The sequence below is a fragment of the Streptomyces sp. NBC_00859 genome, assembly GCF_045161865.1.
In the GTDB taxonomy this organism is placed as follows: Bacteria; Actinomycetota; Actinomycetes; order Streptomycetales; family Streptomycetaceae; genus Streptomyces.
Window position 1 is genome coordinate 7,775,675 of sequence record NZ_CP108826.1, and the last position, 57,671, is coordinate 7,833,345.

48 protein-coding genes and 1 pseudogene (2 of these 49 running past the window's edge) are annotated in these 57,671 nt (G+C 67.9%); 33 read left to right on the forward strand and 16 right to left on the reverse strand.

Annotated features, from left to right (window positions below; all coding sequences use genetic code 11):
• The 6 genes from metK to OG584_RS34330 all read left to right on the forward strand — a co-directional run.
• Window positions 1-1,208, forward strand: partial view of a methionine adenosyltransferase gene (metK, locus tag OG584_RS34305; RefSeq protein WP_405783686.1) — the 3' portion only. It extends 4 nt beyond the left edge of the window; only the last 1,208 of its 1,212 coding nucleotides appear in the window; its start codon lies beyond the left edge, outside the window; the stop codon is at window positions 1,206-1,208.
• Between the two features lie 148 nt (window positions 1,209-1,356).
• Entirely contained in the window at window positions 1,357-2,229 is an 873-nt protein-coding gene (gene metF, locus OG584_RS34310; RefSeq protein WP_405783687.1) for a methylenetetrahydrofolate reductase [NAD(P)H], read from the forward strand.
• Window positions 2,219-3,670 carry an adenosylhomocysteinase gene (ahcY, locus tag OG584_RS34315; protein WP_405783689.1) on the forward strand — a complete coding sequence of 484 codons (1,452 nt, stop codon included), beginning with the start codon at window positions 2,219-2,221 and terminating at the stop codon, window positions 3,668-3,670. Before metF ends, ahcY begins: the two co-directional genes overlap by 11 nt.
• 232 nt (window positions 3,671-3,902) lie before the next feature.
• Window positions 3,903-4,712, forward strand: coding sequence for an NmrA family NAD(P)-binding protein (locus tag OG584_RS34320; RefSeq protein ID WP_405783691.1), 810 nt, complete (start codon window positions 3,903-3,905; stop codon window positions 4,710-4,712).
• A 127-nt stretch (window positions 4,713-4,839) separates the two neighbouring features.
• Window positions 4,840-5,526: a hemerythrin domain-containing protein gene (locus OG584_RS34325; protein ID WP_405783693.1), complete on the forward strand. Its 687-nt coding sequence runs from the start codon at window positions 4,840-4,842 to the stop codon at window positions 5,524-5,526.
• Window positions 5,523-6,065, forward strand: coding sequence for a DUF1772 domain-containing protein (locus OG584_RS34330; protein ID WP_405783695.1), 543 nt, complete (start codon window positions 5,523-5,525; stop codon window positions 6,063-6,065). Before OG584_RS34325 ends, OG584_RS34330 begins: the two co-directional genes overlap by 4 nt.
• A 217-nt stretch (window positions 6,066-6,282) precedes the next feature.
• Here OG584_RS34330 and OG584_RS34335 read toward each other — a convergent pair whose 3' ends face one another.
• From OG584_RS34335 to OG584_RS34355, 5 genes are all read right to left on the reverse strand, one after another.
• On the reverse strand, window positions 6,283-7,131 hold the full coding sequence (locus OG584_RS34335; RefSeq protein ID WP_405783697.1) for an alpha/beta fold hydrolase: 849 nt from the start codon (window positions 7,129-7,131) through the stop codon (window positions 6,283-6,285).
• The gene (locus OG584_RS34340) at window positions 7,128-7,652 is read right to left on the reverse strand and encodes an SRPBCC family protein (RefSeq protein WP_405783699.1); all 525 of its coding nucleotides are present in this window, start codon (window positions 7,650-7,652) and stop codon (window positions 7,128-7,130) included. The genes OG584_RS34335 and OG584_RS34340 overlap by 4 nt, the downstream gene beginning before the upstream one ends.
• A 70-nt stretch (window positions 7,653-7,722) precedes the next feature.
• Window positions 7,723-9,213 (reverse strand): FAD-binding protein, encoded by a 1,491-nt coding sequence (locus OG584_RS34345; protein WP_405783701.1) that lies wholly within the window; start codon window positions 9,211-9,213, stop codon window positions 7,723-7,725.
• An 18-nt stretch (window positions 9,214-9,231) separates the two neighbouring features.
• Window positions 9,232-10,797 (reverse strand): flavin-containing monooxygenase, encoded by a 1,566-nt coding sequence (locus OG584_RS34350; RefSeq protein WP_405783702.1) that lies wholly within the window; start codon window positions 10,795-10,797, stop codon window positions 9,232-9,234.
• Between the two features lie 9 nt (window positions 10,798-10,806).
• A complete protein-coding gene (locus OG584_RS34355; protein ID WP_405783704.1) occupies window positions 10,807-11,685 on the reverse strand; it encodes a class I SAM-dependent methyltransferase in 879 nt (292 codons plus the stop codon).
• 256 nt (window positions 11,686-11,941) lie between these two features.
• On the opposite strand from OG584_RS34355, the gene OG584_RS34360 reads away from it, so the two are divergent.
• From OG584_RS34360 to OG584_RS34370, 3 genes are read left to right on the forward strand one after another with little or no spacing between them, the layout of a single operon-like run.
• Window positions 11,942-12,196 (forward strand): hypothetical protein, encoded by a 255-nt coding sequence (locus OG584_RS34360; protein WP_405783706.1) that lies wholly within the window; start codon window positions 11,942-11,944, stop codon window positions 12,194-12,196.
• A gap of 11 nt (window positions 12,197-12,207) precedes the next feature.
• Window positions 12,208-13,194 (forward strand): 3-oxoacyl-ACP synthase III family protein, encoded by a 987-nt coding sequence (locus OG584_RS34365; RefSeq protein ID WP_405783708.1) that lies wholly within the window; start codon window positions 12,208-12,210, stop codon window positions 13,192-13,194.
• Entirely contained in the window at window positions 13,191-13,949 is a 759-nt protein-coding gene (locus OG584_RS34370; protein WP_405783710.1) for a 3-oxoacyl-ACP reductase family protein, read from the forward strand. The genes OG584_RS34365 and OG584_RS34370 overlap by 4 nt, the downstream gene beginning before the upstream one ends.
• Window positions 13,950-14,151: 202 nt before the next feature.
• On the opposite strand, the gene OG584_RS34375 is transcribed toward OG584_RS34370, so the two are convergent.
• Window positions 14,152-15,009 (reverse strand): BTAD domain-containing putative transcriptional regulator, encoded by an 858-nt coding sequence (locus OG584_RS34375; RefSeq protein ID WP_405783712.1) that lies wholly within the window; start codon window positions 15,007-15,009, stop codon window positions 14,152-14,154.
• A 363-nt stretch (window positions 15,010-15,372) separates the two neighbouring features.
• Between OG584_RS34375 and OG584_RS34380 the strand changes: the two genes are divergently transcribed.
• The 12 genes from OG584_RS34380 to OG584_RS34435 all read left to right on the forward strand — a co-directional run bounded on the left by OG584_RS34380 (window position 15,373) and on the right by OG584_RS34435 (window position 26,253).
• Window positions 15,373-16,590: an aminotransferase class I/II-fold pyridoxal phosphate-dependent enzyme gene (locus OG584_RS34380; RefSeq protein ID WP_405783714.1), complete on the forward strand. Its 1,218-nt coding sequence runs from the start codon at window positions 15,373-15,375 to the stop codon at window positions 16,588-16,590.
• 46 nt (window positions 16,591-16,636) lie between these two features.
• A complete protein-coding gene (locus OG584_RS34385; protein WP_405783716.1) occupies window positions 16,637-17,887 on the forward strand; it encodes a beta-ketoacyl-[acyl-carrier-protein] synthase family protein in 1,251 nt (416 codons plus the stop codon).
• On the forward strand, window positions 17,884-18,744 hold the full coding sequence (locus tag OG584_RS34390) for a MaoC/PaaZ C-terminal domain-containing protein (RefSeq protein WP_405783718.1): 861 nt from the start codon (window positions 17,884-17,886) through the stop codon (window positions 18,742-18,744). Before OG584_RS34385 ends, OG584_RS34390 begins: the two co-directional genes overlap by 4 nt.
• Window positions 18,737-20,272, forward strand: coding sequence for an AMP-binding protein (locus OG584_RS34395; RefSeq protein ID WP_405783720.1), 1,536 nt, complete (start codon window positions 18,737-18,739; stop codon window positions 20,270-20,272). Before OG584_RS34390 ends, OG584_RS34395 begins: the two co-directional genes overlap by 8 nt.
• On the forward strand, window positions 20,269-20,526 hold the full coding sequence (locus tag OG584_RS34400; protein ID WP_405783721.1) for a phosphopantetheine-binding protein: 258 nt from the start codon (window positions 20,269-20,271) through the stop codon (window positions 20,524-20,526). The genes OG584_RS34395 and OG584_RS34400 overlap by 4 nt, the downstream gene beginning before the upstream one ends.
• Before the next feature lie 2 nt (window positions 20,527-20,528).
• Window positions 20,529-21,572 carry a hypothetical protein gene (locus tag OG584_RS34405; RefSeq protein WP_405783723.1) on the forward strand — a complete coding sequence of 348 codons (1,044 nt, stop codon included), beginning with the start codon at window positions 20,529-20,531 and terminating at the stop codon, window positions 21,570-21,572.
• Window positions 21,565-22,401: a tryptophan synthase subunit alpha gene (trpA, locus tag OG584_RS34410; RefSeq protein WP_405783724.1), complete on the forward strand. Its 837-nt coding sequence runs from the start codon at window positions 21,565-21,567 to the stop codon at window positions 22,399-22,401. Before OG584_RS34405 ends, trpA begins: the two co-directional genes overlap by 8 nt.
• Window positions 22,402-22,403: 2 nt before the next feature.
• A complete protein-coding gene (locus OG584_RS34415; RefSeq protein ID WP_405783726.1) occupies window positions 22,404-22,778 on the forward strand; it encodes an ectoine synthase in 375 nt (124 codons plus the stop codon).
• Window positions 22,779-22,826: 48 nt separating this feature from the next.
• On the forward strand, window positions 22,827-23,972 hold the full coding sequence (locus tag OG584_RS34420; protein WP_405783728.1) for an acyl-CoA dehydrogenase family protein: 1,146 nt from the start codon (window positions 22,827-22,829) through the stop codon (window positions 23,970-23,972).
• Window positions 23,969-24,667 (forward strand): phosphoribosylanthranilate isomerase, encoded by a 699-nt coding sequence (locus OG584_RS34425; RefSeq protein WP_405783729.1) that lies wholly within the window; start codon window positions 23,969-23,971, stop codon window positions 24,665-24,667. Before OG584_RS34420 ends, OG584_RS34425 begins: the two co-directional genes overlap by 4 nt.
• A 9-nt stretch (window positions 24,668-24,676) precedes the next feature.
• Window positions 24,677-25,396: an indole-3-glycerol-phosphate synthase gene (locus tag OG584_RS34430; RefSeq protein WP_405783731.1), complete on the forward strand. Its 720-nt coding sequence runs from the start codon at window positions 24,677-24,679 to the stop codon at window positions 25,394-25,396.
• A gap of 254 nt (window positions 25,397-25,650) precedes the next feature.
• A complete protein-coding gene (locus OG584_RS34435; protein ID WP_405783732.1) occupies window positions 25,651-26,253 on the forward strand; it encodes a DUF1772 domain-containing protein in 603 nt (200 codons plus the stop codon).
• Between the two features lie 76 nt (window positions 26,254-26,329).
• On the opposite strand, the gene OG584_RS34440 is transcribed toward OG584_RS34435, so the two are convergent.
• Both OG584_RS34440 and OG584_RS34445 read right to left on the reverse strand, forming a co-directional pair.
• Window positions 26,330-26,824, reverse strand: a complete 495-nt coding sequence (locus OG584_RS34440) for a DUF1772 domain-containing protein (RefSeq protein ID WP_405783734.1) — start codon at window positions 26,822-26,824, stop codon at window positions 26,330-26,332.
• 686 nt (window positions 26,825-27,510) lie between these two features.
• The gene (locus OG584_RS34445) at window positions 27,511-28,455 is read right to left on the reverse strand and encodes a ScbA/BarX family gamma-butyrolactone biosynthesis protein (RefSeq protein WP_405783736.1); all 945 of its coding nucleotides are present in this window, start codon (window positions 28,453-28,455) and stop codon (window positions 27,511-27,513) included.
• Window positions 28,456-28,554: 99 nt separating this feature from the next.
• Between OG584_RS34445 and OG584_RS34450 the strand changes: the two genes are divergently transcribed.
• Together OG584_RS34450 and OG584_RS34455 are read left to right on the forward strand one after the other, a co-directional pair.
• Window positions 28,555-29,208 (forward strand): ScbR family autoregulator-binding transcription factor, encoded by a 654-nt coding sequence (locus OG584_RS34450; protein ID WP_405783738.1) that lies wholly within the window; start codon window positions 28,555-28,557, stop codon window positions 29,206-29,208.
• A complete protein-coding gene (locus OG584_RS34455; RefSeq protein ID WP_405783740.1) occupies window positions 29,199-30,146 on the forward strand; it encodes an NAD-dependent epimerase/dehydratase family protein in 948 nt (315 codons plus the stop codon). Before OG584_RS34450 ends, OG584_RS34455 begins: the two co-directional genes overlap by 10 nt.
• A 28-nt stretch (window positions 30,147-30,174) precedes the next feature.
• Here OG584_RS34455 and OG584_RS34460 read toward each other — a convergent pair whose 3' ends face one another.
• Entirely contained in the window at window positions 30,175-30,771 is a 597-nt protein-coding gene (locus OG584_RS34460) for a TetR family transcriptional regulator (RefSeq protein WP_405783741.1), read from the reverse strand.
• 347 nt (window positions 30,772-31,118) lie between these two features.
• On the opposite strand from OG584_RS34460, the gene OG584_RS34465 reads away from it, so the two are divergent.
• Entirely contained in the window at window positions 31,119-32,222 is a 1,104-nt protein-coding gene (locus OG584_RS34465) for an IS701 family transposase (RefSeq protein WP_405783743.1), read from the forward strand.
• Window positions 32,223-32,589: 367 nt separating this feature from the next.
• Here OG584_RS34465 and OG584_RS34470 read toward each other — a convergent pair whose 3' ends face one another.
• A complete protein-coding gene (locus OG584_RS34470) occupies window positions 32,590-33,369 on the reverse strand; it encodes a thioesterase II family protein (protein ID WP_405783745.1) in 780 nt (259 codons plus the stop codon).
• Between the two features lie 358 nt (window positions 33,370-33,727).
• Here OG584_RS34470 and OG584_RS34475 point away from each other — a divergent pair, with 358 nt between their 5' ends.
• Window positions 33,728-35,071 (forward strand): lysine N(6)-hydroxylase/L-ornithine N(5)-oxygenase family protein, encoded by a 1,344-nt coding sequence (locus OG584_RS34475; protein WP_405783747.1) that lies wholly within the window; start codon window positions 33,728-33,730, stop codon window positions 35,069-35,071.
• Between the two features lie 68 nt (window positions 35,072-35,139).
• Here the strand turns inward: OG584_RS34475 and OG584_RS34480 are convergent, their stop codons facing one another.
• Window positions 35,140-35,376 carry an MbtH family protein gene (locus OG584_RS34480; protein WP_405783749.1) on the reverse strand — a complete coding sequence of 79 codons (237 nt, stop codon included), beginning with the start codon at window positions 35,374-35,376 and terminating at the stop codon, window positions 35,140-35,142.
• A gap of 308 nt (window positions 35,377-35,684) precedes the next feature.
• Here OG584_RS34480 and argC point away from each other — a divergent pair, with 308 nt between their 5' ends.
• The 5 genes and pseudogenes from argC to ileS all read left to right on the forward strand — a co-directional run bounded on the left by argC (window position 35,685) and on the right by ileS (window position 43,243).
• Window positions 35,685-36,713 carry an N-acetyl-gamma-glutamyl-phosphate reductase gene (gene argC / locus OG584_RS34485; RefSeq protein ID WP_405783751.1) on the forward strand — a complete coding sequence of 343 codons (1,029 nt, stop codon included), beginning with the start codon at window positions 35,685-35,687 and terminating at the stop codon, window positions 36,711-36,713.
• On the forward strand, window positions 36,710-37,861 hold the full coding sequence (gene argJ, locus OG584_RS34490; protein ID WP_405783753.1) for a bifunctional glutamate N-acetyltransferase/amino-acid acetyltransferase ArgJ: 1,152 nt from the start codon (window positions 36,710-36,712) through the stop codon (window positions 37,859-37,861). Before argC ends, argJ begins: the two co-directional genes overlap by 4 nt.
• On the forward strand, window positions 37,858-38,736 hold the full coding sequence (gene argB, locus OG584_RS34495; protein WP_405783755.1) for an acetylglutamate kinase: 879 nt from the start codon (window positions 37,858-37,860) through the stop codon (window positions 38,734-38,736). Before argJ ends, argB begins: the two co-directional genes overlap by 4 nt.
• Complete coding sequence (locus OG584_RS34500) at window positions 38,733-39,929, forward strand: acetylornithine transaminase (protein WP_405783757.1); 1,197 nt, start codon at window positions 38,733-38,735, stop codon at window positions 39,927-39,929. The genes argB and OG584_RS34500 overlap by 4 nt, the downstream gene beginning before the upstream one ends.
• A 174-nt stretch (window positions 39,930-40,103) precedes the next feature.
• Window positions 40,104-43,243: pseudogene (gene ileS / locus OG584_RS34505) on the forward strand (isoleucine--tRNA ligase).
• Between the two features lie 84 nt (window positions 43,244-43,327).
• Here ileS and OG584_RS34510 read toward each other — a convergent pair.
• The 5 genes from OG584_RS34510 to OG584_RS34530 all read right to left on the reverse strand — a co-directional run bounded on the left by OG584_RS34510 (window position 43,328) and on the right by OG584_RS34530 (window position 47,211).
• A complete protein-coding gene (locus tag OG584_RS34510) occupies window positions 43,328-44,053 on the reverse strand; it encodes a thioesterase II family protein (protein WP_405783759.1) in 726 nt (241 codons plus the stop codon).
• A gap of 82 nt (window positions 44,054-44,135) precedes the next feature.
• The gene (locus OG584_RS34515; protein ID WP_405783761.1) at window positions 44,136-45,092 is read right to left on the reverse strand and encodes a chlorinating enzyme; all 957 of its coding nucleotides are present in this window, start codon (window positions 45,090-45,092) and stop codon (window positions 44,136-44,138) included.
• 5 nt (window positions 45,093-45,097) lie between these two features.
• The gene (locus tag OG584_RS34520; protein ID WP_405783763.1) at window positions 45,098-45,370 is read right to left on the reverse strand and encodes a phosphopantetheine-binding protein; all 273 of its coding nucleotides are present in this window, start codon (window positions 45,368-45,370) and stop codon (window positions 45,098-45,100) included.
• Window positions 45,367-46,944 (reverse strand): amino acid adenylation domain-containing protein, encoded by a 1,578-nt coding sequence (locus tag OG584_RS34525; RefSeq protein ID WP_405783764.1) that lies wholly within the window; start codon window positions 46,942-46,944, stop codon window positions 45,367-45,369. Before OG584_RS34525 ends, OG584_RS34520 begins: the two co-directional genes overlap by 4 nt.
• A 69-nt stretch (window positions 46,945-47,013) precedes the next feature.
• Window positions 47,014-47,211: a ferredoxin gene (locus tag OG584_RS34530; RefSeq protein WP_405783765.1), complete on the reverse strand. Its 198-nt coding sequence runs from the start codon at window positions 47,209-47,211 to the stop codon at window positions 47,014-47,016.
• Between the two features lie 323 nt (window positions 47,212-47,534).
• On the opposite strand from OG584_RS34530, the gene OG584_RS34535 reads away from it, so the two are divergent.
• The 3 genes from OG584_RS34535 to OG584_RS34545 all read left to right on the forward strand — a co-directional run.
• Window positions 47,535-50,654: a non-ribosomal peptide synthetase gene (locus OG584_RS34535; protein ID WP_405783766.1), complete on the forward strand. Its 3,120-nt coding sequence runs from the start codon at window positions 47,535-47,537 to the stop codon at window positions 50,652-50,654.
• A gap of 334 nt (window positions 50,655-50,988) precedes the next feature.
• Window positions 50,989-52,440 (forward strand): aldehyde dehydrogenase family protein, encoded by a 1,452-nt coding sequence (locus OG584_RS34540; protein WP_405783767.1) that lies wholly within the window; start codon window positions 50,989-50,991, stop codon window positions 52,438-52,440.
• 140 nt (window positions 52,441-52,580) lie between these two features.
• Window positions 52,581-57,671: the beginning of an amino acid adenylation domain-containing protein gene (locus OG584_RS34545; RefSeq protein WP_405783769.1), read on the forward strand. It continues 13,404 nt past the right edge of the window; the window shows 5,091 of its 18,495 coding nt (coding positions 1-5,091); the start codon lies at window positions 52,581-52,583; the stop codon falls past the right edge of the window.

The window sequence follows — 57,671 nt, forward strand, 5'->3', positions numbered from 1 at the left end:
CGACACGTCTGTTCACCTCGGAGTCCGTGACCGAGGGACACCCCGACAAGATCGCCGACCAGATCAGCGACGCGATCCTGGACGCGCTGCTCACCCAGGACCCCGCCTCCCGGGTGGCGGTCGAGACCCTCATCACGACCGGGCAGGTGCACATCGCGGGGGAAGTGACCACATCCGCGTACGCCGACGTGCCGGGCATCGTGCGCAAAACGATCCTGGACATCGGCTACGACGCGTCGGCCAAGGGCTTCGACGGGCAGTCGTGCGGAGTGTCGGTGTCCATCGGCGCGCAGTCCCCGGACATCGCCCGCGGCGTCGACACAGCCTACGAGAAGCGCGTCGAGGGCTCCGAGTCCGACGAACTCGACCGCCAGGGAGCAGGCGACCAGGGCCTGATGTTCGGCTACGCGTGCAACGAGACGCCGAACCTGATGCCGCTGCCGATCGAACTCGCCCACCGGCTGGCGCACCGGCTGTCCCAAGTACGCACCGACGGCACCCTCCCCTACCTGCGGCCCGACGGCAAGACACAGGTGACGATCGAGTACCTGGGCAGCAGGCCGGTACGTCTGGACACCGTCGTCCTCTCCTCCCAGCACGCCGCGGACATCGACCTGGAGGGCCTGCTCGCACCGGACATCCGCGAGCACGTGGTGGAGCACGTCCTGGGCGAACTCGCGGACGCCGGGATCAAACTGGACACGGACGGCTACCGGTTGCTGGTCAACCCGACGGGACGCTTCGAGATCGGCGGACCGATGGGTGACGCGGGACTGACCGGCCGGAAGATCATCATCGACACCTACGGAGGCTACGCCCGCCACGGAGGCGGCGCGTTCTCCGGCAAGGACCCCTCCAAGGTGGACCGCAGCGCGGCATACGCGATGCGCTGGGTCGCGAAGAACGTGGTGGCGGCAGGACTCGCGGAGCGCTGCGAGGTACAGGTCGCCTACGCCATCGGCAAAGCGGAGCCGGTGGGCCTCTTCGTGGAGACGTTCGGCACCGGCGCGGTGGCACAGGAACGCATCGAAAGCGCCGTCCGGGACGTGTTCGACCTGCGCCCGGCGGCGATCATCCGCGATCTCGACCTGCTGCGCCCGATCTACCGGCAGACCGCGGCCTACGGGCACTTCGGGCGGGAGACAGCCGACTTCACCTGGGAGCGCACCGACCGCGCTGAGCGGCTCAAGGCCGCCGCGGGCCTGTGACCGGTCAGCACCGGCCCCGCCGGAGCAGCGACCTCCGCGATGCCGTCACCCGTCGCTGCCTCCCGTGCCGCTCCCGGGAAGGGCTGAACACTGCGGACGACGGCGGCTGCGAACCGCACGTCACCACCGGCCCCGCGGGCGGCGGCCGATGACGCGCACGATGCCGCCGACGTTCTCCTTCGAGTTCTTCCCGCCCAGGACCGCCCAGGGCGAGCAGAGCCTGTGGCGTGCCATCCGCCGCATCGAACCGCTCGCCCCCGACTTCGTGTCCGTGACCTACGGGGCGGGCGGCTCCTCACGCGAGCGCACCGTCGAGGTCACCAAACGCCTGGTGTCCCAGACGACGCTGCGCCCGGTCGCGCACCTGACCGCCGTCGGGCACTCGGTGGCCGAACTGCGCCACATCATCGGCCAGTACGCGGACGCCGGAGTACGGGACGTCCTCGTACTGCGCGGCGATCCGCCCGGCGCCCCCAAGGGGCCCTGGCGGTCGCATCCGGACGGCTTCACCTACGCCTGCCAACTGGTCGAACTGGTACGTTCCCTGGGCGAGTTCACCATCGGGGTGGCGGCGTTCCCGGAGAAGCACCCGCGCTCGCGGGACTGGGACAGCGACATCCGCCACTTCGTGGCCAAGTGCCGTGCGGGCGCGGACTACGCGATCACCCAGATGTTCTTCCACGTCGAGGACTACCTGCGGCTGCGCGACAAGGTGGCGGCCGCGGGCTGCGCGACGCCGCTCATCCCGGAGATCATGCCGGCCACCGACGTCCGCCAGATCCGCCGCTTCGCCGAGCTCTGCGACGCGGCCTTCCCCGAGGCTCTGGCCCACCGCCTCGAAGCGGCACGCGAACGGCCCGGTGACGCCTACCGCATCGGGGTCGAGTACGCCACCGAGATGGCGGACCGGCTCCTCGCCGAGGGCGCCCCCGGACTGCACTACATCACCCTGAACCGTTCCACCGCGGCTCTGGACATCCACCGCAACGTACTGAGCTCAAGGAGCCTTCATGCCAGCTGAGTCCACCGACTTCAAGGTCGCCGATCTCTCCCTCGCACCATTCGGGCGTAAGGAGATCACGCTGGCCGAGCATGAGATGCCCGGTCTGATGTCGATCCGTAAGGAGTACGCCGCGGCGCAGCCGCTCGCCGGCGCCCGGGTCACCGGTTCGCTGCACATGACCGTGCAGACGGCTGTGCTGATCGAGACTCTGGTTGCTCTCGGTGCGCAGGTCCGCTGGGCGTCCTGCAACATCTTCTCCACTCAGGACCATGCGGCCGCGGCTATTGCTGTCGGCCCCAAGGGCACTGCGGAGGCCCCGGCCGGGGTGCCGGTCTTCGCGTGGAAGGGCGAGAGCCTGGAGGAGTACTGGTGGTGCACGGAGCAGGCGCTGACCTGGCCGAACACCCCGACCGGCGGCCCGAACATGATCCTTGACGACGGCGGTGACGCCACGCTCCTGCTGCACAAGGGTGTGGAGTTCGAGAAGGCCGGCGCCGCTCCGGACCCGGCGACCGCGGACAGTGAGGAGTACAGCTACATCCTGAAGCTCCTCAACCGCACCCTGGGGGAGAACCCGCAGAAGTGGACGCAGCTGTCGTCCGAGATCCGCGGTGTCACCGAGGAGACGACGACGGGTGTGCACCGGCTGTACGAGATGCACCGTGACGGCACCCTCCTGTTCCCGGCGATCAACGTCAACGACGCGGTCACCAAGTCGAAGTTCGACAACAAGTACGGCTGCCGTCACTCGCTGATCGACGGCATCAACCGTGCCACCGATGTCCTGATCGGCGGCAAGGTCGCGGTCGTCTGCGGTTACGGCGATGTCGGCAAGGGCTGCGCGGAGTCGCTCCGGGGCCAGGGCGCCCGCGTGATCATCACCGAGATCGACCCGATCTGTGCGCTGCAGGCGGCGATGGACGGTTTCCAGGTGTCGACGCTGGACGACGTGGTCTCCGTCGCGGACATCTTCGTGACCACGACGGGCAACAAGGACATCATCATGGCCGCCGACATGGCCAAGATGAAGCACCAGGCCATCGTGGGGAACATCGGTCACTTCGACAACGAGATCGACATGGCCGGCCTGGCCAGGATCCCGGGTGTGGTGCGGGACGAGGTCAAGCCGCAGGTGCACACCTGGACGTTCGCCGACGGCAAGGTCCTGATCGTGCTGTCCGAGGGGCGGCTGCTGAACCTGGGCAACGCGACGGGTCACCCGTCGTTCGTGATGTCGAACTCGTTCGCGGACCAGACGCTGGCCCAGATCGAGCTGTTCACCAAGCCCGCGGAGTACCCGACCGACGTGTATGTGCTGCCCAAGCACCTGGACGAGAAGGTCGCCCGTCTGCACCTGGACGCTCTGGGTGTGAAGCTGACGACGCTCCGTCCCGAGCAGGCCGCCTACATCGGTGTCGAGGTCGGGGGCCCGTACAAGTCCGACCACTACCGCTACTGAGCACCGGGCCGGCCGTTCCACGCATGCTGGCCGGATCCCGTCGCTGTGCTCAAGGACGGCTAGAGGGCGGGCCGGAAGCATGACTGCGACGGCGGGCAGCTGCCTACGCTGCCGGTGACGACCGGGCCACCGGACCGGCCAACGAGCCCCGCCCGGTTTCCCATTCCCATGAGCAGCCCAGCACACACATGACGCGGACCACCCGCACCACGCCACGACAGACGGGACGACCATGACCAACACGACCCTGGTGATCGGCGGCACGGGCAAGACCGGACGGAGGGTCGCCGAGCGGCTCTCCGCCCAGGGACTCCCCGTGCGCATCGGATCCCGCTCCGGCACGCCCCCCTTCGTCTGGGAGGACTCCACCACGTGGGACGCCGCGCTCGAGGGCGTCGGCGCCGTCTACATCACCTACTACCCCGACCTCGCCTTCCCGGGAGCCGCCGATACTGTCGGCGAGTTCGCCAAGGCCGCCGTCGCCAAGGGGGCGCGCCGCCTGGTGCTGCTGTCGGGGCGCGGCGAGGAAGGTGCCGTGATCAGCGAGAACAAGGTCAAGGAGTCCGGCGCGGACTGGACCGTCGTACGCGCCAGCTGGTTCAACCAGAACTTCAGCGAGAGCTTCTTCCACGACCTGGTCATCGGCGGCGAGATCGTGCTGCCGACCGGGGACGCGGTGGAACCGTTCGTCGACGCCGACGACATCGCGGACGTCGCCGTCGCGGCGCTCACCGACGACAAGCACATCGGCAGGACGTACGAGCTGTCCGGGCCGCGCCTGCTCAGCTTCAACGACATCGCGCAGGAGCTCTCCAAAGCGACCGGCCGCACCATCACGTACATCCCCGTCGGCGTCGACGAGTACCGCGCCTCCCTCGAGGAGAACGGGCTTCCCGTCGAGTTCGCCGACCTGTTCGGGCTGATCCTCGACGGCCGCAACGCCCACCTCGTGCACGGTGTCGAGGAGGCCACCGGCCGCAAGCCCAAGGACTTCGCGGACTTCGCCAGGGATGCCGCAGCCACCGGCGTCTGGAACGTCTGACCCGTCCCGGACGGGACCCGCGGCCGCGGGGCGTACGGCGCAGTGGCCCGCCCCGCGCCCGTACGTCCCGCCGCCGTACACCCTGCGCTTTTCTGCCCGCTCCCTGGCCCCGTGAGGAGTCGCCACCATGACCGCAGCCGAACCCATGTCGAGCGAGCGTCTCGTGACGCTGCCCGGCCACTTCCACGGGTTCGCCCTGATGCACATCGCCATGCGCCGCGACGCCGGCCGGCTGGCTGCCGTCGCGCGCGCGACACACTTCGCCCGCCCCGACGGGATCGGCGCGTGGTGGCACGCACTGCGCGGTGTGATCGACTGGCACCACCACAGCGAGGACGAGATCCTGTGGCCCGAACTGCGGCGCTCCGTACCGTCGTTCGCGGTCGCCGCTGACGCGCTCGACGGCGACCACGCCCGCCTGGACGAGGCGATGGACACCATCGGCGCCGCCCTGGCATCCGGCGCCGCGGGCGCCGCCCTCGTACCCGCAGCCGACGCCTTCACCGACATACTCCAGCGCCACCTCGCCACCGAGGAGCACATCGTCTTCCCGGCCTTCACACAGCTCGGGGAACAGCGCTACCTCGCCCTGGAGCGACGGCTCCTGCGCACCGCACCCCCTCGCGTCCTGGGCCATCTGCAGCCCTGGATGTTCGACGGGGCCGACCCCGGGGCCGCCGCGCACGTCGCGGCGAGCATCCCGCCACCGGTGCGCCTGCTGGGGCGGACCGTACTGCGCCGGCGTTACGAACGGCTGCTCGCCCCGGTCGTCGCCCGCACCGTGCCCGCACAGAGACCCAAGGAGAAGCGATGACCGCTCAGCCCCCCGCCGGGCAGCTCGCACCGCAAGCGGCCCGGCCCGACGGCCGCGCCGACCTGCCGCTGTACGCCGCCACGATCGCCATGGGGCTGAGCGCGGGCCTGTACTTCGCTTTCGATGTTTCCGTCATGCCGGGTCTGGAACACGCCGACGACATCGCTTTCGCCACGACCATGGGGCACATCAACGACGCCATCGAGAACGGCCTGTTCGGCATGGTCTTCTTCGGCGCGTTCCTGGCCACCGGGGCATCCGGCATCAGCCTGCACCGCCACGGCCCGGCGCAGGCCGCCCGGTGGGCCTGGGCTGCCCTCGCCCTGTACTCGGTGGCCGTGGCCGTCACCGTGAAGGTCAACATCCCCCTCAACCGGCAGCTCGCCCGCCTCGCGACGAACACCTCCGGTGGCGAACTCGCCCTGCTCCGCGAGGAGTTCCGCACCAGATGGACGCCGGCCAACGCAGCCCGCACCCTGGCCTGCACGGCGGCGCTGGCCTGCCTGGGCCGAGCCCTGGCCCTGCGGGCCCGCCCCTGAACGGCGCCTGCCCTTCGGACATCCCCCGCACGAAGGGCAGGCGCCCACCTCCGCATACCGGCAGCACCACAGGTGCGCTCCGGACGCCGCCCGGCTTGCCGTGAGCGGGCCCGATGGGGCACCGGGCCAACGCACGGGAACACCGAGGGGTATGAGGGCGGCCCGCCACCTGACCAGGTGGCGGGCCGCCCTCATACCCCTCGGTGACGGCCGTACCCTACATACGGCCCTGCGTCAGTTCGTGCACCGCGCTCACCACCGCCTCAGGCGCCTCCAGCGGCAGCATGTGCCCCGCACCGGGCAGCTCCTCGAAGTGGGCCCGGGGCAGGGCCTGGGCCACGACACGGCCCAGGCGGGGCGGGATCACCTTGTCGCGGGAGCCTGCCAGCACCACCGCGGGTGCGGTCACCGAGACCAGTGCCTCACGCAGGTCCATGCCGCGCGATGAGCGGAACGCCTGGGCGCGCACTGCGGGAGCCGTGGCCGCGAACATCTGCCGGTTCACTTCGCGCAGCTGCCGGCCGGCGTGTGGGCCGAGCATGTTCTGGCCCAGCAGTTTGCGGCCGAGCGACGGCCGGGAGACCACCCGCTGGAACAGGGCGCTGCCCATCATGCGGACCTCACTGTCCGGCGTGTCCTGATCGTGCGCGGCCGTGCCGAGCAGCACCAGCCCACCGGGCCCTCCCGAGGGACCGGCACCCGACGAGGCGTACGACAACGCAGCGAAACCGCCGCCGGAGTGGCCGACGACGAGCGCGCCGGGCGCCGCCACGTGGTCGAGCACCGCGGCGAGGTCGGCCCCGAGCCGGGCGATTCCGAACGGCTCGCGGCCCTGAGTGGAGGCGCCGTGGCCCCGCTGGTCGTAGGTGACCACCCGGTGGCCGGCCCGGATCAGCCGGTCGCCCACCGTGCTCCACACCCGGCGGGAGGCGCCCCAGCCGTGCGCGAGCAGCACCGTCGTGCCGGTTGCCGGGGCGAGCGGCGCCAGGACGGACGCGGCGAGCAGCGCCCCGTCGTCCGTGGGCACCAGGGTCTCGGTCGCCGGGGCGGCAGCCACCGTCGTCATCGGGCGCTGCCCTCCAAGTGACGGTCCCCGGCGGCGGGCCGCCCCGCCCCGGCGGACTCCTCGGCGAGGATCCGGCCCAGGCGCACGAACGCCTCGCTGGTGCCCGTGGAGTGCTCTGCGCCGATGTCGGCGACCTTCGCGAGCAGCTTCAGCCAGCCGTGGGGCCGGCCCACGAAGTGCATGCCGACCCTGGTGCGGCCGCCCTGGAGGGGCTCGACGACGAAGTCGCTGGTTCCGCGGAAGACCCCCTCGACATAGTCGACCGACAGCAGCCGGCCGGGCTCGACCGCACGGGTCCGCGAAGTGAACCGGATTTTCGGGCCCCCTTTGTCGACTCCCTTGGTGTGGACGGTGACCGCGACCTCGCCACCCACCTCGTCCGGCGCACCGCGGACGACGGCGAACGTGTTGGCAGGCACCCACCATCGGGCGGCGCCGCGGAACTCGGCGATCAGCGCCTCCCACACCGCCTGGGGCGGAGCGTCCACGACCGCTTCGTCGATCAAGTCGTAACCTGTCATGCCGGTTCTCCTAATCGGATGTCGGATGGCCGGGCAGGGGTCTTCGGCCACGGCCCGGTGCGGGCCGGGTTCAGCCGAAGAAACCCTGGCCGGGGGTGAGGATGCCCGCCGGGTCGTAGCAGCGCTTCGCCGCGACGAAGCCGTCCCAGCGGGAACCGAAGTGGGTCTGCCAGTCCGCCCGGGTCATCCGCGGAATGGCGCCGACCAGGTACCGCTTGGCGCCCAGGGCGACCGCCTTGTCGTACAGCCGCCGGTTCTGCTCCAGCATCGCCTGGGAGTCCGCGCCCGGCGCGGGGAAGCGCAGCAGATCACACAGGTACGCGGTCGGCTCCTTCGGCTGCACCGCCAGTGGGCGGGTCAGCTTGGACGTCGGATACGGATAGAAGAGGAGGAAGCCCCCGCCCAGGTCGGACGCGGTCAGCTCCGCTGTCAGCGTCGCGGCGAACGCCTTGGCCTTGGACGCCGGCACGAACAGACTGAGCCACGGTTTGGGCTGGTCCCAGAAACCGTTCTCCTTGAGCCATGTCTCGTCGTTGTCGGTGCTGAACACGCAGTCGCGGTAGGAGAAGTCCTCAATGGTTGCCGACGCCCGCTCGTCACGCAGATCCGCCAGGAGCTTGGCCCGGTCCGGTGCGGTGGTGCCCGACCAGTAGGCCGTGGCCTCCAGCTGGTACCACCAGCCGGTCCCGTCGGGGGTGAGCGCGATCTCGCCCGCCTGGCCCTGGAAGCGCTTCTCGGACATGAGCTTCTCGGCGTCGGCGAGGTACGTCGACACGTCACGGTAGTAGAGAGTGAAGACCGTCGTCTTCTGCGGTGCGGGGACGAGAGCGAGGGTGGCACGCACGATGATGCCCACCTGACCGCCGCCGCCCAGCGCCGCGTTGAACAGATCCGCGTGCTGGGAGGGCGTCGCGGTGAGCAGGTCGCCGTTGCCGGTCACGATGTCGATGGACTTGACGGTGTCGACCTGCAGCCCGAACCGGTGCACCGTGGCACCGATGCCGCCCATGCTGAGCGTGCCGCCCACCGACAGGTGCAGATAGTCGGTGAGCGCGGGCGGGGTCAGGCCCTTGGCGAGCGCCGCGTCGGTGAGCTGGGCCCAGGTGACTCCCGCCTCCACCACGGCACTGGCCGTGCCGATGCTGACGATCTTCGCCAGGGCGCGTGCGTCGATCGCGATCCCGCCCTTGGGCACCTGGGCCTGTCCGTAGCAGGAGTGGGACTCCTCGTCTCCGCTCTGCCCGCCGCGGCCGTTCATCGCGATCTTCAGCTTGTTGGTCCGGGCGTAGTTGACCATCTTGACGATGTCCTGCACGGAACCGGGACGCAGCACCCCCCAGCACGCCCCGGGCACCATGCGCCCGAAGTCGTGGTTGAACGGGGCGGTGGCGTCCGCCGCCGTCACAAGCGTGCCGTCCAGGGCCGGTAGCGCCGCCGCCGTGGCCGCGAAGTCGTCCGCTTCCCGTGCCCAGGACTGGTGCGCGGAGCTCCAGCCGATGACAGTGGCGGCCGCTATGCCCCCGAGGACGCTGCGCCGCGTGATGGAGGTGCTGCTTCTCATTCGCTTGTCTCCTGTCCGTTACGTGCGGTTCAGGGCCGGCAGGCCGGCGCCTACGCTGGTGGCGAGCCGGTACTCGGAAGGATCGAAGCGCTTCGTGTGGCGACGGAAACGCCAGGTGTACGTCGGCCAGATCGACGGGTTGCGCCCGTGCTCGTCGAGGTACCAGCTCTTGCAGTTGCCTGCGTTCCACACGGTGCCATCGAGCCGCGCCTGAAGCCGTTTGTTCCAGTCGTCCTGGACCGGCCCTCGAACCTCCACCGAGGCCAGGCCCTTTTTGTCCATGACCTTCAACGCGTCCAGGACATATCCGATCTGCGCCTCGATCATCACGACCTGGGAGGAGTGCCCGAGCGTGGTGTTGGGGCCGAGCAGCAGGAACAGGTTGGGGAAGCCCGCGACGGTGGTGCCGCGGTGCGCCGCCATCCCCTGCTCGCGCCACACGTCGCGCAGCAGCCGGCCATCGCTACCCGTGATGCGCCCGGCGACGGGACGGTCGGTGGCCTTGAAGCCGGTCCCCAGGACGATCGTGTCGATCTCGCGCTCGGTGCCGTCCGCCGTGACGACCGAGTGGGGCTTCACTCGCGCGATGGGGTCGGTGACCAGGTCCACGTTGGGCTGCTGGATCGCCGGGTACCACGCGTTGGAGAACAGCAGGCGTTTGCACGCCATCACGTAGTCGGGGGTGAGCCTGGCGCGCAGTGTCTCGTCGGCGACCGATTTCCTGAGGTGGTCGCTGGCCATCTTCTGCATCTTCCCGGCGACCTTGGGCCGCTTCATCACGAAGGCGAGGATCTCCCGGCCCCACATGTTGAAGTTGCGCCGGAAGTTCTGGTAGCCGGGGACGCCTTGCAGAAGTCTCGTCTGCAGCGGGCTCGTCGGCTTGTCGTTCTTCGGGCCGATCCACGCCGGAGTGCGCTGGTAGAGGTCGAGCCGGCCCACCGTGGGCTGGATCTTCGGGACGAACTGGATGGCGGAGGCGCCCGTGCCGATCACCGCGACGTTGCGGCCTGCCAGGTCGTGGTCGTGCCGCCAGCGCGAGGAGTGGAAGACCGTGCCCTCGAAGTCCGCGAGCCCGGGGATGTCGGGGACCGCCGCCTCACTGAGGTAGCCGGTGCCGCTGACCAGGACCTGGGCGGTGTAGTCGCCCTGGGATGTCTCGATGTGCCAACGCCGTGCCGTGCCGTCCCAGCGGGCCGCGAGCATCTCGTGGCCGAAGCGGATGTGCGGGCGCACCCCGAACCGGTCGGCGGTGTCGCGCAGATACGCGTACAGCTCGTCCTGCTTGCCGAACGTGGACTTCCAGTGCGGGTTCTGCGCGAACGAGAACGAGTACAGGTGCGACATCACGTCACAGGCCGCGCCCGGGTAGGAGTTGTCCCGCCAGGTGCCGCCCACCTCGTCGGCCCGCTCGAATACGAGGAAGTCCTCGACGCCCTTGTTCAGCAGCTGGATGGCCATACCGAGGCCGGAGAAACCGCTGCCGATGACGGCCACCCGCAGGTGCCGCCCCGGCCCGCCGCCGTTGCCCGCACCGGCCGGCCGGGTGCTCCCGTCGCTGCGGGCCGGTTCGAGAATGCTTGTCACGTCAGCCTCCTAGCGGCGCGCGATGGTGACGCGGAAGTTGTTGAAGAACTTGTCCTCGAGCGTGTACGCGAAGATGTCGAGATAGCGCTCGAAACGGGCCACGACCTCCTCGCCCTCCAGGGCGACGGCCTCGTCGCGGCGCTCGGCGAGCAGCTGGAGCCAGGCGCGGCAGGCGACCGCGAACGACTCGCGCTCGTTGACGACCTCGACCACGTCGAACAGCCCCTCGGCGGCCTGTGTGAGCTCGTGCAGGTGCGGGATGTGGCAGTTCTCGAACTCCGAGCGCTGCAGGAACTTCAGGTCGTCGAGCAGCTGCCGGTTCATCGGAAGCGCCTCGGCGGTCATCGTGTGCAGCACGAAGCGGGCACCCGGCTTGAGGGACGCGCCGACCTTCTGGAAGAAGACCCGGTACTTCTTGGTGCGCTCGCGCGGCGCCAGCGTCGAGGAGACGAAGTGCTCCAGGGCGTTGATGCAGAACGCCGCGTCGTACGGGTCGTCGGTGGTGTGGTCCTCCCAGCTCTCCACACGTGTGGTGATCCTCGGATTGTCCAGGCCGGCGATGAACTGCTCCTGCGTACGGCTGAGCGTCAGGCCGACGGCCTGCTCGACACCGTGCACGGTGGTGAGGCGGTTGAGCATGGTGCCCCAGCCGCAGCCGACATCCAGGACGCGGCGGGCGCCCGCCGCCCCGGCCAGCTCGGCGAACTTGTCCAGCTTGCGCTCCTGGGCCTCGTCGAGGGCATCGGTCAGCCCCTCGTCCTCCTCCCAGTAGCCGCCGGAGTACATCATCGTCGGGCCCAGCAGGAGGCGGTAGAAGTCGTTGCTCACCTCGTAGTGGTGCCTGATCGCCTCGACCTCGGGGACCGACTGCTTTGTGACCGTGGTCATCCTCGTCCTCAACTCCCGTTTCATTCACGACACTTGACGTCCTGCCTGATGCCGGGCCGGCCGCCGTAACTCCCGTAGCCGCCCGCAGGCGGCGACGGGAGTTCAACGACAGGCCCGGCGCGAGACGAGAAAACCCCCCGGCTCGCAAGAGATGTGCAAGACGAGGGCAGGCGGCCGCTGTTGCGCGCCGATTGCGCGACGAGAGGTTCCATGCATCTCGAAAAGCCCCAAGCCCTGCGGAGGAAGGACCCACCTCATGTCTCTGCCCACTATCGAAGAACTGGCGAGCCAGCTGGAGACCGTGTCGGGCGCACAGAAGGTCGACCCGGACCACCCGCTGCAACACATCCCGGACGTGGACTCGCTGGACCTGATGGAGTGGCTGTACGGCTTCCAGAACACGTACCCGGACATCCCGGCCGACGAGTCGCTCTTCGCCGACCTCGACGACACCACGACACTGCGTACCGTCTACGAGCGCATCCTGGCGCTCGTGCCGGCGCAGGCCTGAGCAGGCCGCGCATGAACGGCTTCGACATCACAGGGTGGGGAATGTCCGTCCCCGAACGCGTGGTCACCAGCACCGAGCTGGCCGAGCGGTTCGGCGTCGACGAGCACTGGATCACCAGCCGGTGCGGGATCAGTGAACGGCGCGCCGTCGGGCCGGGTCAGTCGACAGCCTCCCTGGCGGTCGAGGCCGGCCGGCGCGCACTCGCGAAGGCAGGCCTGAGCGGCGGCGACATCGCACACCTGATCGTCGCCACCGCCACTCCGGAGCAGCCCTCGCCGGCGACGTCCGCGTTCGTCCACCACGAACTGGGCATCGCCGGCAGCGCGCACGACGTCAACTCGGAGTGCGCGGGCTTCGTCTACGGGCTCGTGTCCGCGATGGCGCTGATCGCCATCGACCCGAGGCCCATCCTGCTCATCGGTTCGGACACCCACACCCTCACCGCCAACCCCGCCGACCGGGATCTGTCGATCCTGGTCGGGGACGGCGCGGGCGCGGTCGTACTCGAACCGGCCGCCGACAGCCAGGTCCTTGCCTGGAACCTCGGCGCGGACGGCAACTGCACCGGCAGTCTCAAGGTCCTGGCCGGCGGAAGCCGGATGCCGACCACCGAGGAGACGGTGCGCCAGGGTCTGCACTATGCCCAGATCAATGGCAACGAGATCTACCTCAACGCCGTGCGGTACACGGTCCGCACGGTGCGGGAGACGCTGCGCGACGCCAAGGTCGAGGCGGCCGACGTGCAGCACGTCATCCCGCACCAGGCCAATATCCGCATCATCAACTCGATCCTGGGCCACACCGGGCTGCGGCCCGAAGCGCTGGTGGCCAATCTGCACAAGTACGGGAACACGGCATCCGCGTCGATCCCGATCGCACTGACCGAGGCCCTGGACGAGGGCCGCATCAAGGAGGGCGACCTGGTTCTGCTGGCCGGTTTCGGCGCCGGCATGACCTGGGGGTCGATGCTCCTGAAATGGCGCGGAGGGACAAGATGAGCAACAGCGGGAAACCCGCGGGCATCCGGCCCGAGCACCCCGTCGCCCTGGTGACGGGAGCGTCCGGCGGGCTCGGTCAGGCTCTGGCGCTGGAACTGGACGCGCTCGGCTGCAAGGTGGCCGTCCACTACAACAGCTCCAGGGACGCGGCGCGCGCCGTCCAGGACAAGCTCACAGGCGAATCCGCCCTGGTGAGCGGTGACGTCGGGTCGTACGAGGCGGTGACAGCGATGTACGAGCAGATAGCCGCCGAGCTCGGCCCCGTCGACGTCCTCGTCAACAACGGCGCCATCCGCCGCGACCAGGTGATGGCGATGCAGAAGCCCGAGGACTGGGCCGCGGTGATCCAGACGAATCTGATCGGATCGTTCCACACGGCACGGGCATGCGTCCCGCACATGCTGCGCATGCGGTGGGGGAGGGTCATCAATGTGGTGTCGCCCTCAGGTCTGATCGCCACCGCAGGACAGACGGCGTACTCCGCATCCAAGGCCGGTCTGATCGGCTTCACCCGCACGCTGGCCGCCGAGTGCGGGCGGCGCGGGGTGACGGTCAACGCGCTCTCACCCGGCTTCATGATCACGGGAATGACGCAGAGTCTCCCCGGCCATGTGAAGGATTCGATGGAGTCGAAGGCGCCCGTGCCCCGTTTCGTGACGGTGGAGGAAGTCGCCCGCAGTGCGGGCCTGTTCCTGGAACAGGACTGCATGACCGGTCAGGTCATCAGTATCGACAGCGGCGTGTCCATCACCTGAACCGGCCCGCAGCGGCCCGCCGGAGCCCCCTCTTCGGCGACCCGCTGCGGGCTTTCCCCTCTTCCTCTGAACATGGGAAGAGGGGAAAACCGGAAACGAGGGAAAACGGGTGTACCGCACCACAGGAAAGAGGCGCCGGGCGGGGCCTGTACGGAATGAATTCGAGTATTCCGTACAAGCCCCGCCCGGCGCCTCGCAGTTCTTATGCCGCCGGCGGCCGCAGCACCTGGAAGGCCGCCATCATCAGCGGATCCACCGCTGCGGCAGCTTCCTCCGCGGCCGGATCGGGTGCGGGCAGCCCCTGCGGGCCCGGCTCGCGCAGCAGGTCGAGATAGAGGCACTGGGTGCGCGGGGCGGGTTCGATGCCGAGCTCGTCCGAGAGCAGCTCCCGCAGCTGGTGGTAGACGCGCAGAGCGTCCGCCCGGTTGCCGGCGGCCGCGTGCGCCGCCATCTGGCAGCGGTGCGCGCTCTCCCGGAACGGAGCCCGGCGTACCGCCTCGTCCGCGTACCGCAAGGCGTGGTGCCCGTTGCCCAGGGCGGCGGCCGAAACGCTCGCCAGCTCCAGCGCGGTCAGGCGCAGTTCATCGATACGTTCGCGCGTCGTGTTCACCCACTCACCCTCGTGGGCGGGCAGGAATGAGCCACGCAGATTGGCGACCGCACCGGTCGCGAGCTGCTGGGCCACCGCGTGAGCACGGTCCCGGCAGGCCTGGCGGGCCTCCGACACCGCCGCCTCCGCGGCTTCCAGATCGGTCACCGCGTCACCGGGCAGGTGCAGCAGATAGCGCCCGCTCTGCGCGATCAGCGGGGTCCCGCCGGGTTTCTGGTCATCGCTGGTGACGAAGGTGCGCACCCGGCTGACGACACTGCGCAGCGCGGACGCCCACGTGTCGGGTAGGCCCTGCGGCCAGAGCGTGTCCGCGAGCTGGTCGCGGCTGGTGCCGGCGGAGCGCTCCAGGACGAGCCGGGTGAAGGTGACCTGGGCCTGCGCGCTCGACAGATGCCGCGGCGCCTCTCCCTCGTGCTCGATGGTGACAAGCCCTACGAGTCGTATCAACACGTCGAAACTCCCCCAACGCGGATCAGGAACCGAGCGGGGAATACGGAAACTGCTTCCGCGTCGCGCCGTCTACTTCTCGCCATTCCCCGTGATGTCGACGTGACCTTCGCAGGGGCGTTCGACGCCTGTCAATCACGGCCGGGAACATACCGGCCGGAATGAATGGAAGCCCAAGTTCCATGGTGCAACAGGCCACCTGTCCTGCGGCTCTCCGCGTGCCCTCAAGGGATTTTCAAGCGAATCCCGAGAGGGCCGGCGGAATGCAAACAGAAGCTCTGAGTCTCGTGTTGCGTCCGTCTTGCGGAACGCGACGTAGAAATTTCCCAGGAATACAGGAGCGCCGAAATGGCTGAGGAGACTCAAGTGAACGCATCCGGAGGTTGGGAACGCCTCGCGCCGAAACTGGACGCCACGCTCAGACGCGTACAGGCGCTGGAGCCGGTGCCCGACCGCCGCAACAGCTTTGTCGCCTACACGGTCGAGCGGGACACCGCCTACGCCGACCTCGACGGGCGCCGGCTGCTGATGATGTCCGGCTACAGCTACCTGGGCCTGGCCGGTGACGAGCGGGTGGTCGCCGCCGCCAAGGCCGCCGTCGATCTGTACGGCACCGGGAACCACGGAGTGCGGGCACTGGCCGGGTCCATCCCGCTGCACGAGGAACTGGAGGCCGAGGTCGCCCGGTTCGCGGACCGCGAGACCGCCATGGTCTTCGGCTCCGGGTACGCCGCCAACGTCGGCACCGTCGGCGGGATCGTCGGCGCCGGCGACACCGTCTTCATCGACAAGTACGACCACGCCTCCATCGTCGACGGCTGCCGCCTGTCCGGTGCCACCGTCACCCGGTTCCGGCACAACGACGTCGACCACCTCGACCGGCGCCTCGCCGCGGCCTCTCCGGACGGGGTCCGCCTCGTCGTCGTCGACAGCGTCTACTCGATGGACGGCGACATCGCCCCGCTTCCCGAACTGCGCAAAGTGTGCGACGAGCACAACGCGCTCCTCATGGTCGACGAGGCGCATGCACTGGGCGTCATCGGCGCCACCGGACACGGGATCGAGGAGCACTTCGACCACCGTGTGAAGGTCGACATCAAGCTCGGCACACTGTCCAAGGCCATCCCGTCCATGGGCGGCTGGGTGGCGGGCCCCGCCGAGCTGATCGGCCATCTGCGCTACGCGGCCCGCCCGTTCCTGTTCTCCGCCGCCCTGGCGCCCGCCCAGACCGCGGCCGCCCTGGAGTCGCTGCGCATCCTGCAGCGCGAGCCCGAGCGGGTCACACACATCCAGCGCGAGTCCGCACGGCTGCGGTCCCTCATCAACGCCGGAGGGCTGCGCACCCAGGACAGCGAGACCGCCGTACTCCCGCTGATCGCCGGTTCCGACGACGCGGCGTACGACCTCGCCACCGCCTGCCGCAAGAATGGCGTCATCGGCATCCCGGTGGTCACCCCCGCGGTCCCCAACGACCTGGCACGGCTGCGGATCGCGGTGACCGCGCGGCACACGCCGCAGGACATCGACTTCGCAGCAGAGGCATTCATCAAGTCCGCTCGTGAGTGCGGCATCCTCCCGGCCTGAGCGGGCGCGGAAGGACCTGGGACACCGGACGGAGACGAGAACGAAGATGACTGCCGCTGCCTTCCCCCGCCCCCTGGTGGTGATCACCGGGATCGGCGTGGTCACGCCCGCCGGGTGCACACCCGAGGCCCTGTGGGCCGCGCTGCGCGCCGGCCGCTCCACCGCCACCGAGCTCGACCACTTCGACCTGAGCCGCCACCGCGCCCGCATCGGCTGCCGGGTCAGCGGGCTCGACGTCGAGGGGCCCGCAGCCCTCGTGCCCGCCAAGGACGCACGGCGCATGGACCCGTTCGCGCTGTACGGCACCACGGCCGCGCTGGCCGCCCACCGCGATGCGGGAGCCCCGGCGCCCGACCCGCAGCGCACCGCGATCGTGGTCGGCAACGCGGTGGGCGGGCGGGCCACCAGCGACCGCGAGTCGGCCCACTACAGCGAGGTGGGCCCGCACCGGGTCAATCCGCTGATGCCGCTGCTGACCATGCCCAACGCGGCGGCGGCCCAGATAGCGATGCGGCTGGGCTGGACCGGCCCGGCCACCACCATCGCCACCACCTGTGCGAGCGGCGCCGACGCGATCGGGCACGCCACCGCGCTGCTGCAGTCCCACCGAGCCGACGTGGTGATCGCGGGCGGCTGCGAGTCCACGCTCACCCCCGTCACTCTCGCCGCGTTCGGCAACCTCAACGCTGTCTCCCGGCGCAACGACGATCCCGCGCACGCCTCGCGCCCCTTCGACACCGACCGCGACGGGTTCGTCATGGGGGAGGGGGCCGGATTCGTCGTCCTGGAACGCCTCGACGACGCACGGGCCCGCGGAGCCCGCCTCTACGCCGAGATCGCCGGGTACGCCGCCACCGCCGACGCCCACCACCTGTCGATGCCGCTGCCCGACGGCGCCGGCGCCGCAGCCGCCATGAGCGGTGCCCTCGCCGACGCCGGCCTGACCCCCGACGAGATCGTCCACATCAACGCACACGGCACCTCGACCCAGCACAACGACCGCGCCGAAGCCAGGGCCCTGGCCAAGGTCTTCGGCCCACACGGGCCGCCCGTCACCGCATCCAAGGGCGTCATCGGCCACCTCATCGGGGCCGCCGGGGCCGTCGAGATCATCGCCGCCGTGCAGGCGATGTGCGCCCAGGAGGTGCCGCCCACCGCCAACCACGAACACCTGGAGCCCGGAATGGAGATCGACGTGGTGCACACAACCCCACGGCCCGTCGCGCTGGGACCCGCCCTGTCGAACTCCTTCGGCTTCGGCGGCCACAACGCGAGCCTGGTGGTGGCACCGGCATGACCACCACCACCCCCACACACACCGCCCGGCGCACCGTCACCCAGGACGAGGTGAGCGCCCTGCGGACCGCCGTACGGGCCATCCTGCCCACCCCGGCTTCCGGGACGGACTCCGACGCTTCCCCCGTCCACGCCTTCGTCCTCGCCCACACCCTCGCCGACACGACGGTGCGCGAACTGGCCGAGGCCGAGCCGGAGCCCGTCTCCGTGGTCCACCTCGGCCAGGACATCCGCATCGCACACCCCATCCGACCGGGCGAGCAGATCACCGTAACGCTCGACGTGCTCGGCGCCCGCCGCGAACCGCGCGGCACCCGCGTCGCCGTCCGGGCCCGACTCACCGCCCCGGACGGCACCGACCGCGCCGAACTCCACACCGGTGCGCTCCTGCTGGGTGCGCGCGCCATCGAACCGTTCGGACAGATACCGGCCGCGGCCGCACCCGCCCCCCTGGGCGGGCCGGGCGAACCTGCCCACGCCGAGCACACACTGACCCCCCACTGGATCCGCGGCTACGCCCAGGCCTCAGGCGACCTCAACCCGATCCACCTCGACGCCCGCGCTGCCCGTGACGCCGGCTTCCCCAACGTCATCGCCCACGGCATGAGCGTGCTCGCCCTGGCCCTGGAGGAGATCGCCGACCGGTACGCGGACGGCGACATCACCCGCGTCGTGGCCGTCAGCGGACGGTTCTCCGCACCGGTGACACCCGGGCACACGCTGCGCATCGAGCTCACCCCGGACACCGGGCCCAGCCTGGTCCGCTTCACCTGCCGGACCCCCGACAGCATCGCCGTCAAGAGCGGCTGGGCCCAACTGGCACCCACCGGACCACTGCCGGACGGCCACCATGGCTGACCCGGCCACCGGGCTGCTGCACGGATTCCTCGGTCAGGTCCGCGCCCGCCCCGACGCACCCGCACTCGTATGGCACGGTCGACAGACCAGCTACCGCGAGCTGTACGAGAGAGCGGGCCGCGAACGCGAACGCCTCGCCCTGCTGTCCCTGCCCGCCGGCGAGCCCGTCGGCGTCCTCACCGCCAAGTCGCCCGCCGCCATCGCCCTCGTGCTCGGCTGCCTGCTCGCGCGCCGCCCCTTCCTGCTGCCCTCCCCACAGCTCGCCGGCACACTGCTCACCCAGCTGTTCGCGCAGGCGGGCTGCCGCCACGTACTGGCCCCTCAGGGGGAACCGCAGCCCTCCCTCGCACCGGACCACAGCCACACCCCCGCCCACCCCGTGCCGGGGGACACCACATTCATGCTGACCACGTCCGGCTCCACCGGACTGCCCAAGATCGTGCCACTCGGCCCACAGGCGGTGAACCACTTCGTCACCTGGGCCGGACCGGCCTTCGGAATCACCACCGCCACCACCGTCCTCAACCACGCACCGCTCAACTTCGACCTGTGCCTGCTCGACGTGTGGAGCACCCTCACACACGGCGGCCGCGTCGTCCTCGTCGACCCCGGGCACGCCGTCGACGGAAGGCACCTGCTCGACCTGCTGCTCGCCCACGACGTGCAGGTCGTCCAGGCAGTACCGATGTTCTACCGGCTCGTCCTGGACGCCGCACACCGGGCAGGCGTGACCCTGCCTTCCGTACGCCGCGCCGCCTTCACCGGCGACACCCTGCCCGACCGCACGCTCGCCGAACTGCGCGAACTGCTGCCCGCGGCACGCCTGGCCAACATCTACGGCTGCACCGAGACCAACGACAGCTTCATGTACGAGATCGACACGACGACCACCGTGTTCCCGCCGGTGCCCATCGGTGCCCCCCTGCCCGGGGTCTCGGCACTCGTTCTCGACGACAACGGCGCCGAGGTCACAGGACCCGGCGCAGGCGAGCTCTTCGTCAGGACACCCTTCCAGTCCGGCGGATACCTCGACCCGGCCCGCAGCCGGGGCAAGTTCACCGCCCACCCCCTGGGCCACGACGCCCACGGCTGGTATCGCACCGGCGACCTCGTACGGCGCGACGCCGACGGACTGCTGCACCTGACCGGGCGCAGCGACTTCCAGGTCAAAGTGCGCGGAGTCGCCGTCAACACCGCCGAGATCGAACAGGTGCTGCTGCGCCACCCCGCTGTCCTGGAGGCCGGCGTCGCGGCCCAGCCCGACCCGCTCACCGGAAAACGGCTGGTCGCCGGAGTGCGACAAGCACCCGGCAGCGGCCTCAACAGCCTGCTGCTGAAGGAGCACTGCGCCCGCGCCCTGCCCAGGGCAGCCGTCCCCGGCGTCCTGCGGATCACCGACGAACCGCTTCCCAGGACCGCCACCGGAAAGGTCGACCGCACCGCGCTCGACCGGCTCAGCGGACCGTCCCCGGCACTGCCGGACGACGGTTCCCGAGAGCTGACCCCAGTAGAAGGAAGGACGTCATGAGCAACACCACCACCATCAAGCAGTTCCTCATCGAGGAGTTCCTGCCGGACCTGACCGAGGCCCAACTCGCCGACGACCAGGACCTGCTGTCCAGCGGGGCCATCGACTCCCTCGGCCTGCTGAAGCTGATCGCATGGGTCGAGGACCGCTTCGAGCTCACTGTCGACGACACGGACCTTGACCCCGACAACTTCCGCAGCGCCGCCGCCATCGACGCGTTCATAGTGGGCTCGCGCCAGGGGGTGACCAGCTAGCCATGCACGACGCGCTCACCGGCCTGCTGGCGCGGCGCACGGTGGCCGAGCGCGAGACCTGGCGGTCCCTGTGGGACCAGCTCGGTGACGGCAAGCTCCCCGCGGAGCAGGCCGTCACCCTGCTGGCCTCCCTGGCCACCCGGCTCCCCGACCCCGCCACGCTCGCCGCCCTGCACGGCTCTCTTCTGGAGCGGCGCCCCGCGCGCCCCGGGCCCGCCTGGCCCGCGACCGTCAACATCGTAGGCACCGGCGGCGGCCCCGCCACCTTCAACATCTCGACGGCAGCCGCATTCGTGGCCGCCGCCGCCGGGGTGCGCGTCGTCAAGACCGGCTCGCGCGCCTATACCTCCAGCCTCGGCTCCGTCGACCTCCTCGAACGCCTCCAGATACGCCTGACATCCTCGTACGAGGAGACCCAGGAGCACCTGGAGCGCGACGGAATCGCCTTCGCCGGGCCCTTCGTCTACCCCGCCGAACTCACCCGCCTCGCCCGCACGGTGGCACCCCTGAGCATGAAGACCTTCGGACGCTTCCTCAACGCCCTCGGCCCCTTCCTCGCCGACCTGCCCGTCACCGCCCAGGTCACCGGCGTGTCGCACACCATGCCGCTGGAGGACCTGCGCACCCTCGCCGACACCATCACCACCCGCCCGGTATGGCTGACCACCAACGACCAGGGCGCCGACGAACTCCTCGGCTTCGCCGACAACACGATCCATCAGGGCCACGGACGCCAACTGCACATCCCTGCGGGCCGGTGGACAACGCCCGACGGCGGCTTCGAAGCACTCGCACCCGCCCCCAAGGGCGAAGCCGTCGACCACTTCCTGGCTGTCCTCGCCGGCCGCGCCCACCCGGCGGCCACCGCCACCGTGTGCCTCAACGCCGCCGCCCTCGCACTCGCCGCCGGCCTGCACACCCGGTGGAGCACCGCGCTCGCCGCCACCGACCACGCCGTCACCAGCGGCGCCGCCACCGCCCTCGTCCACCGGCTGCGCAGCGGACGCGGCACGCCGCACACCACCGGGGCGGTACGCCATGGCTGACTTCTTCGCCCACCGTCCACCGGGCCGGCCCGGCCTCGCCCTGTTCCTCAACGCCGGGGACCCACCGCTGGACGAACTCACCGACGTCGCCCTGATGCTCGACGAAGAGCGCGTCGACTGCCTCGAGCTGGCCGTGCCCTTCCCCAACTCCTTCACCGACGGCCCCGTCGTACGCCGCTCCGCGCACCGCGCCCTGGACCGCGGCACCGGCCTCGACGACGTACTCGCCTTCATCGCCCGGACCAGGCCTCGCCTGCGGCACCTGCGCATCGCGCTGCTCACCGACTGGAGCCACTCACTCAAGCACCGTGACCTGGACACCACCGTCAAGGACATCACCGCATCAGGTGCGGACGGACTGCTGGTGCACGGCCTGCCTCCCCGGCTTCGCGCTGCCTACCGGGAAGCGACACGGGCGGCGGGCACAGCGGTGGTGAGCACCTGCTACCCGACCAGCCCCGAGGAGACAAGGGCCCAGGCAGCCCGGGACGCCACCGCCTACCTCTATCTCGTGGCCCACTACGGCCGCAGCGGCACCGCGCCCCCCGCGGGCCACGCCGCACTCGCCCCGACCGTCACTGGCCTGCGGGCGCACAACGACTCCCCGATCGCCGTCGGCTTCGGGGTCAGTACGCGCAGCCATGTCGCGGCGGTCGCCGCGAGCGGAGCCGACGCTGCCATCGTCGGCTCCGCGGGCGTGGCCCGCGTCGAGCAGACCCTCCACGAAGAGGGCTGTGTCACCACCGCGCTGCGCGACTTCGTCCGGTCGATCCGCCCGGAACCGGACGAAGCCGGCACACCCGTCTCCCGTACACACCAAAGGAGTTGACCATGATCATCCGCGACCTGGAGACCGTCAAGACCGTCGACTGGGGCAACGGGCTCAGCGCCCGCTTCCTCACCAAGGACGATGGCGTCGGCTACTCGCTCACCGACACCACCGTGCGGGCCGGCACCAAGTCCCGCCTGGAGTACCGCAACCACCTCGAGGCCTGCTACTGCATCGGCGGCTCCGGAGAAGTGATCGAACTCGACGGCACCGTGCACCCCATCACCCCGGGCCGTATGTACGCCCTCGACCAGCACGACCCGCACTACCTCGTGGCATCCGCACACGAGGACCTGCACCTGGTCTGCGTCTTCACCCCGGCCCTGCAGGGAGACGAAGTGCACAGCCTCGACGCGCACAACTCGTCCGCGTACTGATACCCGCGGCCCCCTGAAGGGGCAACACCCACGAAGGGGGGAACCACAGTGATTCGCTGGAACACCGACCAGACCGACCTGCGGGACGGTCTGGCCCGGTGGGGCGACGCTCTCAGCGCCGACCACATCGCCCAGGAGGAACAGGCAGCCTTCTCCTGGGACAAGTGGAAACTCGTACGCCGGACGGGAATCCTCGCCCTGCCCTTCGCCGAGGAACACGGCGGCCTGGGCCAGTCCCTGCTCACCACCATGTACGTCCTCGAAGGCCTGGGAGAGCACTGCCGTGACGCGGGGCTGAACTTCTCCGTCACCACCACCATGGCCAGCACCGGCGTCCCCCTCACCCGGTTCGGCACCGCTGCACAGAAAGCGAGATATCTCCCGCTGGTCTGCTCCGGCGAGGCGATCGGAGCACACGCGATCACCGAAGCCGAGTCCGGCAGCGACGCCATGGCGATGACCACCCGGGCCGAGCGCGACGGTGACGACTTCCTCCTGAACGGAACCAAGATCTTCGTCAGCAACGGGCCGGTCGCCGACGTGTTCGTCGTCTACGCCCGCACCCGCCCCGACAGCGGCGCCCTGGGCGTCACCGCGTTCCTGGTGGACCGTGCGACGCCCGGCCTGACCGTCGGCAGACCGATCAAGAAGATGGGGCTGCGTACCTCACCCCTGAGCGAGCTCCACTTCGACGGCTGCCGCATCCCCCGCACCCAGGTCCTCGGCCGCGTCGGCGGCGGGTTCATCGTCCTCGACCACGTGATGAAACGGGAGATCCTCCTCTCGTTCATCGTCAACGTGGGGGAGATGCAGCACCGGTTCGGCCGCTGCGCCGAATACGCCCGCACCCGGCGTTCCTTCGGCAAGCCGATCGGCTCCTACCAGACGGTCGCCAACAAGATCGTCGACATGAAGATGGGCCTGGAGACATCGAGGAAGTGGCTGTACGACACCGCCGAGCGCCTGGAAGCGGGCCAGGACGTCACCGAGGACCTGGCCATCGCCAAACTGATCACCAGCGAGGCCAACACGGCAGGCGCGCTGGCCGCCGTGCAGATCTTCGGCGGACACGGATATATGAGCGAGTACGGGCTCGAGCAGGAAGTGCGCAACGCCGTCGGCGGCACCATCTACTCGGGCAGCAACGAGATCCAGTACAACCGCATCGCAGCCCAGCTGGGCCTGGGCCGGTGAGCACGGCACCCGCACCGCTGCCCCCACGCACCCGCACCGTCAAAGTGTGCGGAGCTACGAGCACCCGCGACACCGACGTCCTCGCCACCGCCGGGGCCGACCTCGTCGGCCTGTGGCACGGCGTGCCCGGCGGCCCCGCCGAACTGCCGGAGCACGAGGTGGCGGCCCTGGCGGCCGCCGCCCGCGCCACCGGCGTACTCCAACCCGTCCTGGTCACCTTCCTGAGCGACGCCCACACCCTGAGCGGCGTACTGCGCCGCACTGGCATCGACATCGTCCAACTCCACGCCTACCAGCGCCCGTCCACCGTGCGCGCCCTGCGCGCCGCCCTGCCGGACACCGTCATCATCAAGGTGCTGCACGTCACGGCCGGCGCCTGCCCGGAGCGCCCGCTGCTCGGAGCATACGAGCGGGCGGGGACCGATCTCTTCCTCATCGACGCCACCACTCCCGACGGCCGCATCGGCAGCACCGGGCAGTGCCTGTCCGAGGACGCCGTCCTCGATCTGGCCGAACGGTTCACTCTGCCGTTCTGGCTCGCCGGAGGACTCACCCCGGCGAACCGGTCCGCCCACGAGAGGGTCCTGCGCCACCCCCGGCTGCTCGGCATCGACGTCGACACCGCGGCCCGGGGCGGCGACGGCCGCTTCGCGGCCCCCGCCGTTAACCGGCTCGCCCGGGTCTGGGGCACCTAAGGAGCACCCATGAACAACCACTTCATCGAATCCCTGCTGGCCGCCGAGCGACCCTTGGTGATGGAGGTCAAGCGGCGCGACGCGCACGGCTTCGACCTCATCGCCGGCCATACGCCCGCCGAGATCGTGACCGCCTACGAAAAGGCCGGCGCGCCCTGCATCTCGGTGGTCACCGGCCGCTGGTTCGGCGGCACCCACGAACTGCTGCGCGACGTGGCCCGCCTCACCGAACTCCCCCTACTGCAAAAGGACTTCATCACCCGCAGCGGGCAACTCGACACCGCGAGGGAACTGGGCGCCTCAGCCGTCCTGCTCACCGCCGGACTGCTGCCCGCCTCCGCGCTGCGCACCCTCGTCACCGCGGCGCTGCGCGCCGGACTCACACCGTTCGTAGAGGTCACCACCGAGGCCGAGATCGCAGCGGTGCCGCACGCCGACGAATGCGTCATCGCCGTCAACAACAAGGACATCACCACCAAGGAACGCGACCGGGGCGACCTCACCCGCAGCTTCGACCTGCTGCCCGCGCTGATCGCCAGCGGCACGCCCTGTCCGGTCAGTGCCAGCGCCATCGACACACCGCAGACAGCGGCCCTGCTGCTCGACGCGGGTTTCGGCGGCCTGCTCGTCGGTACGGCACTGCTGCGCTGCAGCGCACGCGACGTGTGGCTGGCCACGCTGGACGGCGCCCGGACGGCCGTGCGCACGGCGCAGCCCACAGTGGCCTGAACAGCCCGCACACCGAATCCCCGTGCCACCGTTCACCTGCTGGATCACCGTGCAACGTGCAGCATGCACAGATACCGGCCAGGCGACCCGGGCACGATTGCTCAAGCGCCGCTCGACGGCCGCTGGAGGAATGCTCGCGATGCTGTCCAGGACAGACCGGGACGCCGTGGCGGCCCGGAGGGAATCCGCTTAACCTCATGAACAGCGCGCCTCGGCACCGTACTTACGAACCAGACCAGAGCGAGGACGTACCGATGACAGCCAATCCGTACCAGCAGCCGTACGGCCACCCCGGCGCCTATGCGCCGATCCCGCAGCCGCCCCAGCCGCCTGCCCGACCGAGCAAGGCCGCGGGCTGGCTGCACATCGTGTCGGTCGTCACGCTCGGCCTGATGGCCGGCCTGTTCTTCGCATTCGACGTCTCGGTCATGCCCGGACTCGCGAAGACCGACGACCGCACCTATGTGGCCGCGATGCAGCAGTTCAACGCGGAGATCGACGGCAACGGCCTGTTCGTCCTCATCTTCTGCGGAGCGATCATCGCGGCGGGCCTTGCGGCTGTGCTCGAGTTCCGCCGGGGGCGCAAGACCATCGCCCTGTGGGCGGGCCTGGCCGCAGTGCTCTACCTGATTGTCCTGATGCTCACGATGGGCGTGGAGATCCCGCTCAACAACCAGCTCGCCGACCTGGGAGATCCCGCCAAGATCCACGACTTCTCCCTCGTCGACAAGTTCAAGGGATCGTGGGAGTCCGTCAACATCGTGCGCACGCTGCTCAACACCGCGGCTCTCGGCTGCGCGGCGTATGCGGCCAAGCTGCACGGCCGCGCTGAGGCCCTGCTCGGTATCGGCCGCTGATCTTCGGGAAGGGTTCCGCCGTTGAAGGCGGGCGCGGGCACCGAGCCCGCGCCCGCCTTCACCGTCACCCTCATCCTCAGCTCGCTCCGTGCAGGACGAGGGACCAGCACAACAGGCCCGTCGCGGTACTGCACAACACCGCTCGTACGATGTTCCAGCGCACCCACCTGCCTTCGAACCGCTCGCGCACCTCGTGTGGCCCGGCGATCCTGCCGCCATGCCCCGCTGCATCGAGGGCCTTGTTGAGCGGGATGTTCACCTGGCTGGTGACCGACATCGACGCCAGGTAGCAGATGAACGCACCGATCGTCGGTCCCACCGCGTCCCGGTCGCCGCCGCCGAGCTGCAGCCCGATCGCGAGCGCCGTGAACACGAACGCGCCGATGTATCCGAGCACGAACCATCCGTTGAGGATGGCCACATTGATCCGCTGCATCACATCGATGAACGTCCGGTCGTCACCGCCGCGCAGCGCCGGCATCACCGAGCACGCGAACGCGTAGAACAGCCCGCTGACCAGTCCACACGTCACCGTGGCCGCGACGAGCGCGAGAGCTTGTGCGATGTTCATTGTCCGACCCCTCTCTCTCCACTGCCATGGTGCGCGGGCCAGTCAACTCTATGGAGCGCAAAGGAAATGCAAGAGAGAGGTCAAGTGCCCGGTGCCGGGGTGCACACTGCTCCGACTGGGCCGTCACCGCGGCGGGAAAGAGAACACCACCCCATACCGCCTGGGCGCACCGCACCGCTGTCAACCACGGCGGCCGTGAACGGCGCAGGCTCGGTGAGATCCGGCCAACGGCATACGCGCTGTTCGAAGTGTTCGAATCTGCTGTGGGAGCGATCCTAAGCAGCAGCTCCTCCCGCAGCGGTTTGCTGCCCCGCGGCTCGCGGGTCAGGTGCGAGTCTCCTGGGGCGAAAGACGGCCTTGGAGAGCCGGCTCCGTTTCCTCGCTCGTATCCAATCCCAACGCGCTCCGGACCAGATCGAGTTGGACTCCGTGAGGGTGGTTGTCATCCATCGCTACTGGGGGGCGTTTTGCGTCCCGGGCGTCCCGGGCGTCCCGGGCGCGATGAGATGGACGTTCGTGACGGAACGGCTCCGTCGCCCGCCGAGTAGGCAGCCCGGCGGGCGACGATACGGCGCTACTGGCAGGCAGCTGTCGTCACCGCGGTGATCACCGGTGACGACAGCTGAACGGCCCTCTCACTTGGCCATCAGGGCAGCCAGGGGCGTTGCGCGGGCGCGGAGACGTTCCTAGAGCGGCAGGACGTTGGCCAAGGCGGAAAATGCGACGGTGTCATTCTGATGCGCCTCGACGGAAACGGTCGTGCTGGTCTGGTCGCTGGCGACGCCCGCGAAGGTGCGCAGCAGGCATGCGGCGTCGAACTCGACGTACTGGTTGAAGGTGATGTCCAGGCCCGTGACGATCGATGGTGTGGCCTCGGTGGTGGCGTGGGCGCATTGGCGCACTGCTTCGAGGAGGAGCATGCCGGGGGCGTGGTCGAGTGGATGGTCGAAGAAAATGGGGTGCGCGGTGTCGATGCGCAGCTGCCACGCGTCGGTCGAGTCGGTCTGGCTCAGGACCACGTCGCGCAGGCGGGGCCGTCCAGCTTGTGCCGGTGAGGCGGGCGCATCGGCGAGGGATGCGCCCGCAGTCTTCATCAGGGTCCGGGCGTCATGTCGTCCCCGGCGAAGCCGCTGGTAGACGTTGGGTGCATGGCAGCCGAAGCGCGTCTCGGACACGGCGATGAGCTGCTGGTCGCGGAATGCTTCGACGTGCATCGACATGCGCGCGGGTATGGTGCGATGGAGCTGGATGTCGTTGCAGCGGACGCGGAGTTCGATCTCGGCCGGCTCCTCCCTGATGTCCAGCCCCTGCGGGTTGACCGAGTAGTGGAAGCGGCTCCAGCTGAGGGCGTAGCCCATCGGCATCGCGTACGCGGCGTGCGCCAGTAGCGGGAATGTCTGCCGGATCGTCTCGCACAGAAGCATCGGGTCGTAGATGCCTGCGTCATCGGCGTAGAAGCTGTGGAAGCGGGGCCACTGGGCTGTGACGCGGAAGGCGTCGTGGTCGGTTCGCTCCCAACCAGTGAGGAACACTTCCGAGACCGCTGCCCTGTGCACGTATTCTCTGGCCACGGTCGTGGTGAGAATCGGGCCAGGCTGTGGTGAACGCGCAGCTGTAGCCAGCATGTTCATTCGTACCCCCTGTGAAGGCGACCACTCGGAACGGTGAGGGCCGCTGAAGTCTGTAAGATAAGGGGTGTTCGTTTTCTGTGTCGAGGGAGTGGTGAACCTGTGACGTCAAAGATTCGTCAAGTGCGGGCCGTCAAGACACGCGAGATCGTCCTGCAGGCGGCGGCAGAAGTCTTCGACGAGGTCGGCTACTCGAAGGCAAGCATCCGCATGATCATGGAGCGGGCGCAGATCACTCAGGGGGGCATGTACTTCCATTTCAAGTCGAAGCAGGGCATCGCTGAAGCGGTCATAGCCAGCCAGCAGCAGTTCGTCCAGCTCCCGGAGGGGACCGACGGCCTGCAACGGCTCATCGACATCACCTTCTACCTGGCGTATGAGCTGCAGACGAACGCGAGGTTCCGTGCCAGCGTCCGACTGGCCGTGGAGCAGGAGGAGTTCGGCGGCCGCGACGCTACCGCGTACCTGGAGTGGGCCGATCAGTTCCACCGCCAACTGGTTGCCGCCCGAGCCCGAAAGGAGCTGCGCTTCGGGGTGGACGAGGGGGAGTTCGCCACCATCTTGATGGCCTCCTACTCGGGGCTGCAGCTCTTCTCCAACATTTCGACCGGCCGGGCGGACCTGGTCCAGCGCGTCACGACCCTGTGGCGCTACTTCCTGCCCGCACTTGCGCGCGAGGACGTCATCGACCGGCTGCGTATCACCGCGCCTGCACCGCGGGCGGGAGAAGCCGAGGCGAGTTCTGCATGCGCATAGTGATGACCGGCGCCACAGGCTTCATCGGATCTGCGGTGCTGGAGCGGCTGACGGGCCCCGGGGCTCCCGGCCCGCAGGATTCCCCGATACATCTCACTGTGCTGGGCAGGACACCGTCCGCCAGGATCAGCGCATCAGGCGCCGACTGGCGTACGGCGGACCTCGCCGACCCCGGCTCGCTCAGCGGCACATGCCGGGATGCCGATGTCCTTCTGCATCTCGGCGGCACCCTGAGCCCGGACCCCGAGGTGTGCCACGCCGTCAACGCTGCCGGAACCGCAGCCCTCATGAGCGAGGCCCGGAACGCCGGTGTACGGCGGATCATCCACCTGTCCACCGCGGCCGTCTGCGGTCCGGGTCCCCATCGCGGGCTGGAAGTCCAGGAGATCATACCGAAGCCGGTTTCACCTGCCAGCATCTCGCGTCTGGCCGCTGAGGGCCCCGCTCTCGATGCTGGTGCGACAGTGCTGCGCCCCGGGCTCGTCCTTGGGCGTGGCGACCGCTGGGTCGTGCCGGCGCTGGCCCAGTTGCTCGAACGCGTACCCGCCCTGTGGGACGGTGGCCGGGCAAAGCACTCTGCCGTTGACGTGCGCAGCCTGGCCCAACTCATCGTGAGTCTGGCGCTGCAGGACGATACGGTACCGGCCGGCGTTTTTCATGCCAGCCATCCTCAGCCCGTGACCACCGGGCAACTCCTCAACGCCCTCGCGGACCTGGGAGTGCTCAAGCGGGTCACCGAATCTTGGGAGTGGCGGCGCTGCCTGGAGGTCTTCAGGTCCACACCCGGCTCTCTGAGCGAGCGGCAGTTCCACCTCCTTGCCCAGGACCACTGGTATGTCAGCAGAGCCATCTGGGAGACCGCCGCTCTGCATCCCGGAGCCGGCCCTCATCTCCAGCTGGCCGATGCGCGTAGCTGGTACCGAAACCTCACGCTCTGATCAGAGGCTGCCCGCCGCGGTGGTGCGCTCAACCGGCACCCGGGACGTCCCGGGTGCCCACCTGGACACCACGGAGCGCCAATTCGCAGGCCCGTCCCAGCCGCAGGCTCTGCTGAGGCCCGGAGGGTGAGATCCGCCAGAGCGCCTCCGCGCCGCGCGTCAGGTATTCGGCAAGGTCCACCACATCTTCGGCCGACACGTCGGCTCCCAGCAGCCCGTGGGTGTAAGCCTGCCGAACGTGGGCGGCCACGGCCGGCAGCCAGGCTGCGGTGAGCAAATCCGTGCCCGACCTCTCATGAGCCAGCCGCAGGGCGGCCCGGACCATGACGTCGCTTTCGAGGAGTTCGGCGAACGCCACCGTCAGATCGACCACCGCCTTGAGTGGTGCCGCGGTTCCGGCAGATGCCAGGACGGCCGTTGCACGCGCCCTACCCTCGTCTTCCACGGCGTCGGCCAAGTCCGCCTTGTTCGCGAAGTGGAATGTGATGGCACCCACCGACATCTGGGCGGTCTCGCATACCTGCGCGAGAGATGTGGAGGGGTAGCCGGCGTCGTCGAAGCGCTGCCCCGCTGCTGCGATAAGCGTTGCCCGGGTGCGTGTCGATCGCTCCTGTCGCTTGGACATGGTCTCTCCGGTGTCGAGTTGGGACGGGCGGGGCCGCCGAGTGCTGTCTGGTGACGGGGCGTCCCGCCTTCACTCCCGCTGCTCGCGAGGACTGCAGTCTGTAGTGCCTGCTGAGCGCGCAGCAACCGAAAGTTGCCGAAGCTGAGTCCGTTTGCCGGTCTCCGATGCTGTCACCTGCGGTCTGCGTCGTTTTGCCGGGTAGCGGGGACATACAGCGTAACTGTCTTGATTGTGAGGTGACTTGGCGAAGTTGAAAAACGTGGATACCGAAGGCCGCAAAAAAAAGGGGCGACCGTTATTCTGGCGGTGAACCAGCGTGGGGCTGGTGCGCAGACAAAGGGGAACCTGTGTACGGGCTCACGCCGCACCATCAGCAGCTGCTTCGCGCCTTCATCACCGAGCTGTTCGAGGAACTCCCGAGGGCGGACCAGCGACGCTGGGCCGGCGCCTACCTGGAGGGGCTCCTGACGACGCCGGGGAAGAAGACACTGCGCCGGATGGCCGACACTCTCGGCGCCTCCTCCACCGCGTCGCAGAGCCTGCACCAATTCGTCAACGCCAGCCCGTGGCAGTGGGGGCCCGTCCGTGACCGCCTCGCCCAGTGGGTGGGACAGCGCTCGACCCCCGACAGCCTCGTCCTCGACATGGCCTACATCCGCAAGAGGGGGAATCAGTCATGCGGCGTACACACTCGGTACATCCCGGGGGAGGGGGTCGGATCATGCCAGCTCGCTCTGGCCGCGATGTTGGCCGGGCGGGACCACATTGCCCCGGTCGACTGGGACCTGCACCTGCCGGGCCGATGGCTCGAGGATCCGGCAGCAAGGACACGCACCCGCATCCCTGACGCACTCGTACCCAGGAGTGCAGGCCGGCAAGCACTGGACCTCGTCGATGCGCAGGACCCCAGACTGACCGCGGCACTCCCTGTCGTAGGCAACTTCAGCTGCGCAGACGGGATTACTTCGCTGGTCATGGGATTGACCAGGCGCAGCCGAGAGTTCGTCCTTGCTGTGCCGGCGACCATGCTGGTGCGCACCGAGCGGGGCAATGCCGTCCCCGCGGGCCAGATGTGGGGTCCCTCCCGCCCGCAGTACCCCGATCACAGTGACCGCCCGCACGGCTGGCCGACACCGCCGGCGATGGCGACTGCCATGGTCCGTCTGCCGCTTACGCACGCTACCGGCCCTGAGTGCCAACTCATGACGGTCAGACCCAGCAACGGGAGTCGCACGCCGCAACTGTGGCTCAGCAACGTGCACGACAGACGGCGCATGTACGTGTTGGCCGGCCGCCTCGACGACTCCGCACGTCTCATCGAAGTCCTCGCAGATCGGTTCGGCCTGGCCGACTTCGAAGGCAGGTCGTACCCGGGCTGGCATCACTACACGACTCTTGTATCCGCCGCATACGCCTGGAGCCAGGTGAGCCACACGTACGAGCCGGCGTAGAAGACGCGCCGGGCGCTGCGGCGCCCGGCTCGGAACATGAACTCAATGGATGGGCCGGCGGCTGCTGCCGCAGACGCTGGAGCTGGACCGATGAGCGGACCGGCCGCCGCCGGCCCGCCGACGCCTGGACCGAACGATCCGGCTCCACGCGATTCGGGGGACGAACCCTCCCGCGAACCGCACAGGAAGAGGGCTGCCGGCGCGTCGCCGCCTCGGAGCGGCCGACGCGGCACAGCTGACGTTCGCCCTGAGAGTGCGGGGCTGCAGCCGGCCGCACGGGCACGACCATCGCCGGCTGCGCCGGGCGCCCGCCAGGGACTACGGGACGGCCCGAACGCGGGCCTGTCAGCCGGTACTGCCGCACTCGTCAGGAGAGCGGTGTTCTGCCTCCGGGAAGCCCACTCTGACGGAGCCGCGAGCCTATGTTCCGGGTCAACTCCGTCTGCTGCCCCACAAGGTAGAAGTGGTCACCCGGGAACACTTGGAGTTCGAAACTCGTGGAGGAGGCGTCAGCCCATCCACTCATCGTCGCCGTGTCGACGTCCGGGTCGGAGTCTCCCACGTAGGCCACAACGGGGAACGGAAGAGCCACGCTGGCTCTCGGCGTGTAGCCGGCCACCACCTTGAAATCGGCGAGGATCGCCGGAAGGATCAGATCTGCGAGGTCGGGGTCCTCCAGGAGTGCTGTGTCCGTACCGCCCAGCCGGCGCACCTCATCCAGAACGGCGGCGACATCGTCCGGATCGGGGAACGTCCGGTCCGCCAGATGCGGCGGGGTGCGCCCAGACACCATGAGGGCCGACAACGCCACATTGTGCTCACGGTACAGGCGCAGTGCCACCTCATAGGCGAGTGAGGCACCCATGCTGTGACCGAAGACGGCCAACGGAACGTCTGTGAACGGCAGGATCTCGGTGGTCAGGGCATCGGCGAAGTCGTCCATCGACGTCATGAGCGGATCATTGAGGCGGTCATGACGGCCCGGGTATCGAGCCACCAGAACCTCGATGTCATCGCTGAAGGCCGGGGGCCAGCCATGGAAGAAGGCCGCGGACCCGCCCGCATGCGGCAGACACAGAAGCCGGAGCCTCGGCCCGCGCGTACTCGGGTAGCGTTTCACCCATTTACTGGCAATGGAATTGCGCATGAGCGTTGCCCCTCGACATCCTGTTGAATCAACTGTAACCCGCCGACAGTAGCGGCCATTTCGGAGCCTATCCAGCAATATCTCAAACCTACAGGGCTTCGCCGTCCTGTCGCCAGGACAAGCGCGTTTTCCTCGTGCGCCCTTGCAAAGCTTCACCTGGTATCTCTAGCTTGGCGAAAGGAAATGCTGCCACTGAAAGTCAAAATCGCCGGAGAAGTCACTGTTGGCGTTTTCCTTGTCGTGGAGCAATGGTAAAAGCGCGAGTTGGTAGCATCCCTGACTTGATACGCCATCGAGTTAACGAACTTTACCGGACTGATGTGTGGCGTTCTCACGTCTCGAATCGGGAGAAGATTTCATGGACGCAATTCCTGCGGAAGTCCACGACGTAGTTGGCATCGGTTTCGGTCCGTCCAACCTGTCCCTCGCTGTGGCTCTCGAAGAGCTGGGCCAGGGGAGCGCCGACCAGTCGGTATCCGCTGTGTTCTTCGAGCGGCAGGAGACCTTTGGCTGGCACCGCAACATGCTGCTTCCGTCGGCGACGATGCAGATCTCGTTCCTCAAGGACCTCGCGACCTTCCGCAACCCCACCTCGAAGTACAGCTTCGTCTCGTACCTGCACAGCGCCGGCCGGCTCGCGCGCTTCGTCAACAACCAGGACTTCTTCCCCACACGCAAGGAGTTCCACCAGTACCTGGAGTGGGTGGCCTCCAATTTCCGGGAGCGGGTCAACTTCGGCCACGAGGTTGTCGCCGTCCGTCCCGCAGCAGGTGCCGTCGGACCGATGGACCACCTGGAGGTCGAGGTCCGCCGCCTGTCCGACGGCTCCGTGCGCGTAATACGCGCCCGCAACGTCGTCCTCTCCACCGGGCTGGCCGCCCGAATGCCTGACGGCATCGACCGCAGTGAACGGGTCTGGCACAGCTCCGAGTTCCTCACGAAGTTCCGTTCCGTGGACCCGGACAGCCTCAAGTCGGTCGCCGTCGTCGGGGCCGGTCAGAGCGCCGCAGAGATCACGCGCTACTTCCACGACTCTCTGCCGCACGCCCAGGTCTACTCCGTTCTGCCCTCCTACGGATACGCGCTGGCCGACGACACACCCTTCGCCAACCAGGTCTTCGACCCGACGGCCGTCGACGACTACTACTTCGGCACCGACACCACCCGGCAGGCCTTCTGGGACTACCACAAGAACACCAACTACTCCGTGGTCGACGACGATGTCATCAGGGACCTGTACCGCCGCACCTACGAGGAAGACGTCCACGGCACGTCGAGACTGCACTTCTTGAACCTCACGCGCGTCAGCGCCGTGGAAGCCGAGGCCGACCGCACCCGCGTCACCCTGACCCACGGCGACCTGAAGGAACTCGACGTCGACGTCTGTGTCTTCGCCACCGGCTATGACGCCATGGACCCCGCCCGTCTGCTCGGCGATTTCGACCGCCAGTTCCTGCGTGACGCGCGAGGCGCCCACCAGGTGACGCGCGACTACCGGCTCGTCGCCGCCACTGAGAACGCTCCAGGGCGCGTGTACCTCCAGGGCGGAACCGAGCACACCCACGGCCTGACATCGTCCCTCCTCTCGAACCTTGCTGTGCGCAGCGGTGAGATAGCCGACTCCATTCTCGGATTCCGCCTCATCGAGAAGGAGCTCGAACTGCCCGCAGCTGAAGCGGAGGTTGTCGCCACCGGGGGCTGACCAGGAAAGGAAAACGGGCGGGTCCGGGCACTTCGAGTGCCCGGACCCGCCCGCACGACTGTGGCCGTCTACGCAGCGTTTGTCGCTGACGCATCGGCGGCCATCGCGTCCTGCAGGCTCTTGGGGCGAAGGTCCGTCCAGTGCGTCTCTACGTAGTCCAGGCACTCCTGCCGGCTCGACTCGCCGAATACGGCGCGCCAACCGGCGGGGACGTCCGCGAAGGTCGGCCACAGGGAGTGCTGCTCCTCGTCGTTCACCAGAACGAAGAACCGACCCTCGTCGTTGTCGAAAGGATTGCTGCTCATGGTCCCTCCAGGACGTCGATGCAGAATGAGACTTTGCATAGCCGAGAAAGTTGAATGCCGGTCGCTGACACGCGCCGCACATATGTCGCCCAAAATGTTGGCTCGCACGCCAGTTTGGCAGGATCGTCCTGGCCTGCGCAACAGGCGAATGTCCGGTGGACAGGACAGAGTTACGTCGTGCCGCGGGTCCGCACGATAATGCCTGCTGTGGGTGCCGAATGGCGTCGGTATCCCTCATCATCCAATACGCAGAAGAATACGGATTCAGTCCGCGCACCGGCCACGCCGGGAAGCGGGAGGGGGACAAATTGAGCCTGCGCGTAGCAGTGGCCGGGGCCAGCGGGTACGCGGGTGGTGAGCTCCTGCGGCTCCTGCTCAACCATCCCGAGGCAGAGATCGGGGCGTTGACCGCCGGGACCAACGCCGGTGAGCCGCTCGGCCGGCTGCACCCCCATCTGCCCGAACTCGCCGACAGGCTCCTTGAGCCAACCACCGCCGACGTCCTGGGCGGCCATGATGTGGTGTTCATGGCTCTGCCACACGGCAGTGCGGCCCAGTTGAGCAGAGAACTCGACGACGTACCGCTGATCATCGACTGCGGTGCCGACTATCGGCTGACCGACGAGGCGGCGTGGACCGAGTTCTACGGGAGCGACCACGCCGGAACCTGGCCCTATGGACTCCCTGAACTCCCCGGCCAGCGGGACGTCCTGCGCCAGTCGCGCAGGATCGCCCTGCCAGGATGCTTCCCCACCGTGGCCACCTTGGCACTGTGGCCCGCCTACCGAGCGGGGCTGCTCGCTCCCGCAGTCGACATCGTGGCGTTCACCGGGGCCTCCGGAGCCGGGAAAACGCTCAAGCCGCATCTTCTGGCGAGCGAGGTGATGGGATCCGCCACACCCTACGGTGTGGCCGGGACGCACCGTCACACCCCCGAACTGGAACAGAACCTCTCGGCTCTCGCCGGTGTCCCGGTCGAGGTGTCCTTCACCCCGGTGCTCGCCCCGATGACGCGAGGCATCCTCGCAGTCTGCGGTGCCCAGGTCCTGAACGGTGTGACGGACGGCGATGTACGCGAGGTCTACACGAAAGCGGCCGCGAGCGAGCGCTTCGTGCACCTTCTCCCGCCGGGTCATTGGCCGACCACAGCCGCTGTCACGGGATCCAACAGTGCCCATCTGCAAGCAGCCCTCGACATACGGCGGCAACGGCTGATTGCCATCGGCGCCATCGACAACCTGACCAAGGGAACAGCCGGCAACGCCGTGCAGTGCATGAACCTCGTTCATCGATTCAACGAAAACACCGGACTGACAACCGTAGGAGTTGCTCCATGAGCATCACGGCACCACAGGGCTTCACAGCGGCAGGCGTGGCCGCCGGTATCAAACACGGCGGGGGACCGGACCTGGCTCTGGTGGTGAACAACGGGCCGTGCAATGCGGCAGCCGGCGTGTTCACCTCCAACCGTGTCACGGCGGCCCCGGTCGACTGGACCAGGCGCGTGGTCTCCGGCGGTGAACTGACTGCGGTCATCCTCAACTCCGGTGGTGCCAACGCCTGCACCGGGCCCGGCGGCCACGCGGACACCGAGGCGACCGCACACAAGGTGAGTCAGGTCCTTGGCGTGCACCCCGACGAAGTCGCCGTCTGCTCGACCGGACTCATCGGCGTCCACCTCCCCATGGACCGTGTGCTCAGCGGAATCGACCAGGCTCACGCCGAACTGTCGCCGGATGGCGGCCGGGCCGCATCCATCGCCATCAAGACCACTGACTCGGTTCACAAGACAGCCGTTTGCCATCAGGACGGCTGGACCGTCGGCGGCATGGCCAAGGGCGCGGGAATGCTCGCTCCTGGCCTGGCTACCATGCTCGTCGTCCTCACCACCGACGCGGACGTTCCCGCTGCCGCACTCGACGAAGCTCTGCGGGACGCTGTCGCCGTGACGTTCGACCGGATCGATTCCGACGGCTGCATGTCCACCAACGACACCGTGCTCCTTCTCGCCTCGGGCGCCAGCACCATCAGGCCCGCGTACGAAGCACTCGCAGCCGCCGTGCGCACTGTCTGCGCCGACCTCGCCCGACAGCTGATCGCGGACGCCGAAGGCTCCACCAAGGAGATTCGTATCGATGTCGTCGGGGCCGCGACCGAACAGGACGCTGTAGATGTGGGCCGCTCCATCGCGCGCAACAACCTCTTCAAATGTGCCATCTACGGCGAAGACCCCAACTGGGGCCGCGTTCTGTCCGCCATCGGCACCACCGACGCCCGGTTCGAACCACACCTGCTCAACATCGCCATCAACGGAGTGTGGGTATGCAAGGACGGTGCCGCGGGTGAGGACCGCGGTAACGTCGATCTCACCGGCCGCGACGTTGTCATCACAGCCGATCTGGCCGCAGGACCGCAGCGTGCCACGATCTGGACCAACGACCTCAGCGTGACCTACGTCCACGAGAACAGCGCGTATTCCTCATGAGTACCTCCTCCTACGCGCCGGCAGCCGAGGGCCGGGCCGGCACCGGACTGGGCGAGATCGTCGTCATCAAGCTCGGCGGCAGCACCACGGTCGACGACGACCTCAAGCGAGCCTTCGCCCATGACGTGGCGGGCCTGCACGAAGCGGGTCTGCTCCCCGTCGTCGTCCATGGCGGCGGACCACAGATCAGCACCGAACTTGCCCGCCAGGGCATCGCATCCGAATTCAAGGGCGGCCTTCGCGTCACTTCCCCGGCAGCGATGCACATCGTGCGCATGGTGCTCGCCGGACAAGTGCAGCGTGAACTCGTCGGTTTGATCAATCAGCACCAGCCCCTCGCGGTCGGCATGACCGGTGAGGATGCCAATACATTCGTCGCGGCCAGGCATCTCGCGGAGATCGACGGTGAGCTCGTCGACATCGGCAGGGTCGGTGAGATCACCCGCGTCGACACCCGTCTTCTGGAGAGCCTGCTGGCCGACGGCCTCATTCCGGTCGTGTCCTCCATCGCCCGCAGCGTGGAGGACGACGATGTGTACAACGTGAATGCCGACACCGCCGCGGCCGCACTGGCCACCGCCCTGGGAGCAGCGCACCTGCTGCTGGTGACCGACGTGGCCGGGCTCTACGCCGACTGGCCGCACACGGACGACGTCTACGAACGGCTCACGGCCAGTGAACTCGAGGATCTGATACCGGAACTGTCCTCCGGCATGCTCCCCAAGATGAGGGGATGCCTCGACGCGGTGCGAAACGGAGTGCGCAGCGCACGGGTCATCGACGGCCGCGTCCGCAACGCGATCCGCACCACCGTCCTGACCGGCGAGCCCATGGGCACCACGGTCGTGCCGGACATTCCCGGAGAGATGACATGAGCGAGAACGCCTCCCTGACCACGCGCTGGCAGAACGCGATGATGGCCAACTACGGAACGCCTCGGGCCGCCCTCGTCCGAGGAGCCGGCACTGCTTTCTGGGACGTGGACGGCAACAGATACCTCGACTTCCTGGGCGGCATCGCCGTCAACGTGCTCGGCTCAGCGCACCCGGCGATCGTTCGTGCCGTCACCGAGCAGCTCAACCAGCTGGGACATGTCTCCAACCTGTTCATCGCGGAACCCCCGGTACGTCTTGCCGAAAACCTGCTCGGCCTGGCCGGGCGTCAAGGTCGCGTCTTCCTGTGCAATTCGGGGACAGAGGCCAACGAAGCGGCGCTCAAGATCGCCAGGTTGACAGGCCGGCCCCAGGTCATCTCCGCCGACGGGTCCTTCCACGGACGCACCCTGGGCGCCCTGGCCATGACGGGCCAGGCCGCGAAGCGGCAGCCCTTCGAGCCCCTTCCCGGTGGTGTTCTCCATGTCCCCTACGGAGACGTGGATGCGCTCGCGACGGCGGTCACCGACCGGACCGCCATGCTCATCCTGGAACCCATTCAGGGCGAGGGCGGCATCATCGTGCCACCGCCCGGCTATCTGGCCGCGGCCCGGGACATCACTCGCCGCACCGGTACCCTCCTCGCCTTCGACGAAGTACAGACCGGAACCGGTCGCACCGGCCACTGGTTCGCGCACCAGTCCGAGGGTGTGGAGCCCGATGTCATCACCCTGGGCAAAGCACTCGGCGGAGGCCTCCCACTCGCGGCGGTGCTCGCCTTCGATGAAGCAGCCGGCCTGTTCGCGCCCGGAACCCATGGCTCTACTTTCGGCGGGAATCCGGTCGCCTGCGCCGCGGCCCTGGCCGTACTCGAGACCATCGAGGACCAGAACCTCCTTCAGGCCGCCGTGCGGCAGGGCGATCGCCTGGTGAAGGGCATCGGAGAGCTCAGGCATCCCCTGGTCGACCACGTCAGGGGCAGCGGCCTCCTGCAGGGCATCGTCTTGACCCAGCCGCATGCCAAGCACGTGGAGGAGTTGCTGGAATCGTCGGGATTCCTGGTCAACGCCGTCGCAGCAGATGTGATCAGACTGGCACCGCCCCTCATCATCGCCGATGCGGATGTGGACGACTTTCTCCATGCCCTTCCTGCCGCCCTGAACAAAGCCATGGCCGCTCAAGAGCAGCCGGCCTGAAACCGGACCGTCCCGCACGCAGCTCTGATATCCACGGATCCTAGAATCACGGTGACTAGGGTCCCCAAATCAACCACGGCCTCCAAATCAGCTGCCTTACACCGTAGTTGCGTGCCAGCCTGATCCCTGGCTCCAGAGCCACCCGTCTGTACAGACCATGCCGAAGGAAGCTTGTTGAACACCCAGCCGCAGTACCAGCAGGTGCCCGCGCAGGTTGACCTGCCCGCCCTTGAGCACGCCGTGCTCGATTTCTGGCGCGATCAGAAGATCTTCGCCAGAAGCCTGGAGCAGTCCGAGGGCCGTCCCGAGTGGGTGTTCTACGAAGGACCGCCGACCGCCAACGGTATGCCGGGGGCGCACCACATCGAGGCCCGTGTCTTCAAGGACGTCTTCCCGCGCTTCCGCACGATGCAGGGCTACCACGTGCCGCGGAAGGCGGGCTGGGACTGCCATGGTCTGCCCGTCGAGCTGGCGGTGGAGAAGGAGCTGGGCTTCAACGGCAAGCAGGACATCGAGGCGTACGGGATCGCCGCCTTCAACGACAAGTGCCGTGTCTCGGTGACCCGGCACACCGACGCCTTCGCCGCGCTGACCACCCGGATGGGCTACTGGGTCGACCTGGAGAACGCGTACCGGACGATGGACCCGTCCTACGTCGAGTCCGTGTGGTGGTCGCTGAAGGAGATCTTCAACAAGGACCTGCTGGTCCAGGACCACCGGGTCGCCCCCTGGTGTCCGCGCTGCGGCACCGGCCTGTCCGACCACGAGCTCGCACAGGGCTACGAGACAGTCGTCGACCCCTCGGTGTACGTGCGCTTCCCGCTCACCTCCGGCCCTCTCGCCGACCGGGCCGCGCTCCTGGTCTGGACGACGACGCCCTGGACACTCGTCTCCAACACCGCGGCCTCGGTCGGGGCGGACATCACCTACGTCGTTGCCACTGACGGACGAGAGGAAGTCGTCGTGGCCGAGGCGCTCCTGGCCACCGCCCTGGGTGAGGGCTGGGCGAGTACCGGCGAGTCCTTCACCGGCGCCGAGATGGAGCGGTGGAGCTACCGGCCGCCTTTCGACCTCGTGCCTATGGAAGGCGCCCACATCGTTCTCAACGGTGACCATGTCACCACCGAAGCCGGCACCGGGCTGGTGCACACCAACCCCGCATTCGGCGAGGACGACTACAAGGTCTGCAGGGCCTATGGACTGCCGCTCGTCAATCCGGTGCGCGCCGACGGTACCTTCGAACCCGAACTCCGTCTCGTCGGAGGTCAGTTCTTCAAGGACGCGGACGAGACCGTCCTCAAGGACCTCGACCATCGCGGCCTGCTCTTTCGCCACGAGGCCTACGAGCACAGTTACCCGCACTGCTGGCGTTGTCACACCGCGCTCCTGTACTACGCGCAGCCGTCCTGGTACATCAGGACCACTGCGGTCAAGGATGCGATGCTCCGGGAGAACGAGGGGACCAACTGGTTCCCGGAGTCGGTCAAGCAGGGCCGGTTCGGTGACTGGCTGAACAACAACGTCGACTGGGCGCTCTCCCGCAACCGCTACTGGGGCACCCCGCTGCCGATCTGGCGCTGCGAGGACGACCATCTGACGGTCATCGGCTCGCGTGCCGAGCTGAGTGATCTGACCGGCACCGACCAGTCGGACCTCGACCCGCACCGCCCGTACATCGACGAGGTCACCTTCCCCTGCCCCCAGTGCGAGAAGACCGCCACCCGGGTCCCCGAGGTCATCGACGCCTGGTACGACTCGGGTTCGATGCCGTTCGCGCAGTACGGCTACCCGTACCGGAACAAGGAACTCTTCGAGCGGCGCTACCCCGCACAGTTCATCTCCGAGGCCATCGACCAGACGCGCGGGTGGTTCTACACACTCATGGCGGTCGGCACGCTGGTCTTCGACAAGTCCTCCTACGAGAACGTCGTCTGCCTGGGCCACATCCTCGCCGAGGACGGCCGGAAGATGTCCAAACACCTGGGCAACACCCTCGACCCGATCCCACTGATGGACCAGCACGGAGCAGACGCCGTCCGCTGGTTCATGGCCGCCGGCGGCTCCCCCTGGGCCGCCCGCCGCGTCGGCCACGGCACCATCCAGGAAGTCGTCCGCAAAACCCTCCTCACCTACTGGAACACCGTCGCCTTCCAGGCCCTGTACGCCCGCACATCCAACTGGGCCCCCTCCACCTCCGACCCCGCACCCGCCGAGCGCACCGTTCTGGACCGCTGGCTCCTGAGCGAACTCAACGCACTCGTCGACCAGGTCACACAATCACTGGACGCATACGACACCCAGCGCGCCGGCAAACTCCTCTCCGCCTTCGTCGACGACCTGTCCAACTGGTACGTACGACGCTCACGCCGCCGCTTCTGGCAAGGAGACAAAGCCGCACTGCGCACCCTGCACGAAGTGATCGAAACCGTCACCGCCCTGATGGCACCGCTCACCCCCTTCATCACCGAGCGGGTCTGGCAGGACATGGTCGTCCCCGTCACCCCCAGTGCCGCCCAGTCGGTCCACCTCTCCAGCTGGCCAAAAGCAGACCTCACAGCCATCGACCCGCAACTCTCCCGGCAGATGACCCTGGTCCGCCGCCTGGTCGAGCTCGGCCGCGCGACACGCGCCGAATCCGGCGTCAAAACCCGCCAGCCACTCTCCCGCGCACTCGTCGCCGCCACCGGCTTCCACTCGCTGACACCCGAACTCCGCACCCAGATCACCGAAGAACTCAACGTCACCTCCCTCGCCTCCCTCTCCGAAGTCGGCGGCTCGCTCGTCGACACCACAGCCAAGGCCAACTTCCGCGCACTGGGCAAGCGTTTCGGCAAGGGCGTCCAGGCCGTGGCCAAGGCAGTCGCGAACACCGACGCCGCCGCACTCTCACACGCACTGCGCGAGGGAACCGCGTCAGTCGAGGTCGACGGGGAACACGTCACCCTCTCCCCCGACGAAGTCATCATCACCGAAACCCCCGCGAAGGCTGGTCAGTAGCATCCGACTCAGGTGCCACAGTCGCCCTCGACCTGGAGATCACCCCCGAACTGCGCAGGGCCGGGCTGGCACGTGATGCCATCCGCCTGATCCAGGAGGCCCGCAAGAACAGCGGCCTGGACGTCGCGGACCGTATCGCCGTCCGCTGGTCCAGCCACGCCGCGGAGACCAAGGACGCGCTGACCGAACACGCGGGTCTCATCGCGGACGAGGTCCTGGCCCTGGACTACGCGGAAGGCGACGCGGACACAGGAGCGTACGGCGAGCCGTTCACTGACGAGGGCCTCGCCCTGACGTTCCGCCTCCACAAGGCGTAGACCCTGTCCACCGCGGCCGATCGGCCCGGACCCCACCGGGGGTCCGGGCCGATCGGCCGTCGTGTGGCTGCACGGGCAGCCGGTTCATGGGTGCTGGCTCCGCACCACTGTCAGGCGGCCGGCGACGAGGGCTGCCACCTCTTCGGCGTCCTGTTCCAGGTAGAAATGGTCTCCCGGAAAGCGGTGGATCTCCGTATGTGAGGTTGAGTTCAATCGCCACTCCTCGAGCTGGCGCGCACTGAAGATGTCGTCCGAACCGCAGCACACCATGATGTCCGCCTCGGTGACGATGCGCCGCTGCTTGCGCAGGAAGGATTCGGACAGCGCGAAGTCGGCTCGCAGCAGATCGGCAGCCCGCGACCGCAGCTGCGGATGTTCGAGTATCTGGCGGGGTACGGCGCCGCCCGAGGCGGCGGTGATGCGGAAGATCTCTTCGTCGTCGGTCAGCAGAGCCGATCCTGTGAAGGGCAGGACGGCTGCGACGGGGCCGGAGTTGGCCGACGCGAACAGCGTTGAGCACCGGACGCCGCCCTCCGTCTCCTCCAGGCGGGAGGCGAGGGCCAGTCCGAGATAGGCTCCCAGGCTGTGTCCGAAGATGGCGAACTCGCCGTCGATCCCATCGATTTGCCGCACCAAGTGGTCCACCGCGTCGTCAGCAGTCGTTGCCGGATCCTGGCGCCAGGACAGGCCGCGTCCAGGAAGATCCAGGGCGATGGGATGGATCTGCGGCGGCAACGCGGCGACAAGTGCGTCGAATACCTTCGCTGATCCGCCCGCATGGTGGAGCAGGATCAGAGGGAACGGTGTCATACGGCTCTCCTGCGGACATGGCGGAAAATAGGGAGGCTGGGCACGGTGTGGGGGCAGGCCGACCCCCACACCGTTCGTCCGGTTACGCCTGCTGGCGCGGTACGAAGGGGAAGCCCCTTCGGCTCTCCTTCGCCACACGGTTGTGGCCGTAGGTGTCGGTGCCCGAGACGAGAACCGTCCCGTAGTTGTCGAGCGTGATACCGCCGCCGTACTCGTTGACCGCGTCGGTGCCCGGATAGACCTGCACCTGGGTGGGGACGAACCGTGTCGCGTACCCCATCCGGTAGTCCTTCTTACTGCCGGTGTGCGGCAGAGAGGCGTGCATGAGTGTCGACCAGAAGATGACGCACTCGCCGGGCTTCATGACGAGCGGGAAGGCCTGTGACTCATCGGGGCTCCAGTCCGGGTCCTTCTGGAGCTGGCGGTAGTCGTAGCCGAAGAATCCGCGCTTGACGCCGTCCTTCTCCCGGGCGTTGAAGGTGTCGGCGTCGTACGCCATGCCCTTGGACTCGTCATAGTTCATGTGCTTGTGCGTTCCCGGCATGAGCTGCAGGCACCCGTTCTCCTTGGTGGAGTGGGTGAACGCGGTCCATACAGTGATTGTGCCGCCGAACGCAGGGAGGCCGTCATCGGACGGCCAGACGATCTGCGGACTGCCGCTGGCGTGAGCGAACGTTGCCGCCTGGTGCCAGTCGGTGCCCTCATCACCCTGGAACTTCGGGAAGAACTCCGAACGCCAGCACAGCAGATCGGGGCCGAGGATCGACGCGACCCGGTCCACGATCTCCCGCTTCATGATGTGCTCGGACAGCAGGTCGACGTCGAGGTGGCGGTCGTAGTTGGAGATACTGCTGGCCTTGCCCGAACCCTCGGGGTAGATGGCGTGGGAACGGTCACGCAGTTCCCGCTGGATGGTCTTCCAGCGGTTCTCCATCTCCTCGACTTCATAGATCTTGATGGGGCCGATGAAGCCGTCGCGCTCGAATGACTTCAGTTCTTGTTCGCTGAGAGAATGGGTGATCAGCTCACTTGTCGTCATTTTTGTCAGCCGTTCTGCGTTGTGGAATTGAGATGGCTAATAATGCTGCCGGCTGCTTTGCCTATGGTCTCCTCGAAGAGGAGCTGTAGGTCGAGTTCCGCTCCGAACGTGTCTTTGACACGCTGGTTTAGTTCGGCAGCGAGCATCGAATGGCCGCCAAGATCGAGAAAGTTGTCCTGCGCGGAGGCCGGCTCCTCCAGGATCTCCGCGGCCCATTCGACGACCATGCGCTCTACCACCTCAGGTTCACAGGCGTCCCGGGATGTCGTGTGGCTCATCTTTTCTGTGTCTCCTCTTTCCATGACCGGGCGATTGCGGCCCGGTCCACCTTTCCGTTGACCGTGCGCGGCAGTTCCGCCAGCCGCAGATAGCGCGCAGGGTGCATATAGGACGGGAGCAACGACTTCATGTGCTGTCGCAGCTGCCTCGGGTCAAGGGAGGGGGCATCGTCGCCGGTGACGTAGGCGCATACCAGGCGAGTGTCCGAGGCCTTGAAATCGTGAAGGGTGACGACCGTGTCCAGCACCGCCTCATGCCGGCGCACGGCTGCTTCGATATCACTCAGCTCGATGCGGTAGCCACGGAGCTTGACCTGCAGGTCGACCCGTCCGTCGTAGACGAGGCTGCCGTTGCTGTCGCGGCTGACGAGGTCTCCTGAGCGGTAGTAGCGACGTATCCCGCCCGTCGCGGGGTCGGGTGCCGTGGGGAACTTATCGGCGGTCAGCTCAGGCCGGTTCAGATAGCCATCGGTGACCTGAGGGCCGGCCAGCCACAGCTCGCCCTTCTCGCCCACGGGTGCCTCGCGGTCCTGATCGTCCACCACTCGGATCACGAAGCCGGGCAACGGCTCTCCGATGACCGAGGTGTCCCCGGACAGATCGTCTTCGGTCACCTCGTGGAACGTCGTGAAGACGGTGGTCTCGGTTATCCCGTACCCGTTGACCAACCGCGGGCAGGTCATCCCGTACTGCTTGGCCCAGGAGCGCAGCGACGGAGGAGACAGCTTCTCTCCTCCGAAGATGATGTAGCGCAGTGCCGGCAGCGCGGTCCCGGAGCGTGCTGCCGCGTCGGCCAGCGAGGCGAACGCCGTGGGTGTCTGGTTGAGGACCGTGATGCTGCGCGCGGCGATCAGACGCAGGCTCGTGTCCGGGGAGCGCGCTGCCCACTGCGGCAGCACGACCAGTTCCGCGCCCGTGCTCAGGGCGCCCCACATCTCCCATACGGAGAAGTCGAAGGCGACGGAGTGGAACAGCAGCCACCGGTCGTCGCAGGTGAAGGTGAAGACATCGGCCGCGCCGTCGAGAAGCGCCTGCACATGGCGGTGGCGTACCGGGACCCCTTTGGGTTCCCCGGTCGTTCCCGACGTGTAAATGATGTAGGCCGTCTCATCGCTGCCGGGGGCGTGCGTGGCCGGCACTGCCGCGGCGCCGGGCCGGGAGGCCGCGGAGACCTCTTCTTCTGTGAGGAGTGCGCTGATGTGGGGTGGGAGAGGCGCGTCGCCCCACGAGCCGACAAGGGTTTCGGCCGCACTGTCATGCGCGATGAACTCGCGGCGAGCCACGGGATGGCGAACGTCGAGCGGCACATAGGCGGCGCCGCACTTGAGGATGCCGAGAACGGCCGCGACGCAGTCCGCTCCGGGCGGCATTCGCAGTACGACCCGGTCGCCCTGGGCCACCCCGCGGACGCGAAGGAGCCTTGCCACGGACTCCGACCAGGCATCCAACTCCGCGTAAGTGAAACGCCGCTCCTCCTCGGACAGAGCAGTGCGCTCCGGCCAGGTCCGGGCTGAGGCGCGGAACCGGCTCACCAAATCATCGGGACCGTCCTGACCTGTCCCCACTGCGCGCATCCGTGGCACTGTTCCCTCCCCCTTTTCTTGCTTCGTCGCCGCAAGACGATGACTGTCTCGCCGCATGCGTCAGCGGAACGTGATCGCGCCGGACGGGCACAGGTGGACGGCCTCCTCGACAGCGCGATGCTGTTCGCTGGGCGGATCCGTCTGTATGACCCGCACTATTCCGTCCTCGACGCGTTGATCGAATACATCCGGTGCGACCAGAACGCACTGTCCGGCGCCCACACACACCTTGGTGTCGGCTTCGACATTGAGCACCATGGGTAATTCCCTCGCTCACCTGAATTGCTTGCGGATACTGCATCCGTAAGCATGGTGCTGGACCTGAGGGCATTTCGGGAAGGGGGGTGATTTAGGAGTGGCGATCTGCGCGATCAAATACTGTGGGCGAGCACCGTACCAACGGCGTCCGGCCGGAAGCCATTCCCGCCCTACTGTCCTGTCGACAGGACGTTCTTTCGGTGCTGCCGGACCACGGATATGTATCTATTGGTCGTGATACAACCGTGGCGGTCGGCGCGAAAATACGGCCAGAGCCTGGCGAGCATACTCAGACGAGCAGAGTGAACGGGGAGCAGACGCGCATGTCTTCAGCGTCCATTGCGCAGCGTCGAGTGTGGTTCATCCACCGATTCGGTGAGAAACCGTCCGCGGTAGCCGGTGTCCTCGGCCTGCGGATGACGGGCCGCCTCGACACCGTGGCCCTGGACACAGCGCTGCACGATCTCGTTGTCCGGCACGAAGTGCTGCGCACGCTGTTCCCGGAGGGCCCTGATGGTCTGCCCCGGCCGCAGCCACTGGACGCGGAGCGTGCTGTGATGAGCGTCCCGATCGCGGACGTGACCGCGGCGGATGCCGCGACCGCCATGATCGACGCGGTCCGTCAGCCCTTCGATCTCGACAGCGAACCGGGCTTGCGGGCCGCCCTGTTGAGATACGGCCCCGACTCCCACACGCTGATTCTGACGGCCCATCACATAGCCGTTGATGAAGCATCCTTGTACCGGCTGCTGGCCGAGCTCTGCTCTGCCTACAACGCCCGCCTGCAGGGACGGGAACCCCAGTGGACAGACACCGTATTCGAACGTACCCGGCACGCCGACGGCGAGCGAACCCTCGGGACGGAACCGTCTCGCCCGGGAACCGGAACCTCGCAGCAACTCGCCTACTGGCAGGCCGAACTGGCCCAACCGCAGGCAGCGATGCAACTGCCCGTTGACCGGCCACAGCCGCTCAAACCCAGCGGACGGGCCGATACCCTGTCTCATCCGCTGGACGCCTCATTGGTCAGAGAGCTGAGGCGACTGGCACACCGTAAGGAAGTTCCGCTCGACCGCCTCGTGCGGGCGGCGCTCGCGGTGCTCCTGCACCAGATGGGCGCGGGCACGGACATCGTCATGACGGTGCCGAAACCGGCACCGGACGTCATAGGCCCCTTCCACGATCTGTCAGTGCTCCGCATAGCTCTCGGTGGGAACCCGGCCTTCATCGAGTTGGTCGACCGGTTCACCGCGCGAGAGCAAGCGGCGTCCGAACATCAGGACGTCCCCTTCGCCCACCTGGTCACCCAGTGCGGCCGCCACCGGTCCGACCACCCCCTCATGCAAGTGCTGTTCGCAGGCACGGAAGCGGCGCCGGCCGTCCGCCTGCAGGGACTGGCGGCAGCGCTGGAGCAGCCCGCACAGCAACACGCCGCACACGACCTACGCTTCGCTCTGAGGGAAGGCGCGCCCGAGGACCCCGACGGCATGGAGGTCCGCATCACCTACGCCGAAGACCGCTTCGACCGTTCGACCATCGCGGTCATGGCCACCGGGATGGCCGCCATTCTGCGGACTGTCGCGGCAGACCCCGGCGTTCGGGCGGGCCGCGCCGACATGCTGGATGAGCGGGAGCGCCGAGAGCTGCTCGCCCATTGCGCGGGAAGCCGCACGGCAGCATCCCCGATGAGTATCCCGGTGATGGTGCAGCGGCAGGTACGTGCCACGCCCGAGGCTCCCGCTGTAACGGACGGCGCCACCTCACTGACCTATCAAGAGCTCGATGACCAGTCGTCCCGTCTTGCCCGGCGGCTGTGTCGAGAGGGCGCACGGCCCGAGGCCGTCGTAGCAGTGGCCGTCGCCCGCACCACCGACCTCGTGGTCGCTCTGCTGGCCGTCCTGAAGACCGGCGCCGCCTATTTGCCCGTCGATCCCCGCTACCCCAGCGGGCGGCTCGGCTTCATGTTCTCCGACGCCGAGCCGTGCCTGATCCTCACCGACCAGGAGACGGCTTCCAGCCTGCCGGTCCATGAACTGCCCGTCTGCAGCATCGAGACCTCCGCGGCCGCACACCCTGAAGGCACGGAGAACACGCCGCTGCCACTGAGCCCCAAACCGCAGAATCTCGCCTACGTGATGTACACATCGGGCTCGACCGGAGTACCTAAGGGCGTTGCCGTCACGCACGGGAACGTGGTGAACGGCGTGACCCGACTGGCCCCGCTCGTCGGCATGGAGCCAGGAGCGGTCATGCTGGCCGCAACCTCGGTCAACTTCGACGTCTCCGTGTTCGAGATCTTCACCGCGCTCAGCACGGGGGCCAGGATCGACGTCGTCCGCGACGTCCTGGTCGTGGGAGAGCGAGGCGGCTGGACAGGCGATGTCATACACACCGTCCCCTCCATGTTCGCCGAAGTCCTCGACCAGGTCTCCCACGCCGTCAAAGCGCGCACGGTGATCTGCGCAGGCGAGCAGCTTCCAGTCGACCTCGTCCGCCGGGTCCGCGCGGAACTCCCCGACGCCAAACTGATCAACGCGTACGGACAGACCGAAAGCTTCTATGCCACCACCCACACCCTGACCCAGCAGCCCGCCGGGACCGCCGGCGTCCCGATCGGAAGGCCCCTGGGGAATATGCGCACCTACGTGCTGGGTCCCGGCCTCCTTCCGGTTCCCCGCGGCGTCACGGGCGAGCTGTATGTGGGGGGCTCCGTGGCACGCGGCTATTACGCCAGGCAGGGGCTGACCGCCGAGCGCTTCGTGGCGGACCCGCTGGGCGCGCCCGGCGAGCGGATGTACCGTACCGGCGACCTGGCACGCTGGAACAGCGACGGTGTGCTGGAGCACCTGGGGCGTACGGACAGCCAGCTGAAGATCCGTGGCATGCGTGTCGAGCTCGGAGAAATCGAGGCAGTCCTGGCCGCCCACCCGGACATCGCGCAGGTCGCCGTCGCCGTGCGGCCGGGCGGTCGCCAGGGCCACAGCCGCGTCGTGGCCTACCTCGTCCCCGAGGCCGATCCAGCGGCTTGTCACGACGCGGACGCGCTGGGGGCGCGGGTCCTGCGACGCTACGTGGCCGACCGTCTGCCGGCCCACATGATTCCGGCGGCGTTCGTGGTCCTGGAGCGCCTTCCGCTCACCCCCAATGGCAAGCTGAACCGCTCCGACCTTCCCGAAATCGGACAAACCGCGGTGAAGCCCCGACTGCCCGAGACCGCGCTGGAAGGCGACTTGGCATTGTTGTTCGCAGAAACGCTGCATCGCGCCCCAATAGGCATGGACGACGACTTCTTCGACCTCGGGGGAGACTCACTCCTCGCCGTGGGTCTGCTAAAGCGCATTCAGCAGACGCAGGGCGTCGGGCCCACGATGCACGATTTTTTTGCAGCCCCTTCGGTTGCCGGTATCGCCGACCGCCTGACGTATCGTCGGCACACGGACTGAGCACACCCGCCGAATCCGCAGGTAGACAGGGCGCGCGTGGCCGTGTCCGGTTGCCAGGACACGACCCCTGGGGTGCACACAGCCGGATTCCAGCTCCTGACGGGCTGCACGCTATTGCCAAGAACTCGGGCGCCTTGTTTTCTGGTGTTCGACCGGGCGCATGCCCGGCCAATGCTGAATCCAAATGCACCGGTAATTCGGTGCACGGCGGGATCCCAGAGAATCTGCAGGCGCCGATAACCTTCGGCGAAACGCCGAATCGGAAGTCTCTTTCGTTGCGGGGCATGGTCGCCGCCCACGAGGCTCCGTCCCCTACACGAGCCGGGAGTGCAGCGTGAGTACACCGTCCATCCAAGGAGCCGTACATGAGGCCGTACGGCGTGCGAGAGCTGCACAGGCTCTCGCCGGCGCATGGTCGCAGGATCACGTCGACGACGTGGTGGCAGCTGTCGCCTGGCGCTGCTACCGCGAGGACAACGCACGTCGCCTCGCCACTCTTTCCCACACCGAAACCGGCCTGGGAGACCCGGAACACCTCTACGAACTCCAGCGCAAACGTGTCATTGGGCAGCTCTTCGAACTCCACGGCCAAACGACGGTCGGGACGGTCGAGAACCACCCCGAACTGAGCCTGCGCAAGATAGCCAAGCCGGTGGGCGTCATAGCCGCGGCCAGCCCTGCGACCGCGCCGAGCGCCGGCATCGTGTGCAATACGCTGCCCATGCTGAAGACACGTAACGCAGTCGTCTTCACGCCCAATCCCCGGGCGCGCACCACGGCGATGGAGACCATCGACGTCATCCGCGAAGCGCTCGCGGACATCGGCGCTCCGGCCGACCTCGTCCAGTGCCTCCAGATAAGCGGCCGTGAGGCCGCCGAGGCGCTGATGGCCGCAGCAGACCTCGTGGTCGCCGTGGGCGGACCGGGCACGGTGCGACGCGCCTACGCCAGCGGAACACCCGCAGTGGGAGCCGGCGTCGGAAACTCCACCGTCATCGTCGACGAGACGTGCGACATCACATCAGCTGCCGCCACCATCCTGACCGGAGCCAGCTACAACAACGGCACTTCGTGCTCCTCGGAGAGCAACGTCCTCGTGCACAGCTCGGTCTCCAGCGAGTTCCGTGCCGAACTGACACGCTCTCACGCACATGTATGCACCAGGGACGAGACCGAGCGAGTGCGGAAAGCTCTGTGGCCCGACGGGCGAACCCTCGACCGTGACCTGATCGGCAAGCCGGCCGGGGCGATCGCCCTGGCCGCGGGAATTATCCTCACCGAGCCAACCATGATCACCACTATCGTCCTGGACGGGGACGGCGAAGCAGCCGGCAGCCCCGCTCTCGGCGAGAAGCTGTCTCCCGTACTTACCCTGCTGACCTATGACCACTTCGACGATGCGGTAGAACGCGTCCACCACATCCTGGAAGACTGCGGACGCGGACACAGCGCAGGCATCCACTCCCGCAGTCCGGAACGCCAGAACCTGCTCGCGCACCGGATCCCCGCCTGCCGCATAGTCGTCAACCAGTCCACCATGACCAACAGCGGCAGCTTCACCAGCGGAGTACCTTTCACCGCCACGCTCTCCAGCGGAACCTGGGGCGGAACCAGCGTGTCGGGAAACGTCACCTGGCGCTCCTACGTGAACCTGACGACCGTCACCGGCCCCATCGCCGAACGCCACCCGGATGAAAAGGCCCTTTTCGGGCGACACGCGGCCGCCGCAGCCTCAGGTTCCGACACCGCCCGGGTCCAGTCGCGACGTCTCGAGAACGTCCTGTAAGCCGCACCCGCACAACCGGATCCCGACGCCAACGACACCCGAGATCCGTCCGGTCCTTCGACCGAAACCACAGAGAGCCCCGTCCACGGGCCCGAACAACCGCCTATCTGAGTCTTGTAGTGCTGGGGGAGTGCCGAGCTATGTCTGCCCGCAATCGAGTTTCACTGACCGCTCCACAGCACGGACTCTGGCTCCTGCACCAACTCGACCCGGCCAACCCGGTCCTGACGGTCGGCGAAGTGCTGGAAATCCGCGGCACGGTCGACCCCGCCCTGTATGGCGCGGCCATGCGTCAGGTCATCGACGAGGCAGAGACACTCCGCATCCGCATCGCGGTCGACGACGACGAGGTCTTCCAGTACATCCTCGACGCCGACTCCGTCCCCATCGGGATCGTCGACCTGAGCGACGAACCGGACCCGCAGAAGGCCGCCGAACAGCACCTCACCGCTGCATTCACCACAGCCATCGACCCCACCAGCGAACCCCTTTTCACGCCAGAACTGCTGAAACTGGCGGACAACCACTACCTCTCCAGCCACCGCTTTCACCACCTGGCCATCGACGGATGGAGCATGGGACTGACGGCACGCAGGCTCGCAGAGATCTACACCCGGCTCCACGCCGGCGAAGCCCCCGGTGCCAGTCCCTTCGCCCCTCTCAGCGTGCTGCTGCAGGAACACGTCGCCTACCGTGCTTCCGACACGTATGCCGACGACGCCGGCTTCTGGCGCGGCTACCTCACAGACGTTCCCGAAGCAGCCCGCCTCACTACCGGCGTACCCCACCTGCCCCACCGGCTGCTACGCCGCTCCGTCGAACTCGCCCCCGCTGTTTCCACCCGTCTGCGGGCACTCGCCGAGCACACCGGCGTACGAGGATCCACGCTCGCCATCGCTGCGACAGCCGCCTATCTCCACCGCATGACCGGCGCACAGGAGCTCGTGCTCGGTCTCCCCGTCGCCGCGCGTACCGCGGACGCCCGCCGAGTGCCCGGCGTCGCTTCCAACGTCGTCCCCCTGCGCATCACGATCGCCCCGAACGCAACACTGGAAGGGTTCCTTCGACATGTCGCGGAGGAAACCAGCCATGTGCTGCGCCATCAGATGTACCGCTATGAAGATCTCAGCCGCGACCTCAACCTGGTAGGCAACCGGCAGCAGCTCGAAGGCCCGGTCGTCAACGTCATGAACTTCGACTACGACCTCCGCTTCGGCACCGCCCCGGCCAGCGGCACCTACCACGGCATAGGACCGACCCAGGACCTCGCCTTCCAGTTCCTCGACCGAGCCGACAGCGACGGCTGGCAGATCGAACTCAAGGCGAACCAGAACCTCTACACCATTGAGGAACTCGATGCGCACAATGCCCGCCTGGTTGCCTACCTCACGGCTCTGGCCGAAGCGGACGCCCGCGCTCCCCTCGGTGACCTGGACATCCTGCTGCCTGCGGAACGCGAAGCACTCCAGGACTGGAACACCACAGCGGCGCCACAACCTGCGGGCACCCTGCCTGAACTATTCGCAGCACAGGCACGCCGCACGCCGCACACGCCCGCCCTTGACAGCGGCGATGCGCATCTCACCTACAGCGAATTGGACCTGCGCTCCAACCAGCTGGCCCATCACCTTCTGGCTCTGGGGATCGGAGCCGAAGACTTCGTGGCGCTCTACCTTCCACGCTCGGCCGACATGGTGGTCGCCCTTCTCGCAGTCCTGAAGGCCGGAGCCGCCTACATCCCCGTCGACCCCGCCTACCCGGCCAGCCGCATCGCCTACATGCTGGCCGACGCGCGTCCCCGCCTTACCCTCACCACCCAGTCGGCGGCAAGTTCCCTTCCGGACACCGGAGTTCCAGCGGTCGTTCTCGACGGCCCCGGAGCACTGAGTGCACTCAGTGCCGAGCCGGACACCATGCCGGATGCCGCCGCAGCCATCCTCGGCAGCAGCCCCGCACTGGTCATCTACACCTCCGGCTCCACGGGCGCGCCCAAGGGCGTCATCGAGACGCATGCCGGAATGGGCAACCGCTTCACATGGTTCCACTCCCGGTTTCCCTGGCAGCCCGGCAATACCGTCTGCGCAAAGACCTCCCTCAGCTTCCTCGACGGAACAAGCGAGATCCTCGAACCGCTCCTGCACGGCGGCCGGGTCATCGTCGCCGACCACGAACAGGCTCGCAGTGCCCCTGAACTCGCCAGGCTGATGGAGGAATTCGACGTCCGGCGGATGACCATGGTCCCCAGCCTCCTCGCGGAGATGCTCGAGAGCGACCTTCTCGGACCCGCGGCGGGCCACGCCACCTGGATCACCAGTGGGGAGGCTCTGCCTCCAGCCGTCGCAGCCCGCTTCCACTCCGTACTTCCGCAGGCCCGTCTCCTCAACTTCTACGGATCGTCCGAGGCGAGTGCGGACAGTGTGTGGGCGGAGATTGTTCCGCAGGATGTGCCGGCGGGTGCGTTGCCGATCGGTCGTCCGATTGCGAATACGCAGGTGCATGTGCTGGACGGGGCGCTGCGGCAGGTTCCGCCGGGCGCCGTGGGAGAGCTCTACGTCGCCGGCGCAGGTCTGGCGCGCGGCTACCTCGGCCGCCCATCGCTGACGGCTGAGCGTTTCGTGGCGAGTCCGTTCGGTGTGGGTGAGCGCCTTTACCGCACGGGGGATCTCGCGCGGTGGGGTGCGGACGGGAGACTGTCCTATGCGGGCCGGGCGGACGACCAGGTCAAGGTCCGCGGCTTCCGCATCGAGCTCGGTGAAGTCCAGGCCGCGCTGGCCGCCCATCCCGCCGCAGTTCAGGCCGTGGTCGTCGCTCGGGCCGACGACCACGGTGAGAAGCGACTCGTCGGCTACGTGGTGGCGGACACGGGCGCGACACCGGACACCACCGAACTCCGCAGTTTTGTGGCTGGGCGGTTGCCGGAGTACATGGTGCCGGCTGCGGTGGTGGTGCTGGATGGGCTGCCGTTGAATGCGAACGGGAAGCTGGATCGTGGTGCGTTGCCGGCGCCGGTGTTTGTGGGTGGGGTGTATCGGGCGCCGCGGTCGGTGCGTGAGGAGGTGTTGTGCGGTCTGTTCGCGGGTTTGCTGGGTTGTGAGGTGGTGGGTGTGGATGACTCCTTCTTTGATCTGGGGGGTCATTCGCTGTTGGCGACGCGTTTGGTTTCGCGTATTCGTCGGGTTCTGGGTGTGGAGTTGTCGGTGCGGTCGGTGTTTGATGCGCCGACGGTGGCTGAGCTTGTGCGGTGTCTTGATGGTGAGGGGGTTGTTCGTCCTGCGTTGACGGTGATGGAGCGTTCTGGCCCTGTTCCGTTGGCGCATGCGCAGCAGCGGTTGTGGTTCCTGGATCAGTTCGAGGGTTCGAGTGCGGCGTACAACATGCCGGTTGCGGTGCGTCTGTCGGGTGTGCTGGATGTGGTGGCGTTGCGTGGGGCGCTGGCTGATGTGGTGGGCCGGCATGAGACGTTGCGTTCGGTGATTGAGGTCGTTGATGGTGAGCCCCTTCAGCGGGTGCTGGCGGGGGCGGCTGCCGAGCTGACCGTTGAGGCCGTCACCCCCGACGAACTCGCGACCTCGCTGACGGCCGCAGCCTCTCACCCCTTCGACCTCGCCGGGGAGATGCCGCTCCGGGCCACGCTCTTCAGCCTCCCCTCGAACACCGGCGAATACGTCCTGCTCCTGGTTCTGCATCATATTGCGGCGGATGGCTGGTCGATGGCGCCGTTGTTGCGGGATCTGTCGGTGGCGTACGGGGCGCGGTGTGGTGGTGGTGTGCCGGGTTGGGATGCGTTGCCGGTGCAGTATGCGGATTATGCGGTGTGGCAGCGGCGGGTGCTGGGTTCGGAGGGGGATCCGGAGAGTCTGGTCTCGCGGCAGTTGGCGTACTGGCGTGAGGTGCTGGAGGGGTCTCCGGCGGAGATCGCGCTGCCCTTCGACCGGGTGCGGCCTGCGGTGGCTTCGCGGCGGGGTGGCAGTGTGCCGTTCGTTGTGGATCGGGAGTTGTACGGGATGGTGTTGGGCCTTGCGCGGGAGCGTGGGGTGTCGCTGTTCATGGTGTTGCATGCGGTGCTGCTGGTGGTGCTGTCGCGGGTGGGTGCGGGTGAGGATCTGCCGGTGGGTGCGGCGGTGGCCGGGCGTTCCGATGAGAGTCTGGATGATCTGGTCGGGTTCTTCGTGAACACGGTGGTGCTGCGTACGGATGTGTCGGGTGATCCGTCGTTCGTGGAGCTGCTGGACCGGGTACGTGAGGTGCACCTGGGTGCCCACGCGCACGTGGATGTTCCCTTCGACCGTCTGGTCGACGTCCTGGGAGTGGAACGGTCGGCTGCCAGCCAGGCGCTGTTCCAGGTGATGCTGGTGCTGCAGAACAATGCGCACGGCCGCCTCGAACTCCCCAACCTCACCGCCACTCCCCAGCGGGTGACGACAGGACAGACGAAGTTCGACTTCACCCTCCATCTCACCGAAACACCCGAAACAGAGAGCCCGCTCGTCGGAGCCTTCGAATATTCGGCCGACCTCTTCGACCAAGACACGGTACAGAAGCTCCAGCAGCGCTTTCTCCGCATACTCAGCGAAGCAGCCCACGCGCCGCACACCACACTCGCCCAGCTGGATGCTCTCCTGCCCGGCGAACGCGACAAGCTTGCGGGTTGGCATGGGCGTTCGGTGGATGTTGTTGGCCCTGGTTCGATTTCTGGGTTGTTTGCGGAGCAGGTGGTTCGTGCTTCTGACGCGTTGGCGGTGGAGTTCGGGGATGTGTGTTTGACGTATGCGGAGTTGGATGCGCGGGCGAATCAGGTTGCTCATTTCTTGCTCGGTCAGGGGGTGGGTGCTGAGTCGCTGGTCGCGGTGTGGATGGAGCGGTCGGTTGAGCTGATCGTGGCGGAACTCGGTATCGCGAAGGCGGGGGCGGCGTATGTGCCGTTGTTCCCGGACTGGTCGCGGGAGTATCGGGAGCGGGTGTGTGGGGTTGCGGGTGTGTCGGTGGTTCTGACGGCTGAGGATGTCGCGGCCACTGTGGGGGGTCCGGTGTCGGATCCGGGCGTGCGAGTGCACCCGGATCAGTTGGCGTATGTGATGTTTACGTCGGGGTCGTCGGGTGTGCCGAAGGGTGTGGGGGTTCGGCAGCGGGATGTGGTGGCGTTGGCGGGGGATGGTGCGTTTGCGGGTGGGGCGCATGGGCGGGTGTTGGTGCATTCGCCGCATTCGTTTGATGCGTCGACGTATGAGGTG

Excerpts from the sequence above, each read along its gene's own strand:
- metF (WP_405783687.1), top strand. The coding sequence starts at position 1,357 with ATGACGCGCACGATGCCGCCGACGTTCTCCTTCGAGTTCTTCCCGCCC.
- ahcY (WP_405783689.1), top strand. The coding sequence starts at position 2,219 with ATGCCAGCTGAGTCCACCGACTTCAAGGTCGCCGATCTCTCCCTCGCA.
- OG584_RS34320 (WP_405783691.1), top strand. The coding sequence starts at position 3,903 with ATGACCAACACGACCCTGGTGATCGGCGGCACGGGCAAGACCGGACGG.
- OG584_RS34325 (WP_405783693.1), top strand. The coding sequence starts at position 4,840 with ATGACCGCAGCCGAACCCATGTCGAGCGAGCGTCTCGTGACGCTGCCC.
- OG584_RS34330 (WP_405783695.1), top strand. The coding sequence starts at position 5,523 with ATGACCGCTCAGCCCCCCGCCGGGCAGCTCGCACCGCAAGCGGCCCGG.
- OG584_RS34335 (WP_405783697.1), bottom strand. The coding sequence starts at position 7,131 with ATGACGACGGTGGCTGCCGCCCCGGCGACCGAGACCCTGGTGCCCACG.
- OG584_RS34340 (WP_405783699.1), bottom strand. The coding sequence starts at position 7,652 with ATGACAGGTTACGACTTGATCGACGAAGCGGTCGTGGACGCTCCGCCC.
- OG584_RS34345 (WP_405783701.1), bottom strand. The coding sequence starts at position 9,213 with ATGAGAAGCAGCACCTCCATCACGCGGCGCAGCGTCCTCGGGGGCATA.
- OG584_RS34355 (WP_405783704.1), bottom strand. The coding sequence starts at position 11,685 with ATGACCACGGTCACAAAGCAGTCGGTCCCCGAGGTCGAGGCGATCAGG.
- OG584_RS34360 (WP_405783706.1), top strand. The coding sequence starts at position 11,942 with ATGTCTCTGCCCACTATCGAAGAACTGGCGAGCCAGCTGGAGACCGTG.
- OG584_RS34365 (WP_405783708.1), top strand. The coding sequence starts at position 12,208 with ATGAACGGCTTCGACATCACAGGGTGGGGAATGTCCGTCCCCGAACGC.
- OG584_RS34370 (WP_405783710.1), top strand. The coding sequence starts at position 13,191 with ATGAGCAACAGCGGGAAACCCGCGGGCATCCGGCCCGAGCACCCCGTC.
- OG584_RS34385 (WP_405783716.1), top strand. The coding sequence starts at position 16,637 with ATGACTGCCGCTGCCTTCCCCCGCCCCCTGGTGGTGATCACCGGGATC.
- OG584_RS34390 (WP_405783718.1), top strand. The coding sequence starts at position 17,884 with ATGACCACCACCACCCCCACACACACCGCCCGGCGCACCGTCACCCAG.
- OG584_RS34395 (WP_405783720.1), top strand. The coding sequence starts at position 18,737 with ATGGCTGACCCGGCCACCGGGCTGCTGCACGGATTCCTCGGTCAGGTC.
- OG584_RS34400 (WP_405783721.1), top strand. The coding sequence starts at position 20,269 with ATGAGCAACACCACCACCATCAAGCAGTTCCTCATCGAGGAGTTCCTG.
- OG584_RS34405 (WP_405783723.1), top strand. The coding sequence starts at position 20,529 with ATGCACGACGCGCTCACCGGCCTGCTGGCGCGGCGCACGGTGGCCGAG.
- trpA (WP_405783724.1), top strand. The coding sequence starts at position 21,565 with ATGGCTGACTTCTTCGCCCACCGTCCACCGGGCCGGCCCGGCCTCGCC.
- OG584_RS34415 (WP_405783726.1), top strand. The coding sequence starts at position 22,404 with ATGATCATCCGCGACCTGGAGACCGTCAAGACCGTCGACTGGGGCAAC.
- OG584_RS34430 (WP_405783731.1), top strand. The coding sequence starts at position 24,677 with ATGAACAACCACTTCATCGAATCCCTGCTGGCCGCCGAGCGACCCTTG.
- OG584_RS34435 (WP_405783732.1), top strand. The coding sequence starts at position 25,651 with ATGACAGCCAATCCGTACCAGCAGCCGTACGGCCACCCCGGCGCCTAT.
- OG584_RS34440 (WP_405783734.1), bottom strand. The coding sequence starts at position 26,824 with ATGAACATCGCACAAGCTCTCGCGCTCGTCGCGGCCACGGTGACGTGT.
- OG584_RS34445 (WP_405783736.1), bottom strand. The coding sequence starts at position 28,455 with ATGAACATGCTGGCTACAGCTGCGCGTTCACCACAGCCTGGCCCGATT.
- OG584_RS34455 (WP_405783740.1), top strand. The coding sequence starts at position 29,199 with ATGCGCATAGTGATGACCGGCGCCACAGGCTTCATCGGATCTGCGGTG.
- OG584_RS34460 (WP_405783741.1), bottom strand. The coding sequence starts at position 30,771 with ATGTCCAAGCGACAGGAGCGATCGACACGCACCCGGGCAACGCTTATC.
- OG584_RS34470 (WP_405783745.1), bottom strand. The coding sequence starts at position 33,369 with ATGCGCAATTCCATTGCCAGTAAATGGGTGAAACGCTACCCGAGTACG.
- OG584_RS34475 (WP_405783747.1), top strand. The coding sequence starts at position 33,728 with ATGGACGCAATTCCTGCGGAAGTCCACGACGTAGTTGGCATCGGTTTC.
- OG584_RS34480 (WP_405783749.1), bottom strand. The coding sequence starts at position 35,376 with ATGAGCAGCAATCCTTTCGACAACGACGAGGGTCGGTTCTTCGTTCTG.
- argJ (WP_405783753.1), top strand. The coding sequence starts at position 36,710 with ATGAGCATCACGGCACCACAGGGCTTCACAGCGGCAGGCGTGGCCGCC.
- argB (WP_405783755.1), top strand. The coding sequence starts at position 37,858 with ATGAGTACCTCCTCCTACGCGCCGGCAGCCGAGGGCCGGGCCGGCACC.
- OG584_RS34500 (WP_405783757.1), top strand. The coding sequence starts at position 38,733 with ATGAGCGAGAACGCCTCCCTGACCACGCGCTGGCAGAACGCGATGATG.
- OG584_RS34510 (WP_405783759.1), bottom strand. The coding sequence starts at position 44,053 with ATGACACCGTTCCCTCTGATCCTGCTCCACCATGCGGGCGGATCAGCG.
- OG584_RS34515 (WP_405783761.1), bottom strand. The coding sequence starts at position 45,092 with ATGACGACAAGTGAGCTGATCACCCATTCTCTCAGCGAACAAGAACTG.
- OG584_RS34520 (WP_405783763.1), bottom strand. The coding sequence starts at position 45,370 with ATGAGCCACACGACATCCCGGGACGCCTGTGAACCTGAGGTGGTAGAG.
- OG584_RS34525 (WP_405783764.1), bottom strand. The coding sequence starts at position 46,944 with ATGCGCGCAGTGGGGACAGGTCAGGACGGTCCCGATGATTTGGTGAGC.
- OG584_RS34530 (WP_405783765.1), bottom strand. The coding sequence starts at position 47,211 with ATGGTGCTCAATGTCGAAGCCGACACCAAGGTGTGTGTGGGCGCCGGA.
- OG584_RS34535 (WP_405783766.1), top strand. The coding sequence starts at position 47,535 with ATGTCTTCAGCGTCCATTGCGCAGCGTCGAGTGTGGTTCATCCACCGA.